Source organism: Flavobacterium niveum, from assembly GCF_055231775.1.
Genome location: NZ_JBUYSX010000001.1, coordinates 1,038,089 through 1,095,759, shown reverse-complemented (window position 1 = coordinate 1,095,759; position 57,671 = coordinate 1,038,089). Strand labels below are relative to the sequence as shown.

Sequence of the window (57,671 nt, the reverse complement as noted above, 5' to 3'; positions counted from 1 at the left end):
TGCATAGAACCCCGAAAGCAATACTACTACATAGCACAGGTAAGCCCATGCACTGGCGTAGAAAGGGGGCAGTACTTCAATATTTAAAGTGTCAGGTATTTTGTTCCAGACCCCATCGCTGTTTGAGGACATTACCTTAAACACATAATTGCCCGCCGGCAGGTTAGAGTATGATGCCACCCTATGCCCCGCATCGGTATATACCCAGTCTTTATCAAAACCTTCCAGTTTGTAGGCATATTTATTGGCCTGCGGGTTAGAATAATGGAGCCCGGCAAATTCTATAGCAATACTTTTATCATTGTGCTTCAGTTGTATTTCATGGGTCAGGTACAGTGGCTTTGTAAGCACTACGCGGCCATTAATTTCTTCATTAATCTTTACCGGACGGTTCAGTATCTGTAATTCGGTAAGTACGGTAACAGGCAAGGTTTTTTCAGGGAATATCCCGTCGGGGTAAAAGGCATTAAAGCCGTTATTGCCACCAAAATACATTTTACCGCTTGCAGGGCTTTTAAAAGCTGCCCCCGCCGAAAACTCCCGGCTTTGCAGCCCGTCCTGTAAAGTATAGGTGCGTACGCTAAGCTTCTTTTTGTGCAACTGCGAAATCCCTTTCTTGTGGCTTATCCATAAATAGCCTTTATTATCTTCTAAAACCGATACTACAGATGATTTTGGGAAGCGGTTGTTTGCAGAGAAATTGGTAAACTTTCGGGTCGAGGGATCATATTTATCAAGCCCGCTTCCGGTGCCTATCCATATCATACCTTCTTTATCCTCATAAATACAGTTGATACGGTTGTCGCTTACAGAGTTCCTGTTTTCACTATGGATAAAATGATGTATTACCTTATATTCATCGGTACCGTTTACCGGTTGCAACACGCTTATGCCCCCTGTATTGCCGCCGACGCCTTCGCAACCCACCCATACACAGCCTTTAGAATCCTGCATGATAACACGGGTATGGGGATGTACCATCATTTTTTCAGGGTCGTAATGAATCAGTGTATCACTGCCGTTCTTGTATTTGTAAACCCCGTTCCAGGTTGCAAAAAGCAGGTTGTGCTCATTATCTTCTGTAACACCAAATACTGTGGTATGGTTTACCTGATACGAAAAATCACTGAACCTTCCCGTTAACGGATTATAGCTGTTAAGCCCCTCTTTAGTGCCTATCCATACCGTACCCCGCGAATCGCAAAATACAGCCCTGATTAAATTACTGGTTATGCTGCCCGGCGCTTTCTGTATATGCCGTGCGTTTTTGCCCATTACCGTAATACCCATATCGCGGGTGCCTACCCATACATTGCCCTGATTGTCTTCGCAAATGGTACTCACATTATTATCAATCAACGATTTTCCATCTGAAGGATTATGATAAAAATGCTCAAAAGGCTTGCCTGCTAAATTGGCCTTATTAATACCGTTACTGTAGGTGCCTATCCATAAAATGTTGTGGTTGTCTTTATAAATATCGGTTACATAGGCATCGTTTAAACGGCCGGGATTTGCAGAACCCTGTTCGTATACTTTCGTTTTCCCGGTCTTTATATTGGTTTCAATAAGCCGGTTCCTGGGCACTTCAATATTCCAAGTGTAATCTTTAAATGCAACTTTAGCATCGTTAATGTGTTTACGCCTGTCCGTCCATAGAAGAAGCGAATCTGAAACATCCTCTTTAGCAAAACGGTCAAAATTGTCGTGCTCATAATTATAGCGGCACAATTCGTCGTTTTCAAAAGTGCGTACCCAAATGTTTAAATCCTTATCAAGCTTAAGTGTATGTATCCTGTTGTTATTGATGCTTTTTTTATCCTTCGGGTCATACATATAGGTCTTAAAGGTATAGCCGTCATAGCGGCACAGGCCATTCCAGGTACCAAACCACATAAAACCATACTTGTCTTTTATAATACCTAATACCGTATTTTGCGGAAGCCCGTCGGCAGAAGTAATATGGTCAAACCTTACAATTGGTGCCTGTGAAAATGCCTTACCAGTATTAAACGCCACTAATAATAGTAGAAAGACTATATAGTGTTGTATTTTATTAATAGTAGTAAAAACAGCCGTATACATTGTTGCTAAATGATAGATAAACGATACTAAACTACGGTGTATTTATCATTAGACTATCATGTACTGTTATGTTTATTAATAACTAAAGTTTACAACTGCCATAGAGTTTCCGGATTACTACTCATAAATCCTCGATAAAAGTGTTCGAAAATTGTCCGGGTTAAGTCAGCTTTCAGCCGCCAAAAATTTTAAAAATGTTGAAAAGTTTTATATAGCAAAATCGCGGCAATTTCTGTTGAACAGAAATTGCCGCGATTTTGCATAAAATTCATTATTATTTTATAAAGTTTTCTTTCAGGCCCTTTAAGCCATCCTCATAAATACCCTTAAAAAGCGCTATTGCTTCAGCATCTGAAATATTAACAGGAGTAAATGTGCCATGCCATTCTATCCTCGATCCTTTACCATCGGGCTTACCTGCTACCTTTAATGTAGAATAGTACTCTTTTACAGGAAAAGGAGCTTGTAATATGTGATAAGTATAACTTTTTTCTTTTTCGTCGAAGTTTATCAGCTGTTCTATGATAGTACCACCATCCGGATTTTCAAGGAGCCTTATCCTTCCCCCTTCTTGTAATTCAGATTTTGGTATGTAGGGCAGCCAATCCGGTAAACTACCAAAGCCGCCTATCAATTTCCAAACCTCATCGGGCCCGGCTGATATTTCTATAAATGCAGATGTTTTTGCCATAATAATATTATTTTAAAAAATTTACTTTTTATCAATCGGAAGCGGTGCCGAAGCATTAACCAGCCCATGTTGCCTTAGTTCTTCCCAAAATCCATCAGGTATTACAGCATTCAGGGCTTCAATATCTTCCTCTATACGGCCGGGCCTGCTGGCACCCGGTATTACTGCAGCTACTGCATCGTTTGCCAGTGAAAACTGCAAACCGGCCGACTTCATGCTTACATTATATACATCGGCTATTTTCTTTATCCTTGCTACCTTATCCAGTATCTCGGCACTGGCAGGGGCATATTCAAAACTTGAGCCGCCAACAAGCACCCCCGAACTGTACGGGCCACCAACCACTATGCTTAAACCCTGCTTTGAAACTTCGGGCATTACACGCTGAAGCGCACGGTCATGGTCTAAAAGTGTATATCGACCGGCAAGTAAAAAAGCATCCGGATGCGCATTTTCTAAAGCAAGGATAATCTCGATGGGCTCTACGCGGTTTACGCCTAATCCCCATGCCTTTATAACGCCTTCATCGCGCAAGCGGTCCAGTACTTTAAAAGCACCTTTACGGGCACTTTCAAATTTCCCTAACCATTCATCGCCATAAAAATCCTGTGCCACATCATGTACCCACACAATATCAAGATAATCGGTCTGAAGCCTTTTCAAACTATCTTCAATAGATTGCAGTGTTGCTTTTTCAGAATAATCGTTAACAATTTTATTTGGCCTGCCATATTTAAACAAATCGCCTTTTTCGCCCAAATCCCTGGCGCTAACGTCTTCAACTTCATCAAGAATAACGCGGCCCACTTTAGTGCTTATAATAAATTCGTCCCTGGAATAACCGGAGAGTATATTACCCAACCTGATTTCGGCCAGGCCGGCACCATAAAACGGGGCGCTGTCAAAATAACGGATGCCGCTATCCCACGCTGCTTTTACCGTGGCAAATGCTTCTTCTTCAGGAATATTCCTGAACATATTTCCTAATGGTGCCGAGCCAAACCCAAGTTTACCCGGCAAAATCTTTTTTATGTCCATGTCTTTATTTTTTTATTTCTGAATTGTGCTTTACAGGTTTTATGACCCTAATTTTTCGGCAGCAGGAAAGTCAACCGGTATTTTGGTTGCCGCATACACATAATTAGTAAATGTCCTGATGACAATGATACCTATAAGGTCTATCAGGGCCTGCTCATCATATCCTGCATTAAAAAAACCTTCCTTTAACTGTTCATCAGCCTCGCCTTTATTTTCGGCAATGCCTTTAGCCAGTTTTAGTGCTGTGTCGAGTTTTGGGTCGGTTGCATTACCGGTCCTGAATTGCAGTGTATCTTCTTTGGTATAGCCTTTCCTTATTGCCAGCATAGTATGCGCCGCAAGGCAGTAATCGCATTTATTTACCTGAGAAACAACAAGGTTAACAGCCTCTTTTTCTTTATCTGTAAAGGCGCTGTGGCTAAATACCGCCTCAAAATCCAGAAAGCCTTTTAACGCTGCCGCAGAATAACCTATGGTAGCATAAAGGTTTGGCACCATACCTATCTTTTTCTGTATACTGTCAAAAATAGCCTGCGCTTCAGTACTTACATCCTCTCTGGAAGGAACAACAATTGTTTTCATAAATTCGTGTATTTTTTGTTTGTGCAATGAATTAGAAGATTTGAAATAAGCCGGCTACAAATCACCGGCAAAGTCTGATGCAGCAATTATTACATCTGCAACAACCTGTGGCTGCGACATGTAAATAAGATGGCTGCCTTCTGCCTCAATGGCCGAAGTATTAGACCTGCTGTACATTACCCGCTGTATTTCGGGTAAAATACTTTTATCATGGGTAGCTATTACCCCATACGTGGGCTTTGTTTTCCACGCAGCCTGTACAATGGGCGTAACAAAACCCTCGGCATAAAGAGGCCCCTGCGATGCACACATAAATGCCGCATCTTCCTCACTCAGGTCGGCACATAAACCGGCATGGTATTTATCGCTGTCATAATAAATAATACCTTTTTCATTTGGCGGTAATACACCATTTTCCTCAGCCGGCGGTGCGGTCTGTATCCACTGTAAGGCAGTTTCCCCCTTATCGGGCTGAAATGCCGCAACATATACCAGCGACGCCACATTTTCATGGTTACCTGCTTCGGTAATTGCCACCCCTCCATACGAGTGGCCTACAAGCACCGCAGGGCTGTTTAGCCTGTCCAGGGCGGCTGTAACTGCAGCAACACCATCGTGCAGCGAAGTAAGCGGGTTATGCACTATGGTAACGTTATACCCTTTACTGCTCAGTATATCATACACCGCACGCCAGCCCGAGCCATTTGCAAATGCTCCGTGTACCAAAACGATATTTTTAATTGTATCCATATTTAAAATGTTTTAGGATAAACAGTTTTGCCCGTTTTTCTTATTTGCCTGTTTTTCTTAATAAAAAATCTTTTATTAATGCCCCCATTTCTTCACCGAAACTTTCAAGTGCAAAATGCCCGGTATTAAAGAGATGAAATTCAAGATTTTTAAGGTCTTTTTTAAAAGGTTCGGCACCCGAACCCGGGAAGATATAATCGTCTTTGCCGTAAACAATAATTGTTTCGGGCTGGTACTTCCTGAAGTATTCCTGCCACTCGGGGTATAGCGCTACATTGGTTTGGTAATCATAAAACATGGCAAGCTGTATGGCACCGTTTTCCGGCCTTTCTAAATGCCTGAGGTCAATTTCCCAGTTGTCAGGGGCTATCACAGAAGCATCCGGCACGCCATGAGTATATTGCCATTTTAACCCGTTAGGATCGTGGAAACCGCGTAATGTGTTTTCCGCCTCTTTATTATTCCTGTCTTTCCAGTAAGCTTTAATCGGGTCCCAGAATGTTTGAAGCCCTTCTTCATAGGCACAGCCGTTTTGTATTATCAGCGTATCTATCTTATCGGGATTTCTGCTGGCAATCCTGAAACCGATAGGAGCCCCGTAATCCATAAGGTAAAGGCTGAACTTTTTTATCTCAAGCTCATCCAGTAGCTTTTTCACAATAGCAGAAATATTTTCGAATGTATAGCTGAACTCTGCCATTGGAGGCTGTTCACTCCTGCCATAACCGGGATAATCAGGTGCTATGAGGTGAAAATCATCTGCCAGGTCGGTTATCAGATTGCGAAACATGTGCGAAGAAGTGGGATAGCCATGAAGCAACACAACCGTAGGCTTGTTCCTGTCTCCAGCCTCCCTGTAAAAAATTTCCACTCCGTTTATTTTCCTTGAATGATAAGTTGTTTTCATAATATTGGTTTTTTAATTTATAAATACTGAATCTGTTTAAAACACCTGTTAGAGGGGTAGCTTTAAACTTCTCCTCTTTTAAAATCAAAAGCTGATAGCGGCTGTGGCAACTTCAAAATCTTCCTCCTGGCTTCCACCCGAAACCCCGATGTAACCGGCTATTTCGCCTTCTATACTAATAGGCAGCCCTCCTTTAAATCCTAAAAGGCCTCCGTTAGTGTTTATAATACCGTACATACCGGAATCGGGCTTCAAAAATTCCCCTACCTCATGGCTTGGCAGCCCATAAAGCATAGAAGTTTTAGCTTTGCCAATGGCAATATCTATTGTAGCCAGGAACGCATTGTCCATACCTGTAAAGCCTTTTAAATAGCCCGCAGAATCAAGGACGGCTATATTTACCCTAACCTGCATTTCGGTTGCTTTTAGTACCGCTTTTTCCAGTACCGTTAAAACCTGTTTTCTTGAAATATTCATGGCTTGTTGTTTTAGGCTTAAATGATGTAAAAAAGGTGCCTCAATTACCCCGAAGGCTTACCGGGTTTCAATACAAACCCATTCTGAGGATTTGAATGTGGTTAGTGTACAGATTATCTAATCCTGATGAACCTTAAAACATGGGATTCAGTTTAATGCTGTTACGAAAATTTATACGTATTGATTACCGGTCCCGAACTTATCCGTACGGGGTAATTGAATAACGGCACCTTTGCACAACTGTTTAAGGGGGGTTAGCTATGCTTAAACCGGCTGTGATATATCAAGAACTACACGTCCTATAACTTTACCGTTTTTCAGGTTGTCAAGAACTTTATTAAGGTCATTCAGTTTGGCTTTGGTTATCCTGGTTTTTACTTTTCCTCTTACGGCTAAGTCAATAGCTTCCTGCAGGTCCTGCCTGTTACCCACTACCGATCCGCGAACGGTATATTCGTTCATAATGGTATCGCTTATAGGCACTTCCACACTTCCGTCAGGAATGCCAATCAAGGTTATTGTCCCTCCTCTCCTAAGGGCTTTATGGGGATTTTCGAAAGCTTCATTTTCAACGGCTGTAATAAGCAGTGCATGTACACCACCTACTTTTTCCTGAAGAAAAGCCCAAGGGTCGGTTTTTGAAGCATTTACAACAACATCTGCCCCCATCTCTTTAGCAAATTCAAGTTTTTCATCTGCAATATCTATAGCCGCAACATTGTACCCCATTACTTTGGCATACTGCACTGCTAAATGCCCCAGTCCTCCCACGCCTGAAATTGCAACCCAGTCATCGGGCTTCAGGTTAGAAGATTTTAGCCCTTTGTAAACAGTAAGCCCGGCACACAGAATAGGCGCCATTTCGTAAAGGTCAATCCCTTCCTTAGGGAAACGGCCCACATAATTAGCATCGGCAATAACATACTCGGCATGCCCGCCATCTACAGAGAAGCCGCTGTTGTCCTGGTCCCCGCATAGCGGCTCGTGGCCTGAGGCACAATACCCGCAATGCCCGCAAGCCCGGTTAAGCCATGGCACGCCTACAACATCGCCTTCTTTTACACTGGTTACATAAGGCCCCAGGGCTACCACATAACCTACGGCCTCATGCCCTATTGTTAAGGGTAGTTTAGGTACCTGCCATTCGCCAAGGGCTGCATGCACATCGCTGTGGCAAACACCGCTTGCTACAACTTTAATTAAAATTTCATTTCCTTTTGGCTCCTTAACAGGGACATCCTCTATTGCAAGGGCGGTTCCTTTTCCGTGTACCACCGCTGCTTTCATAGTTTTTGGAATCATAATATTAATTTTATGGTTTATAATTTTTTCACTCTTTTAAAATTCCGGTGCCGGCTTTTTAATAAAGAGCCATTACTACCGTATGAATCAGGGGCTGATTAATACAACACGAATTTAGACAGAGGTAATTCTTTAAACACTAATATTTTAACTTCAAAAATTATAATAAATAAAGATTGCTTCAGGCTAATGGATTTAGCACAATACAGCAAGCTTACGTAAAGGATATTGTTTTTTAGATTAACGGTTCGGGCAATAACGGAAAGAATTTTCTGCAAGGCAGGTCAGGCTAAAAAAAAGCTATCATTATTGCAATGCAGTTAATATTTTGTTAACTTTATTAGCATCAATCTATAATTCAATGCCTTATGAAGTTAAAAATACTTACTATCTTCTTAGTATTATTTATGACCAGGGCGTTTACGCAAACCATAAATAAGGAACAGTTTGTACAACTACAAAAGCAACTGTCGCGTGAAAAAGATAAAGCAAAAAAGGCCGGCCTTTTAAAGCAGGCAGCCGCTTACTACCTGGCAAGGGCGGAATTTAAAACAGACCTTGACAGTGCTTCATTGCTTAACAAACAGGCTTTTGATATTAGTAAGGAGTTGGGTATTAAAAAGAACATAGCTGCATGTATGCTTACAGATGGCCGCATAGCACTGAAAAGAGGTAACCTAAAGCTTGCAGCAACGTTAAAAAATAAAGCACTGGCTTACGCCCACAAACACGGGCTCAGAAAGGAAGAAGCTGCCACCTATAAAGATATTGCCCTTGATGCCGGTGAAGAAGATATTCCTAAAAAAACGAAATATTTGGAAAAAGCCATTTCTTTATACAGGCAGGCAGGCGCACGTTATGAAGAAGCTGAAATTTATTTTGAACTGGGCGGAATGTATGATAATATAGCAGAGACCGACAGTTGTATTAAATATACTAACCTGTCTTTAAAAATAAAAAAAAGCATTAAGCGGCACGACCTTTATAAAGAATATGCAGTGCTTGGCCAAAGTTTGTGGGTAAAAGGAGACTATGAAAGAGGTATGGGCAATGCCCTTGAAGCCGAAAAAATAGCACAAAATATAAATGCGGACCCTGAATGGCTTATGCTTATATACAACCTTTTAGGCGTTATGTACGGCGAAATCAGTTCTACTGCAAAATCGGTAGAATCGTACCGGAAGGCTATAATGGTAGCTAAAGAAAATAATGAGCCGGAAAGTGTACATGATATTACACTAAACGCTTCGCTTAGCCTTTATAATATGGGGAAACATACTGAGGCATTAGTTTTACTGAAGGAACTTAATTATTATCCTGATAAGGATTGTGATGCGCAGATAGCATCACTCTATCTGTTATTATATTCTGAATTAAAAAAATACAGTAAAGCAAAACCCTATTATTTACAGTTACTAAAATGCGATGACGGGGCCGAAGAGGATGTTACCAATCAACAAACCGTTTACTACGCTATTATACAATACCTGTTAAAAACCGGGCAGGCCGAAAAAACCTATCCGTATCTTGATAAAATAAGGGAACTGTCTAAACAACACAGTAACCCGCTAAGTATGCGCGAACTTGAGTATACTTATTATGAAGCCGATTCTGCCACCGGTAATTTTAAAAGTGCGGTAGAGCGCCTTAAGATTGTAAAAGCTTTAAACGATTCGGTATTTAACCTGCAAAGCCGGGAGCAGTTTGACAGATTACAAATAAAATATGATACCGAGAAAAAGGATAAAGACATAAAGCTGCTTACACAGCAAGCAAAGTTGCAACAGGAAAAAATACGCAACGAAACCATTTTACGGTATGTTATTATCAGTGGCCTTATAGTATTAATAATATTTGTGGCACTTTTATATAACCGTGCAAGGCTGAAACAACGTACCAACAAAAAATTAGAATTAAAACAACAACAAATTAATGACCAAAACGATACTTTAAAAAAGTTGCTTAAAGAAAAGGAGTGGCTACTTAAAGAAATTCACCACAGGGTGAAAAACAATTTGCAGATTATCATCAGCCTGCTTAACACCCAATCAAGATATCTTGATAACGAAGCTGCTTTACAAGCCATACAGAACAGTGAGCACCGCATGCTCTCTATGTCGCTTATCCACCAAAAGCTATATCAGACAGAAAATATGACAACAATAGATATGTCCTGGTATGTACATGAGCTGGTTAATTATCTGGAAGATTCTTATGCAGATAACGGAAATATAAGGTACATAATAGACCTTGACCCTTTAGAACTTGATGTAACACAAGCAGTACCCTTAGGGCTTATAATTAATGAGGCCGTAAGTAATTCAATAAAATATGCCTTTACAACTAAAAACAACGGGCAAATAAACATATCCCTAAAAAACATCAGCCCTGACACTTACCGGCTTATAATTACAGATAATGGCATCGGGCTACCGGAAGGATTCATGTTACAGGAAAGGAAATCTTTAGGGATGGACCTTATGATGGGTCTTGCCGACCAGTTAGACGGCACACTTGACCTAAACAGTAGTGATGGCCTTACTATCTCGTTAACATTTACAAAAACCATGTCATTAATCCATAATGAATAAAGCCAGATAATGAAAAACACTATTTACTTTTTCATCATATTTCTCATTAGTGCAAATGCTTTTGCCCAAGCTATAAGTAAGCAAGAGTACAGAGAAACAAAAAAAAAGCTGCTTTGGGAAAAAGATGAGGCAAAAAAAGCCAAACTTTTATACCAGGCGGCCTATTACTGTTATAAAAAAGAAGAAGAAAATACTGATAAAGCACTGGATAGCGCCACAATGTTTAACCTGGAATATATAGCCCTGAGCCGTAAGCTGGATTTAAAGAAAAATATAGCCGAAGGTATGTTGCTTGACGTTTCTATTGCCTTAAAGAGGGGTAATTATGAGCTTGGCGAAGAATTAAATAAAAAGGCTTTGGCTTATGCCCATAAAAACGGGCTTAAAATTGAAGAAGCAACTACCTTAGTAACGCAGGCAATGTTTTTTACCACTGACGTACAACAAGCTGAAAATCAACTAAAAAAAGCGGTTTCATTATTTAAGCAGGCTGGTAATACTTTTGAAGAGGCTGAAACATATATCCAACTGGGTACAATATACCACAACATATACCGTCCGGATAAATCTATATCGTATGTAAATCAAGCTATTAAAATAAAAAAGAGCATTAAACGGTATGATTTATATAAAGAGTATGCATTACTCTCCCAAAATTATTCGCTTCAGGGTAATTTAAAAGACGCTCTCGCCTATGCCCTTGAAGCGGAAAAAATAATGGAAAATGTAAAACCTATCAGCTACTGGTATATTTTTATTTACAATTTGTTAGGTGGTGTGTACTTAGAACTTAAATCAGTAGAAAAATCTATTGTTTACTACAAAAAAGCTTTATCGGTAGCCCAAAAAGTCAATAATACTGAGGCTGTAACTTCAATCACTCACAATATCGCCAATATACTCTACCGTTCGGGGAAAGCAGCCGAAGCTTTAAATTTACTGGACAAAGAACTGAAGTATTATCCCGGTAAAGATTGTAATATACTTACCTCATCTATATACCTTTTATTGTATTGCAACCTAAAGAAATACGATAAGGCAAACGAGTATTATCTGCACCTGCTTAAATGCAGTGAATCGGATTCGGCAACAGATTATGACCTTGAAACCATGTACCAGGCTATAATAAACTATTTAATAAAAACAGGGCAAGCGGCAAAAGCCTATACGTACATAGATAAATTAAAGGAAGCGGCCAAAGCCGGGGATAATTTGATAAATCTGTCTGAAATAGAAAAAACGTATTACAGGGCCGATTCTGCCACAGGTAATTACAAAAGCGCAATACAGCATTTAATAAGATCCAAATCATTAAGCGATTCGGTTTTTAATATTAACAGCCTGAAAAATATTAATGATTTAGAACTAAAATATGAAACTGAAAAAAAAGATAAAAACATAACCCTGCTTACCCAGCAGGGTAAACTGCAGCAGCAAAAAATACGCAACGAAACCATTTTACGGTATGTTATAATTAGCGGCCTTATTATATTGGCAATATTTGTAACCCTTCTATATAACCGTGCAAGGCTGAAACAACGTACCAATAAGGAATTAGAACTGAAACAACAACAAATTAATATTCAAAACGATACCCTTAAAAAGCTACTTACAGAGAAAGAATGGCTGCTTAAAGAAATTCACCACAGGGTAAAAAACAACTTGCAAATTATCATCAGCCTGCTTAACACACAATCTAAATATCTTGATAATGAGGCTGCCCTGGAGGCCATACAAAACAGCGAGCACCGTATGCTGGCCATGTCGCTTATCCACCAAAAATTATATCAGTCAGAGAACATAGAGGCTATAGATATGTTGTGGTATATACACGAACTTGTAAGCAACCTACAGGAATCTTATTTGGCAACCGGAAATATACGCTGTGTAATGGACATAGAACCTTTAGAACTTGATGTAACGCAGGCCGTGCCCTTAGGTCTTATAATTAATGAGGCCGTGAGTAATTCAATAAAATATGCTTTTCCTGATAAAAACAACGGAGAGATAAACGTAACCTTAAAAAATACCACGACTGATACATACCGGCTTACAATAGCAGATAACGGAATTGGGCTGCCTGATGGTTTTATGTCGCAGGAAAGAAAATCACTGGGTATGGATTTAATGATGGGGCTTGCCGATCAGTTAGACGGCGCATTTAGCCTTGAAAGCAACAACGGCCTTACCGTCATGCTTACATTTACCAAAAAGTTGTTACTCACTGAAAACGAACAAAATGAAATACATCCCGACAATGAAATGTAGTATTTTCTTTTTTTTCTTATTTCTTATTACCGTAACTACTTTTGCCCAGACAATAAGCAGGCAAGAGTACAGGGAAATAAAAGCATCGCTGCACAGTGAAAATGACCGCACAAAAAAGGCCAAACTTTTATATGAAGTAGCAAAATATACAATTAAAAACGGCAATTCAAAACCGGCTATTGACAGTGCTTCCATGCTTAACAGCGAATCTCTGGATATAAGACGAAAACTCAATTTAAAGAATGGAATTGCACAAAGTATGCTGCTTAACAGTGAGATTGCACTGAAAAAAGGTGATACCCTACGTGCGGAAGCCCTAAAGAAAAACACACTGCAATATGTGCGCAAATACAAGCTTACAAAAGAAGAGGCAGATGTTTATTTTTCATCGGCACAAAACCTGAGAGATAAAGATACCTTAAAAGAAAAGGAATATTTTATGAAAGCCATTGGCCTTTACAAAAAGGCAGGTGCATTTTATGAAGCAGCCGAAACGTATGTAAAGTTTTCAGAATCCAGCTACTACGCCTCTAACTGTGAGAAAAGCATCTACTATGTTAAGCAGGCTATAAAAATTAAAAAAAGCATCAGGTCAAAAGAGTTGTACAAGGAGTATGCCCTGTTGTCTCAAAATTTATGGTACCTGTCAAAGATTAAAGAGTCTCTTGCTTATGCCCTGGAAGCAGAAAAAATTGCAGAAAATTTAAAGGTTGAAGGTGACTGGCTCACTTTTATCTACAATCTTTTAGGGGGTATTTATCAGGATTATGATGCGGTTGATAAATCTATATTTTACCAGAAGAAGGCTTTAGCTGAAGCTAAAAAAAGTAACAATGCCGCCTTTCTAGACGGTGTTATACAAAATATGTGCAACATGCTGTACCGCAACGAAAGGGCAGCCGAAGCATTAGCTTTATTAGATAATGAGGTTAATTACAAACCGGGAAACGATTGTAACATATATTACTGTTCTACGTATGTAATACTGCATTGTAAACTGAACAACACTAAAAAAGCCAGGCCATATTATGAACAGCTCCTTAAATGCGAGCATAAAAATAAAGAAGACATAGTAGAGCGGGAAACTATGTACTACGCAATAATCCAATATTTGTTCAGCACAGGGCAGTCTCACAAAACCTATAAATACCTCGATGAGTTAAAAGAAATATCTGAAGCCAATAACGACTTTTTAAGTTTGTCCGGCATAGAAAAATTCTACTTTAAGGCAGATACCCTTGCAGGAAATTATGAACACGCCATTAATCATTTCAAAAGATACAAAGCTCTAGAAGACTCGGCAATCAGCGTAAGTACTGTACAACAATTAAATGATTTACGCCTTAAATATGATACCGAAAAGAAAGAAAAAAATATAAAATCGCTTACCCAGCAAGGAAAAATAAGGCAGGAAAAAATACGCAGCGCCACTATTACCAGGTATATTTTTATTGGCGGTACCGTAGTACTGTTGCTTTTTGGCGCGCTTATATACAATTGGACCAGGCTAAAGCAGCATGCCAATAAAAAATTAGACTTAAAGCAGCAACAAATTAACGACCAGAACCACAAACTGAAAAAACTGCTTACAGAAAAAGAATGGCTGTTAAAGGAAGTACACCACAGGGTAAAAAACAACCTGCAGGTTATCATAAGCCTGCTCAACACACAATCTGCATTACTGGACAATGAAAATGCATTACAGGCCATACAAAACAGCGAAAACCGGATGTATTCAATGTCCCTTATCCATCAGAGGCTTTATCAGTCAGACAATCTTTCTACTATTGATATGTCCTGGTACATAGATGAGCTGCTTAACCATCTTACAGATGCGCTTAGCATGGATAAAACAATAACTTATGTCCTCAATATAGAACCCATAGAACTTGAAGTGTCTCAGGCAATACCTGTAGGGCTGATAATTAACGAAGCTGTAAGCAATGCTATTAAACATGCTTTTATAAATAAAGATAGCGGAGCAATTACCATATCGTTACACACTACCAACAACAACCTTTACGAACTTATAATTACAGATAATGGCGATGGGCTGCCTTCAGGTTTTAAATCAAAGGAAAAAGAATCGCTTGGTATGGAACTCATGGAAACAATGGCGGGCCAGTTAAACGGAAAAATTGATATAAACAGCAGTACTAACGGGCTTGTAATCAGTGTAACTTTTGCTAAAAAAGATTCAATAGCCAAAAACCTGCTATAAATCATCTTTTACTTACAATGGCCATTGCGCATTTACGAAATATCGTATTTTTACACAATAAACAAACCATAACACACTAAAAACAAGAACACTACAAAAAAGGTTTGTTATTTGGGGTTGTATTCATAAATCAAAATCTACCAAATTTAGAATTTATGGATACCAATACTCACCTTACAGCATCTACACTTATTTACCAGTGTATCAGTGATTTTACATCAAAATACATAGGGTTTGCTTACCTCACACTCACAGATAAACATCGTTTGTCATGAGGGCCGAATTAGTAAATATCCGAAAATTTACTGATGTCCTCGCCTACATGGGGCTTCCGGTTTTTGAATACCTTGACCGTGATGATTTCGCCATCGTTAAAATTGAGGAATTGGGTATCGAACTACCGTATGAAACACCTGTTTTCCGGCCGGATCATTTCAACCTGATTATTCTTCAGGAAGGCATTGCCACTTATAGCGTTGATGAACAGATTTATGATGTACAGCCTAACCATATCCTGTTTATACCTCCGGATACATTTTTATCCTGTAAGTGGACGGGGTTAGGCAAAGGATATCATATAAGCTTTACAAAAAAGTTCCTTTTACAATTCTCTGTTGCCGGGCTCAATGAAATTCAGAAACTTGATAACGTATCCGCACACACAACACTTATTAAAACAAAAAGTATCAATGATTTTGAATCGGTATGCCTGAGTATTTATTATGAAGCCACACAACAGGAACCCTATAAATATGAGATTATTACAAATCTTATACTGAACCTCCTTTTGCTAATCCGTCAGGATCAGTATAGCCATAAGGCTGTGGAAAACAAGAGGCAATACGGCTTTTATGTTATGGCTTTCCTTAGCCACCTGGAAGAAAATTTCAGCAACATAATTTCCGGGGAAACCGACGAAATGTTCCGGCTAAAAGACTATGCCGAAATGCAAAACCTTACCGAAAAATACCTGTCTAAAATTGTAAATACCGCAACCGGTAAAACAGTAAACCAATGCATACACGAAAAGCGGATTAACGGAATTAAATACCTGCTGAAGTATACAGATAAATCAATGAAAGATATTGCAGAAATGTATGGCTTTAACGACCTCAATTATTTTTATACCTATTTTAAAAGGCATACCCACAGCGCCCCCGGATATTTTAGAAAAGACCACAACACTTACACCAGTATTAACCAATAATTTACTCCACTATGAACACTACAAATTACATTAACCATAAAAACCGGGCCGCCTTAAAAGAATACCCCTCATTTACCGCTTCAGGACATATAACCGCAGATGAATTCGGAAGTTATACCATCTGCCAAAATCATACGGCCATCCTGGAAGGGGCGCCCGTATGGTTCAGGAACAATTGTTTTTCACTTACCCTGGCCATGGATGCCAGCGGCCGCTATACAACAAAAACAAGTAAGTTTGATATCCGCCCGCGTACACTTATTTTCAGCAGGCCAAACACGTATCGCGAAATGCAATGGCATAACCTGGGAGAAGTTTACCACATTACTTTTTCTGAACAGTTTCTTGCACAATATGCAGGTGTAGAAGTTTTCAGTACATTCCCGTTCCTGATGTCTGAAACGGCAAGCCAAAGGCTTACAGATAAAAACGTTATAAATGAGCTGAGCAAAATCTGCCAAAAGATAGATTACATTTCTAAGGAAGAATTACCCCTTAAAAAGAACATTATTGCTAACCTCCTTACCCGGCTTCTGCTTACAATTAAACGTAATTTTTGGCAGCGGCATGATATACGGGGCTACACAAACAGTGATAATGATATTGTAAAGCAGTTTATAAAGAATTTAGAACATCATTATACGCAATTGCAGCAAGGCAGTACATCTATACAGCTTAGGGTAAAAGATTATGCACAGATGCTTAATATCCACGAAAATTACCTGTACACCGTAATAAAAGACCGCACCGGTAAAATTGTAAGCCAGTGGATTGCCGAAAAAAAAGTACTGCTGGCCGAAAATTTACTGAAAGATTATTCTTTGTCAATTAAGGAAATAGCGTATCGCCTGGGGTTTCCGTACATATCATACTTTACAATATTTTTTAAAAAACATACGGGCTTTACACCTAAAGAGTATCGTAGTAAGAGCATGCTAAGGCCTGTTTATGCCTAAATATTAGTTGTGTAAACATTTGATTTTTATAGCTAAAAGGCTACACCACACAGTTTTAAAAACCACAATGTTAGTACATTAGTTAACGTATTTCAGAATTTTAACCGTATATCTAAACTTCAAAATTATGCTACAGATTGGAACAAAGGCCCCCGATTTTTCGTTGCCGGTTACCCCGGACCAAAATATAAGGCTAAGCGAACTAACCGGTAAAAAAGTGATACTTGCATTTTACCCCTCAGATTGGAGCCCCGTATGCGGCGACCAAATGGTTATGTACAATGAAACCTTAAAATATTTCAGGGAATACAATGCCGAATTATTAGGAATTTCAGTTGACGGCAAATGGTGCCATACGGCTTTTAGTAAAGACCGCAACCTCCATTTCCCGTTATTATCTGATTTTGAGCCTAAAGGAAACGTTGCCAAAGAATACGAAGTTTACGATACCACATCAGGTGAATGTAAAAGGGCTTTGTACGTTCTTGATGAGGAAGGTACCATCCGGTGGAGCTACCTTTCTCCTACAGCCATTAATCCGGGTGCCGACGGAATTTTGAATGCCCTTGAAAAAATGGACAAAATTTAAAATTGATAATTATGTTTTTAAACCTACCCGTAAACAACAACGATCACATCCAGGGAAACCCATCGGCTCTCATAGAGCTTGTGGAGTATGGAGACTACCAGTGTCCCCACTGCCAAAAGGCCTATCACGTTATTAAAATATTACAGCAGGAATATGGTACCCGCCTTAAAATTGTGTTCAGGCAGTTCCCCATATCCAGCATCCACCCGCTGGCCCGTTTTGCAGCAGCAGCAAGCGAGGCAGCGGCCATGCAAAATAAATTCTGGGAAATGCATGATTTTCTGTTCGAGCATCCCGGTGAATTAAGCACCGAAAACGTAAGGAAATATGCTACATCTTTAAAAATGAACATAGGGCGTTTTGAAGACGATTTAATGGAGCTCGATGAAGATTCTTCTTCTAAAATAGACCTTGATAAATATAGCGGCATACGCAGCGGCGTAAATGGTACCCCTACCTTTTTTGTTAACGGCGAAAAATTTACAGGGAACTGGAAAAATGATGAACTCCGCTCGTTATTTGACGAAATTATTAGGATGGGGTAATCGCTGCAAAACTATCTGCTCAATATCCAAACCATCCTAACCCTATTTTAAAACAGTTCTTTTAAAATTTGTAAACAATTACTGTGTAACTTTATGAAAAATAGCCACGATATAAACTTATGCAATGGAAAATAGCGATAACATATTAATTGTTGAGGATGAGTTTATTGTAGCCAACAACCTCAAAATGATTTTGAGTAAGGCAAATTATAATGTTATCGGCATAGCTTCATCTGCGGCAAGGGCAAGGGCAGTACTGGCCGACACCAGGCCCGACTGGGTGCTGCTGGATATTATTTTAAAAGGTGATGAAAGCGGTATAGACCTGGCCTGGGACCTGATTAAAATGAAAATACCATTTCTTTTTATATCAGCTAACACAAACCTGTCTACCCTTGAAGTTGTAAAAAAAACCCAGCCCTACGGCTTTTTGGTAAAGCCCTTCAGAAAAAAAGACCTCCTGGTAATGCTTGATATAGCGCGTTACCGTTATTTTACTGAAAGTCAAAACAACTCTTTCATACGCCACGAAAACCAACCTGTGGCCATTACCGGGTTCATTGGCAATTGCCCAAAAATCAATGACGTAAGCAAAAAAATTGATATTGTTGCCCGCACAGAAACATCGGTTTTAATTACCGGTGAAAGCGGCACCGGCAAAGAAAAAATTGCGCACATTATCCATGAAAAATCGGCACGCAGTAGTATGCCCATGCTTACAATAAACTGCGCTGCAATCCCTTTATCTTTACTGGAATCCGAATTATTCGGATATGAAAAAGGCGCATTTACGGGTGCCGATGAACGAAAGATAGGGAAATTTGAGCAGGCCCACGGAAGCACGATTTTCCTGGATGAGATAGGAGAGCTTCCACTTAATGCACAGGCAAAGCTGCTTAGGGTATTACAGGAAAAAGAAATAGAACGGATAAGCGGCAAACAAACCCTAAAAATAGATGTCCGCATCATTGCAGCAACTAACCGTAACCTGGAATATGAAGTTTCGCAAGGGCGGTTCAGGCTGGATTTGTATTACAGGCTAAATATATTTCCGGTAGAGCTGCCTCCCCTGCGTGACCGGAAGGAAGACATTAAAGAACTTGCCCTTCATTTCCTCAGGAAATTCAGCAAAACCATTAAAGGCTTTTCCCCTGAAGTTATACGACAACTGGAGTCTTACAACTGGCCGGGTAACATACGCGAACTGGAACACCTGGTAGAACGCAGCGCCCTGCTTGCTACCGCAAACGAAATTACAACAGTAGACCTTCCCGTAAATAAAAGCATAGATATAGTCCCGGATTCAACAGGGCTTCAGTCTCTTGAAGATGTAGAAAGGAACCACATACTAAAAATATTAAAAACCTGTAATGGTAAAGTATCCGGGCAAGGTGGCGCAGCCGAGATCCTTAAAGTACTGCCCACTACCCTGTTTGCAAAAATGAAAAAACTCGGCATTAAACTGGAACATTATTAATCCGGGATTACCAATGCCTACGAATGCAAATACATATTCTTTTTCACCCTGCTTAAACTCTCCGGTGTTATACCGAGGTAGGATGCAATATGATAGTTTTTTACAACTTTATTAATCTTGGGGTACATGCTTATAAACATCACATACCGTTCCTGGGCAGACTGTACCATTGTTGACAAAAGCCTTTTCTGAAAATTTATAAGAGAACTTTCCACCTTTTCCCTGTAAAACTTTTCAAGCTGAGGAATCTGCTTGTACATTTTTTCCAGGTCACTTTTTGTTAACCGGTAAATAACAGCATCCTGAAGGCACTCTATATTTAATACTGCAAGCCCGTTTGCCACAAATGCAGTATAGTCTGTAATCCACCAGTTATCCTCTGCAAACTGTAACGTATATTCTTTGGCATCAGTATCTGTAAAATAGGTCCTGAGGCAGCCGCTGTACACAAAATACAAATAAGACGCCGGTTGCCCTTCACTTAAGATAACACCTCCCTTAGGCACAGAAATCTTCATGATATTATTTGCTATAATATCTATTTCCTGGGGGCTAAGGCTTATACCTTTAAAAATTTCCTGTATAGGGTTAGGTTCCATTTTTTAATGAATTACATTATCTTAAATTCACAACCGGCATCTTTGCCTGTATTCAGCATTTATTAGGCAGCTTATAGTGTATAACTATAAAAATCATAGTCGGCATTCCTGATAAACCCCAGCTTATTATATAGCTGTTTCGCCTCCGTATTGGTTTTTTCGGTGCTCAGGTCTACCCTTACAATATTGTTTGCCGCAGCATAAACAAACACGGCCTGTATTAACGCATGGGCCACTCCTTTTTTCCTGTATTCAGATGCTACAAAAAGATCATTTAGAACAAGGATTTTCCCTTGCGACATAGTAGAAAATGACGGATAATTTAAAGCAAAACCCATAGGCTGCCTATGTTCGTTAAGTGCCAGAAAAATAATTGCCTCGCTGTTGTTTAACCGTGCATTTAAAAACGCCTTGTACTTGCTTTCATGCGAAGGTTGCCTGTAAAACATCATATACTCATTAAAAAGAGGTACAATAGCGTCTGCCTGCTGCAGTGCGTTAAGCTGAATTATTTCTATTTTCATTTAAACAGAAAGATTAAGTGTTCTACAATAGGCTATTGCTGTTCAGCCGCTTTTAAAATTACTTTAGTAACTTCTTCCGGCTTAGAAAGCATAGCCACGTGGCTTGATTTTAAATGGGTGGTTTCTGCACCAATTTTTTTGGCCATTTCGGCTTCCATTACCGGCGAAATTATATGGTCGTTATCGGCCACAATATAAAAACTCGGTTTAGTTTTCCACGCCGGTTTAGAAACCGTTGCAGTAAGGCAGCTGCTATGGAAACGCCCCTGTACAGCTGCTATTAACTTAGCTTCAGCTTCGGGCAAATCCTGTGCAAAATGCTGTACTACGGCATCTTCCCTAAGGCGGATGTAGCCATCGCTTACAATACGGTTATCAAGCCCGGGCGCAGGAGTCAGCTTACGGACTTCATACGCGTCTTTTGTAAGCCCCAGTGCACTTTCATTTACATCGGGTGCATAAGCTGCAACGTATACCAGCGATTGTACTTTGGCATCATTACCGGCTTCGGTAATAACAACACCGGCCCACGAGTGTCCTACCAAAACAATTGGCCCTTCTATTTCGGCAATTGCCCTGTTTACAAAGGCCACATCATCAGCTAAGGAAGTCAGTGGGTTTTGCACTGCCACTGTTTTGTACCCCTTCTTTTGCAGTAACGGGATTACTTTATTCCAGGATGAACCATCGGCAAATGCCCCGTGCACCAATACAATTGTTGGTTTTGTTTTGTTTTCAGTTGATTTTTTTATTGTTTCATGCCTAACAGATGTAAGACTGGTCAGGGCAATGCTTCCAATTAGTAAGGCTGCAATAATAAAGTTTCGGGGAAGAGTAAATGTTTTCATAATTTATATTTTTTAAAGATTGAAGAATTAAAATTTTCACTGCTTAACTACAGCTCAAAATTCAGGAATACAATGCTCCTGAAAATTGATCTGTGGTAAAAAAAAACGCTTCAGATAATTGATTCACATATATGGGTATACACATTGTGTCAGAGAAAATAAGCAATTATAACTCCGATAATTATCGCTAATAATTTTACAGCATTAAACCTGTGCCCCTCACTACTCTCAAAGATTATTGTTGATGAAATATGAAAAAGTATACCCACTACTATTCCTGATATTTCGTTATGACAGTGTATTACAAATTCCAGATGGCCTGAAAGTAGCGTACCTAACGGCGTCATTGCCGCAAAAACAACCATAAAAAAAGCAACTGTAGTTTTACATAAACCCGAATTAATAAAAAATGCCGTAAGTATAATCGCTATCGGGAAATGATGTATAGCAATTCCCCAGGCCATTTCATTATGCAGGCTTACCGGTGCCCCCTCCAGGAGTGCATGTATGCACAGACTAATAAAAAGCAGCCACGGCATTGTATGATTATGAGATTCGGTATGCGTATGTACATGCCCATGTTCTGCTCCTTTAGAAAAATACTCCAGTATAATCTGGAAAATAATTCCGGCCATTATGTATATACCTATTGAACTGCTTGTGTGGCTATGTTCATCATGGCTATGCCCTGCACCTTCATAGATTTCAGGAAGCAAATGAAATACTGTGATAGCCAGTAGAAAAGCTCCGCTAAATGAAAGTAAAAATTTAATACTCTTTTTATTCTCCGGCTTTATTAATAACCCGACTGCGAAGCCTAAAATAACTGACAAAAAAGGTAATATGTATAGCATTTTAAAGGATTTGATTAAGAGTTATTTACATACCGTTACAGGGAAATAATCAGCTGATATACACAGTTTTCTTATTTATAAATTCCTGTATGCCTTCAAGTGATAATTCACGCCCGAAGCCCGATGTTTTTGTACCACCAAAAGGAAGCCTTGGGTCACTTACTACAGGGCTGTTTACAAATACCGATCCGTCGTCAAATTCAGGAATCAGCCGCTTTACACGTTCCATATCTTGCGTGAAAATTGACACACCTAATCCATAGACACTCTCATTTGCCAGGGCAACACCTTCCGATTCAGTTTCAAAAACGGTAATACCTATTACAGGCCCAAAAGTTTCCTCTTTAAAAATCGGCATATCAGATGTTACATTATCTACCACAGTAGGTTCAAAAAAAGTCCCGTCCCTTTTTCCTCCCAAAAGTATCTTGGCACCCAGGTTTACAGAATCCTTTAATTGTTTCTCAAGCCCCGCCGCAAGATCTTCCCTTGCCATAACACCTACGTAGGTTAAGGCATCCATAGGGGCTCCGGTTTTAAGTGCTTTCACAGCGCTGATAAATTTTGCCGTAAATTCTTCTGCAATTGCTTTGTGTAACAATAAGCGTTTGCCTGCTATACAACTCTGGCCCGTATTCTGGAAGCGCGATAAAACACTTTTTTCCACCGCTTCATCCAGGTTGGCATCTTCAAAAACTATCAGGGCATTGCTGCCTCCTAATTCCAACACAGATTTTTTTATTTGAGAACCTGCAATAGAGGCTACTGCACTTCCTGCCCTGTTACTGCCCGTAAGCGCCACAGCTTTTACTTTTTTGTTTTTCAGGATATTTTCAACAGCATCTGTAGTTACAGCCAGGTTTGTAAAGCATCCTTTAGGGAACCCTGCACGTTTAAAGATTAGCTCAATATTTTCGGCATTGCCTATAACGTTCGGGGCATGTTTCAGCAGGCCTGTATTACCGGCCATGAGCAGCGGCACAGCAAACCTGAACACCTGCCATAGCGGATAGTTCCAGGGCATTATAGCTAAAACTACCCCTATGGGGTTTGATGTTACATAACTTATGGCTGCCTCTGTTTCTATCAGCCTGTCTGTAAGCTGTGCTTCAGCATTTTCGGCATAATACTCACAGAGCCAAGCACATTTTTCCACTTCGGCTAACGATAATGTAATGGGCTTCCCCATTTCTTTGGTTATAGCTTCGGCATATTCCTGCTTGTTTTTCCTGAGCTCACCGGCAGCAGACAGCATAAGCCTGCTCCTTTCCTTAAAAGAAGATTTCCGCCAGCTTGCAAATGCTTTATCTGCATTATCAATCGCCTGCCCTAATTCGGCAGCGGTTAATTCTTTCACTATATATACATCTTTTTGAGTATATGGATTGACTGACTTTATCATAACTATCCCGGTATTAGTTTTTTATAAAAAAGGGCTTAAGGCTTTACCTCAGCACTATGAGGAAATAAGATTTCCTGAACGGCAGAACAGAACCAGTAAATAACTCATTTTCAGTCTATAAAAAATGATTCTGATAATCTGTCCTGAACTTCTATATCAAAATAATAGCAATAAAATGACACCTGCAAAATCCCCTTTGATAATTATAATTAATTGCTTTGAATCAATATATTTTGATTTTTTGCGGCAGAAAAACACGTTTAAATTTGCAGGGTGTAGTGAAGTAAAGCCCACCACTTCGCCCGGCTAATGCAAAAAAAAGACCGCAATAATTTGCAGCCTTTGGTATTTATTAAAGTGATCTATTTATTTTTTCAGGGGTTTTGTAAAATCAAATTTCTGGCGCGCCTGCAGCCAGAACACCTGTGCATGTACAAAACGATTAGGGGTAAACGTAGACGAGTATTGGTTAGACCAGGTAAGTGCCACTTCAAAATTATTCCCCATATGAAATGTTGGGCTAATGAGGAAACGGTTTTGTGCAAACTGGTTATGTATTATCCTTTTTCCCGCATTCATCATAATCTCATCGCCAATACCCAATGACATACGGTAACCCGGATTTTTTTCGGAAAAACGGAACAACGGCACATCTATCAGCAGCATATAACGAAAACGCCAGTAAAACCAGTTAAAAGGCCTGTTATGCTGCGAACTTAATGGTTCAAAAAAACGTTCTTCAGCCCGTATGCGCTGAAACACACTACACTTACCCACATAATTCTGGATTGACATTTCCTGGTATGGCCTGTGTTCAATCTGGCTGGTTCTCTCATTATCAAAAAAATACCCCAGGTGGGCAAATCCGACATGTAAAGCTATGTTATCACTGCATTTATAGTCTACCCCTGCCCTTATAAAATAAAAAGTGCCGGGTGTGTAGTTATCCAGCCAGCGTAAGCCCGTATCTGCCACTATGGTATACTTGTCAGCTACCTTTATACGGGCTAAATACTCCAGCCATTGCTGGTTTTGATGGAACACTTCCTTTTCCTGCGCTACTGCTTTTCCTGAGAAAATAAGAAAAAAAAGTATGGCCACTGCCCTGCCTGCCGATATGTTTTTACACAAAGCCATACACATTTTAAAGATTGAATTTTATGGTTCGCTGCTTTTTACAACGCCCTGTTTCCTGCTTTTTTGTTCATTACATGAACCGAGTGCTATTTCAAGTGCATTTGTACTGCGGTATATCTCTAAAAGTGACAGCAGAAGCGATATAAAGAATGTAATGACCGATATACCGAATAAAACCTCGGCACACCTTTCCAGGCCTATGTAAATAAAATACATAGAGACTAACGCAAACAGAAAACTCGCTACGCCACACACCTGCATATTTTTAATCAGGTTAAGGCGAATTTTCAGGTATCTGATCTGTTCGTTTAAATGATCATCGTACTGGTTTACCTGGTACTCCTTAATTAAAGTCCTGACTAAAGATGCAACTGCCAGAAAGCGGCTGGTGTAAGCCAGCATAACAAGGCTTATTGCAGAAAACAGCATTGCGGGGGTATCTATAGCTATATTCATTTAATGATATTAAAGGTTTATTTTTATCCTTATGGCAGCTGTTACAGATATTACTGTTGAGGCAATTTCTTTTTCAACCTGCTTAAAGTCTCAGGAGTTACACCCAGATAAGATGCAATATAACAACTATTTACGTTTCCGGCAACATCCGGATACAAACGTATAAATGCCTTATACCTTTCTATTGCCGGCTGCGACATATGAGAAAATATCCTGCTTTGAAACTCCGCAAGATTTTTTTCAAACCGGGCAGTAAAGAAGTATCTTATTTTAGGGATTCTGCCACAAAGCCCCTCAAAGTCATCTACACTTAATTCGTAAAGCACAGCTTCCTGAAGGCACTCAACATTCAGCAGAGGGCTTTCGCGCAATAAAAATGCCGTATAATCTGTAACCCAACAATCACCGGACGCAAACTGTAATGTATACTCTTTACCGAAAACATCGATATAAAATATCCTGAGGCAACCGCTACAAACGTAGTACAGGCAGGGTTCCTGATGCTTTTTACTTAAAAGTGTACTTCCCTTCCCTGCAAAGCGTTTTTTTACAAGGCTTTCAATAACTTTAATTTCCCTTTTAGAAAAATTAATATCCTTAAAAATTGCCGATACAGTAAAAGCTTGCATGGACTGTAAGTATTAATTAAAAAGGTTCTGCGGCACCTCATGTACACAAATTGGCTTCTTTAACCGCATCGGTATAGTTGTCGCAGAACCCAAAATCAATATAGGGAATTGGGTAGCCCCTGATTTAAAAATCCTGGATGGTAGGCCTCATTACTATCTCGTTGATGTCTACATCTGCCGGCTGCTCTATGGCAAAAGCAATGGCCCTTGCTACAGAAGATGCCGGTATGGCCAACTCATAAAACTGGTTAACCCCCACAGAGCTTTCTTTATGGTTAGTACTGTGTTTTAATTCAGACTCTATAGCGCCGGGCTCTATTGTTGTAACACGTATGCTTTTGCCCACCTCGTGCCTTAGCCCTTCGCTTATAGCCCTTACTGCAAACTTAGTTCCGCTGTACACTGTACCCCCTGGGCTAAAAACCTTAATTCCGGCAACAGAACCCAGATTGATAAAATGACCCGAATTCTGCTTTTGGAACTTTGGCAAGGCAGCGGCTATTCCGTATAAAACACCACGGATATTAATATCTATCATATTATCCCATTCATCAGTTCTTACTTCAGCCATGGGGGCAATAGGCATTATACCTGCATTGTTTATAATCACATCAATTTTACCATAGGCAGACAATGCTTTGTCTACCAAAGCCTGAACCTGCTCTTTCTTTGTTACATCGGTTTGCAGGTACACAGCACTGCCGCCTTTAGATGATATTTCATCAACAATTTTTTCAAGGAGGTCTTTACGCCTGGCGCCAAGTACAACTTTTGCACCTTTTTCGGCCAGGTGCTTTGCTGTTGCTTCACCCAGCCCGCTGCTGGCACCGGTAATTACAACAACTTTATCGAGAATATTGTTTTCCATTTTCAATTAAGATTTTTTTGATTTTAGTAGTATTATTTAAAATACACCGTTTTTTTATTTACAAATTCCTGTATGCCTTCAGCAGAAAGCTCACGGCCATAACCCGATGATTTTACCCCGCCAAAAGGAAGCCTTGGGTCGCTTTTTACCCTTTCATTAATGAATACCGAACCCTGTTCTAAATTCGGGATAAGGCGTTTTGCCCTGGCAAAATCTTCTGTAAATAACGAAACGCCAAGACCATAAACACTGTCATTAACCAGTGCTACGGCTTCCTCATCGGTATCAAAAATTGTTATGCCGATTACGGGGCCAAAGGTTTCATCTGTAAACACAGACATTTGCGAAGTTACATTTCCCACAACGGTAGGCTCCAGGTAGGCTTTATCCCTTTTACCACCCACTAATATTTTAGCACCCTGCTTAACCGAATCCTGTACCAGCTCTTCCAGCTCCTGTGCTAAGTCTTCCCTGGACATAGTGCCTATGTAAGTATCTTTATCCATCGGGTCGCCGCTTTTAAGCGCTTTTACAGCTGCCACAAATTTTTGTGTAAACTCTTCTGCTATAGCTTTGTGCAACAGTAAGCGTTTCCCCGCAATGCAGCTTTGGCCTGTATTCTGAAAACGGGATTCTACACATGTTTTTACCGATGCATCAATATTGGCATCGTCAAGGACAACTAATGCATTGCTCCCACCCAGTTCCAGCACCGTTTTTTTAATTTCGCTACCTGCTATAGATGCTACTGAGCTGCCTGCACCATTACTTCCTGTTAGCGCAGCCGCTTTAACCCTCCTGTCCCTAAGGATAGCTTCTACTTCGCCACTCCTTATCGGGAGGTTTGTAAAACAGCCTTTCGGGAAGCCTGCGCGTTCAAAAACTTTCTGGATATTTTCTGCACACTGCATAACATTGCTGGCATGCTTTAAAATACCCACATTTCCTGCCATAAGTGCCGGCACAGCAAACCTGAATACCTGCCATAAAGGATAATTCCACGGCATTACAGCAAGGATAACACCTAACGGCTCATTAGTAACATAGCTTTCCTTAGCTTCTGTAGTAACCGTCCTGTCTGTTAGCTGGCTTTCAGCATTTTCGGCATAGTATTCACACAGCCAAGCACACTTTTCCACCTCATCAAGAGCCAACGTGATGGGCTTACCCATCTCGGCAGTTATTGCTTCGGCATATTCCTGCCTGTTCTTTCTTAATTCGGCGGCAGCGCTTAACATTAACGTACTCCTTTCTTTAAAAGAAAGTTGCCGCCACGAACGAAATGTAGTATCTGCCGTTTCTATGGCTTTATCTATCTCGCTGCTGCTTAATTCCTTTATTTCAAATACCTCTTTTTGGGTATAAGGATTTACAGATTTTATCATTGGTATAGCATTTAATGGTTATACTTTATAGTTATCAAAAAACCGGGCTATCTTACGGTTAGAGGACATACTAACGTTGTTGCAGATAAACCCGGTTAATGTGACTTTTATGCGCCCAAAAGCGCCACCATTTTCTCCCCTACACCTTTAGCCGATGCCGGGTTTTGCCCTGTAACAAGGTTACCATCTGCAATACTTATAGGTCCCCACGGTGCTACGGTGTGGTATATGGCTCCCTGTTTTGTAAGGGCTGTTTGCAAATCAAACGGCACATCAGGCCTTGCATAGTTATCTTCTTCAGCTGTTGTAAACGATGAAATGTTTTTACCATTTACAAGGTAGCTGCCATCGCTTAGTTTTACGTTCAGCAGCGATACAGGGCCGTGGCACACAGCCCCTACAACTGCGCCACGCTCGTAGGTTTCTTTAATAACCTGTTTAAGCAGCGGGTGTTCGGGCATGTCTACCATAGGTGCTAAACCGCCGGGTATAAATATTGCATCGTATTTACTTACATCAACTGTAGAAAGCTCTACCGCTTTCTGCATATCGGCCCAGCCTTTACCCGTAAGGAAAGCAAGGTTATCCGGGTCGGCAGCCGATTGCAGGTCATCAAGATAAGGAGTGTCACCCGTTAGGCTGGCAAAATCTATCTGGTAGTTTGCCCTTGCAAATTCACCGTAAGGATGCGCTACTTCAGGCAAAAAGTTACCTGTCCTTCTGTTGTTTGGGCCAATTGCATTGGCATTAGAAACAATGATTAAAACTTTTTTCATGATTACAGATTTTTTAAAATTGATGTGATATTTAAAGGTTTAAGCTCAAATGAGCTGTTTTACTACATATACTTCACGTACCTCTAAATGAGGGACTATCTTTCCTACCACGATTGATTGATAATGTTCAGAATTTCTGTGCGCCTCCTGGGCATCAGCATCAACATACCGTTCGTGCAGTATTAGCTCATTAGGGTCGTTTTCAGACTGGTAAACAGCGTAATGAATATTACCCGGCTCTTTTTTGGTTTCGCTGGCAAGCGTGGGTAATAGTTTTAGGATTTCAGCAGTTTTGGCTTCCTTGATTTTCCATTTTACAATGACTTCTCTTTCCATATCTTTAAACTTTTAGATTTTTAAATGCTTTGATAATACATCCCAAAATTCCAAAATCAACACCTTAAAAAAATTGATGTATGGTAAGAAACAATGATTTTAATAATATGATTATCAGTTAATTTATAAGCCAAAGTTATGTACCTCTATATTCATAAAAATTATCCTATGGTAAGAAATGAGATACATTCAGAAAAAAATCGAAGTAAATATGAGATAATGTAAAAACACAAAGGGGATGCCTGTATCGGCATCCCCCTTCGTGTTAGTTCTATTTGTGTGTTATTTTTTTGCCAGTTCGTGCCGCACACGGCTAAGGCTTTCTGTAGTTATTCCCAGATAAGAAGCCAAATGGTAATTCTTAATATGCTTTTCTATATCAGGATATGATTTTACAAATCTCAGGTATTTTTCTTCTGCAGTTGATGCCAGGTCAGACAATATCCTTTTCTGGTAGCTGCCAAAAAACCGTTCCATTTTAATCCTGAAAAAACTTTCTATTTGCGGAACCTCTTTATAAAGCTGCTCCATACTTTCTTTAGAAATCTTATATATAAGGGCATCTTTAACACAATCCACATAAAACATAGACTTCTCCCCCGTAAAAAAGGCAGTATAGTCTGTAATCCACCAATCGCTGACTGCAAACTGTAACGTGTACTCTTTACCCGTTTCGGTAATAAAATAAGTGCGGAGGCATCCGCTAAAAACAAAATACTGGTAAGGGACATGATGCCCGGGGGTTAATAAAATATCCCCTTTCTTAACAATGATTTCTTCAAATTTCTTTTCGGCTATTTCAATTTCAGAAGGAGAAAAATCAATATTCTTAAAAATATCCTGAATAGTACAATTTTTCATGATAATGTTTTTAGTGACTTATAGAAATATTACTCAAATATATACTTTTTAAGATTGACAGTCCATACTGAACCAACCAACATTAAATAACAAAAGCAGTAAAAAAGGAATTTCTTACCATAGGATAATTTTTATGAATTATCAAATCCTGAAATTTGAAATATAACTTCAACAATACAACTATGACAATGTTATTCAGCCCTTTGAAAATAAAAGGTATCACCTTAAAGAACAGGATTGGTGTTTCGCCTATGTGTCAATACTCTTCTGTTGACGGTTTTGCTAACGACTGGCATTTTGTACACCTGGGCAGCAGGGCTGTAGGTGGGGCATCTTTAATACTTACAGAGGCTACGGCGGTTTCCCCGGAGGGCCGTATTTCTCCAAACGACCTGGGAATATGGAAAGATGAACATATAGAAAAATTGCTGCAAATAACAAATTTCATTAAGCAACAGGGAACCGTTACCGGCATACAGCTTTCGCATTCCGGCAGGAAAGGCAGCACAATGACACCCTGGCAGGGACATCATGCCGTTAGTATAGAAAATGGTGGCTGGGAGGCACTCGCGCCTTCAGCTGTGCCTTATTCCGAAAACTATGCCCTACCTAAAGAACTGGACGAAAATGGTATCCTTAAAATCATAAATGATTTTAAATCAGCTGCCCAAAGAGCGATTAAAGCAGGGTTTGAAATTATTGAAATCCACGCTTCGCACGGGTACTTATTACATCAGTTTCTATCGCCTTTATGCAACAAAAGAAACGACAAATACGGGGGAAGTTTTGAAAACCGCATGCGTTTACTACTTGAAGTAATGCATGCTGTAAAATCAATACTGCCGGAAAGTACCCCACTGTTTGTAAGGATACCCGGATCTGACTGGGTAGACGGCGGCTGGAACATTGAAGATGCTATAGCCCTTTCAGAAATATTAAAGAATAATGGCGTAGACCTTGTTGATGTAACAAGTGGCGGGCTAAGCCATGACCAGAAAATTGCTGTAGGCCCCGCTTATCAAATGCCGTTTGCTTCAAAAATCAAAAAACAAACGGGAATACTTACATCTACAGTCGGGCTGATTACTAATGCTTTCCAGGCAGAATCTATCCTTGTTAACGGAGATGCCGATCTTATATTAATGGCACGGGAGTTTTTAAGGGATCCTTATTTTCCATTAACTGCTGCGGCCAACCTGCATGAAAACATTACAGGCCCAGTTCAGTATGAAAGGGCAAGATTATAAATTAGTTTTTACATCACTATATGGTTGCAATCCCTCATCGCCCGTCAAAACAACTTTTTGTGTTAACCCTTAATCTCTGTTATCACTCACTTCTTGTTTTCCTTCATCTATAAGTTTATTCACTTCCTGCATTTCTCCCTCTTCAAGATGCTTCACCTCATCTTCCTGCTCATCAGAATGATGGTCTATGTAAAAGGTGCATCCTACAGGGTAATGGTCAGAACCTACTGATGGGCACACAAATAATTTTTCTATAAAAATGTTAGGACTGTGGAATACTAAATCCAACGGAACCCTGAAAAACCAATATTTTGCATGAAATGTAGCTAAAATACCCCTGCCTATACGTGCATCAATAAGGCGGCTTGTTTTTTTAAACAATAACGAAGATTTGGCCCACGCAACATTATTAAAGTCTCCCGCCACAAAAACAGGAAGTGTATAATCCCTTACTTTTTTTGCCACGCAAAGCAGGTCGCCATCACTTTCTTTCGAAGTTTCTTCTTCGGTAGGACTTGGCGGTGGCGGATGCACCCCAAAAAACACAAATTTATGTCCGTCACCGGTTTCCAGTTCTGCTTCCAGGCTTGGCAAGTCATCGGCTACAAAATAATGGGTATTTATACTGTTTACTTTTAGTTTTGTGTAAAAGTGCATGCCGTATGTATTTTCCAGGGTGATTTTTTCATACTGCGGATAATCTTTCTCCAGCACACGCATTGCCTGCTCCCAGTCACTGTTGCTTTCCATTGTAAGGAATATATCCGGTTGCTCTTTTTCAATAAGTTGTATAAATCTATTGAACTCTTTATTTGGCTGATACACATTACATACCACTACCTTAACCTTTTCAGAAGCATTTGGCGTTTTTGAATATTTAGTTGTTCTCCAAAATTTGGTGAAACGCATCAATAGAAAAACATGATATCCCATTAGTACAAGTTGTATCGGCTGCAGGTACCAAAGGAGATGATACTCTTTCAAATAAAAACAGCTAATGGCAAAAACAACAATTTGAAGATATAAAAGCTGAAGCTTTAAAAACTCAGGAACCCTGAATACCCAGTGCTGATTTTGTACAAATGGCAAAAGGCTAAGAACAATCAGTAAGCAGGAAATAAGTAGTAAGGTCATTTAGTTTTGAATAGTTGATTAGTACCTGAAAATTACAAAAAACAGATTTTAAAATCTGCCATTTACCAATTCTCCTGAAAACCGTTTTCTAATGCTTTTGCATATTCTTCGTTGTCAAAAATGTAAAGGTTCGGCGATTTGTGGGCACCACCGGTACGTTTTTCATCAAGCTTTTTAAGTATGTTATAGCGCATCATTTTACGGTAAAAATTGCCACGGTTCAGTTCTTTATCTAAAATAACTTCATAAAGTTTTTGCAGTTCAGACAGCGTAAATTTTTCGGGCAGCAGGTTATAGCCAATAGGCTTGTAATTAAGGTCGCGCCTCAGTTGTTGCAGGGCCTCATGATATATTTCGCCGTGGTCCATACTAAATTCAGGCACCTCCTGTATATCATGCCAGGCACACGCGTCTGAAAACATATCAATTTGTGGGTCAAGCGTAGTAAAATCTATCAGGGCGTAGTAGCCTATTGATATAAAACGGTCTGCGTGCCATAACCCCTGGGCATAATTATCAAAAAAACGTTCAGACCTGCCGGTTTTCCCGAAGGTTTTAAATTGGTTCAGAAATACATCAGTAGCACCCGTACGGCGAAAGAGTATGTTTTTGGCAGCATCTACAATATCCTCATTTTTATCTACATATCCACCCGGAAGTGCCCAGGTATCTTCGCCTTCAAAACGGGTAAGCAGCACTTTAAGGCAATCGTTATGAAAGCCAAATACCACGCAGTCTATAGAAATATGTGCAAGGTAGTTTTCCTTATAAATTGGAGAAGTCTCCTGAAGTTTATCGCTAAAACGTCCTGACATAAATCTTTTTTTCCAAAAATACGGCTATCTGATTTTTTCTGCAACTTTTAATAAATTTTTAATGCTTCATACAGAAGTAATAATATTACTACGAAGACCAGTAAATACTGCTATTTCCTGAAAAATAGGGGCTTTAAATTATGGGATGGGATGCTACTAACTATCTACAACGTTGTAATTTCTTTATGCTTCACTTGGAAACATTAAAAATATGTTATAATATTGCTTCGTAAAGAAGCATAAAATGTGCTTTTATCGAAAACGTTATAAGAAGTGTGTAAAAAACATATAACCATAAACAGCATATTATTTAACCCAAAAAACTACTGAAACGTTACAGCCATTTAGGCAGGCAGCAGTAAAAAACTTAAACCCAAATATTAGAATAGTACAATTTCAATAAGGTTAGGAAGCCCAAAATTCCTGACCCGGACTTTTTATACCCAAACTTAATCACTAACACAGATGAGAAACAACTACGTTACACTCCTTACAGGCGGCTTTTTCTTGATGGCAACAGCCATTACCAGTGCGCAGGAGGAAAACAAACTAACCGTACAGGACTCGGTTAAAGTCAGCGAAAAAATTAAGTCCGGCAACGGCGGCGGAGACCGTAATGTGATGCTTAACGCATCGAGCAACTCGGGTCCGCGCGACGTAAACATTGGCCTGCCGGCTACTGTGGGCGGTATTACTATTTTAGAGAACGACCTGCCTGTGGTTTATTTCTTCTGGCCTGAACTGCCTAACAAAACCTGGAGGCAGAGCATAAGCCTTAAAGACACCGGCTTGCTAAAAATGGAAGACCTGGCCAGTAACATGGGCGACCTGGGCTTTGCGGTAAACTCATACACCCAAAACGGCACTAAAGATTTTCATGTAAAGGGTAACCTTCAGGGCAGCCACTTCGGCTGGCTACAGGGCGATGTAAACATTTCAGGGCCTATGACTAAAAACGGGTGGACCTACTCTGCCGGAGCGTTCCTTAATTTTGACCCATCTACCTATGATGTAGGCTTTAACAGGTATGAAGACCAGACAAAAATTTTCAGGGCCGGGGTAACCAAGTATTTTAAAGACGATAAGGGTGAGTTTAACGTGTTTTATAAATATGCCGACTCTTATGTAAATACCAACTACGCTGTGTTTCAGTACGGGCCTAACGGCAAGGCATCTGAAGTTCCCGGTTTTGAAATTGGCAACAGCTCTTATTATGTACGTGATGGCAAAATGAGGTTTCAGGATGCTGTTACGGGCGATTACTACTGGGGTGAATTTGACGGAAAAGACAACAGAAACCGTAGCCACAACATAGACGTTTTTGGTAACTACAGGCTAAACAACGGCTGGAATTTTAAATATTCTACCCGTTTGCACGTTGCCAAATCATCGCTGCTATACAGCATACCACTTAGTATTTTTGGCGCTAGCACGGCAGATGGATATACCATAGCAGGCACCGGCCAGGCGTATGAAGGTAATGTGGGCACGCAGCTGGCACTAAACAGCCCCAGCATACCTACCACAACAGTTATGGGCCGTTTTTCGTTAAACAAGCAAATTAAAAACCACGATGTTAGCTTTGGTATTTTAGAGCAGTACTACCATGTAGACCAGTACCACTCTAACCGTTCGCTGTTTTTCCAGACGGTAGAAGACCAGCCTCAACGCCTGGTAGGCCCGGGTACAGATGAGTATGGCTTTTACGGCTATAACACCAGTGCCGAATACTTTGACGGTACCGAAAACAAACTATCGGTTTACGGTACAGACAACTGGAAGGTGTCAGACAGGTTTAGCGTTAAAGCAGGCCTTATGCTAAGAAGCCAGTTGCTTAACGGTAACTACAGCCAGACACCACGCTCTGAAGGCTTTACCATGGCAGATGCCACACTTACTAATATTAACGACAGCTACTTTCACGTAGCGGGTAACCTAAACCTTAACTATAACATTACCAAAAACTTTGGTGCTCTTACCAACTTCCTTTATACTGAAGAAAACGGCCGTTTAGAGAGCTTCTCTACCGCCATAGCCCCAAGCGTGATAAAGAGCAGGAGCCCGCTGGCAGGCCTGGGCGTGTTCTGGAATACCAAATACTTCAGCCTTGTATCGCAGGCTACTTACCTGCACAAGAACAACTACCTTACCCGCTTTAACCTGGTAAACCCTGAAGACGATACCGAAACACAACAAGCTACCATCTTCTACGACATACAAACCCTGGGCTGGACTACCGATATGGTTATAACGCCGTTTAAAGGCTTTAACCTGCACTACCTCATCACGCTACAGGACCCTGTGTACAAAAACTTCACGTTCTCTGCCTTTGGCAATAACTACGACTACAACAACAAAACAGTACTCGAAATTTCTAAGGTGCTGATGGAAATAGACCCAAGCTACTCGGTAGAAAAATGGAAGTTCTGGGCCAGTTTCCGTTACTTCAGCGAGCAGTACGCTAACATTACAAACGCGCTGTATTTTGCCCCAAGGTGGGAAAACTTTGGCGGTATAAACTACCAGTACAACAAAAACCTGGGCTTTGGCGCCACGGTGGTAAACTTCCTTAACCAAACCGGAGCCAAGGGAACCATAAACGGTGCTGAGCTTATAAACGATGCCAGCCAGTACTATGGCCAGCTGCTTACGGGCTCTTACATAAGGCCGTTTACGGTACAGCTGTCAGTCAATTTTAATTTTTAAGGGTTATATACATAAGCAGGTTACGCTACGGCGCGGCCTGCTTAAAACATTTAAAACATGAAATACAAGCACATATTTACGGCACTGCTACTGGGTTGCGGTTTACTGGCATCGGCACAAAACAATGCAGATGCAACGGTACAGCCCCGCATGCGCGTAATGCTTGATAACGACTATGCCGGCGACCCTGACGGGCTGTTCCAGCTGGTGCACCACCTGCTGTCGCCATCGGTAGACATAAGGGGTATTATAGGTTCGCACCTGCGCCCCGGCGATGGTTTTGACAGTTCAAACGAAACCGCTACCCATGCTACAAACAATATAAAGGAGGTACTTGGCCTGCTTAAGCTTCAAAACAAGTTTACAGTATACCAGGGGAGTAACAGCCCATTGGCAGATGCCAAAACCGCTATTCCGTCAGACGGGGCTAAGGCCATTGTAAAAGAAGCCATGCGTACTGATGTTACGGCACCACTGTATGTGGTATGCGGCGGCGGCCTTACCGAGGTAGCCAGTGCCTACCTGCTGGAGCCTAAAATAGCCGATAAAATTGTGCTGGTATGGATAGGCGGTACCGAATATACTGATATTGCTATGCCACCACCGGGTTATACCTCTATGGAATATAACACGGGGATAGACGTGACTGCCGTGCAGGTGGTTTTTAACCAAAGTAACATCAACTTATGGCAGGTGCCGCGCAATGCCTACCGCGAAACGCTGATGTCTTATGCCGAACTACTTACCAAAGTAAAGCCGCAGGGAAAAACAGGCAGCTACCTGGCCGGTAAAATAGACCGCGTTATAGCGCTGACCAACAAATATAAAATCTACACCGGCGAAACCTACATTATGGGCGATTCTCCGCTGGTACTACTTACGGCGTTGCAGTCGTCTTTTGAGGCTGACCCGTCGTCAAGCTTTTACAACGTAAAACAAGCCCCTAAGGTAAACGATGCCGGGCTGTATGAGGTAAACAACAACGGCAGGAACATACGCGTATACCACCACCTTGATAACCGCCTGATGTTTGAAGATTTCTATGCAAAACTTCAGCTGCTCAACCGAAAGTAGAACACTATCGCTTCCAAAAGCAGAAGAATAATTTGTTAACCCTATTTTTAATCATATTAAAAAGTAAAACAGAGATGAAAAATAAGTTTCTATCAGTAAAAGTCCTTGCTATTATAGCACTTGGTACCGTGCATTGTGGCTATGCGCAAAAAAAAGCGCCACAGCTGGGCAAAGCATCTATAGATGAAGTTATAAAAGCCATGACGGTTGAAGAAAAAGCCGCGCTTCTTGTGGCGCCGGGCATGCCGGGCTATGCCGGTATTACGCCTATTGAAGGTTTTAACGACATCAGGGTATTAGGTGCCGCAGGTACCATAAAGGCCATACCGCGCCTTGGCATACCTGAGATATTGCTGGCAGACGGCCCCGCCGGTTTGCGTATAGAGCCTAAGCGCCCTAACGATACCAAGACCTATTATGCCACGGCATTTCCGGTAGGTACCGCGCTGGCCTCTACCTGGAACAAAGAGCTAATTTACCAGGTAGGCGAAGCTATGGGCGAAGAAGTAAGGGACTATGGTGTAGATATATTTTTGGCACCGGCCATAAACATTCACCGCAACCCGCTTAACGGCCGTAATTTTGAATATTATTCTGAAGACCCGGTTGTGGCGGGTACCATTGCCGCTAATATAATTAACGGTATACAGTCTAAAGGTGTGGGTACTTCTATAAAGCACTTTGCTGCTAATAATCAGGAAACCAACCGTTTTTCTATCAACGCCCACGTGTCTGAACGTGCCATGCGCGAAATATACCTGAGGGGTTTTGAAATTGCCATCAAAGAGGCCAAACCGTGGACGGTTATGTCTTCTTACAACAAGGTAGACGGCCAGTACACATCGGCCCGAAAAGACCTTTTAACCACTATACTGAGAGATGAGTGGGGTTATAAAGGTATAGTAATGACTGACTGGTGGGGTGGTTACGAAAGCCTTTGGATAGGCGCTGCCGATACCATATCGTCAGACATTGCAGCCCAGGTAAAAGCCGGTAACGACCTGTTTATGCCCGGTAATAAAACCCAACGTGCCGAGCTGATAAAAAAAATCAATTCAGGCGAGATAGCCCAGGCCGATGTAGACCGTAATATTAAAAGGATACTGGAAACCATACTGCTGAGCCCTACGTTTAAAAAACAGAAATTCAGCAACAAGCCCGACCTTGAGGCACATGCCAAAATAACAAGGCAGGCAGCCGCCGAGGGTATGATTCTGCTTAAAAATGAAGGTAATGTTTTGCCATATACAAAAACTACAGGCACTGTAGCCCTCTTTGGCGACTACTCGTATAACTTTATTGCGGGCGGTACCGGTAGCGGCGATGTTAACGAAGCTTATTCTATACCGTTGCTGCAAGGGCTTACCAATGCAGGTTTTAGCATAGACAAGCAACTGGGCGACCTTTATGCGCCTTTTGTAAAAAAGGCAGCCGCCGATGAGGCTGCGCGCAGGGCTGCAAATGGCGGTATGCTGGCCGATAACCAGCGTATACCGGAATACCAGCCGGGTAATGACCTGGTAAATGAAAAAGCAAACCAGGACGACGTAGCTATTATTACCTTAGGAAGGGTTTCGGGAGAGCAGAACGACCGCACCATTGTAAACGACTTTTACCTTGGCCAGGACGAAATTATACTTATCAATAAAGTATCGGAAGCATTTCATGCCAAAGGCAAAAAAGTTATTGTAATACTAAATATAGGCGGTGTTATTGAAACCAACAGCTGGAAAGACAAGGTTGACGCCATTCTTGTGGCATGGCAACCGGGCCAGGAAGGCGGTAACTCTGTAGCTGACGTAATTACAGGTAAGGTAAACCCTTCGGGCAAACTTACCATGACATTCCCTGCAGATTATAACAACCATGCCTCGGCAGATAACTGGCTGGGCCTTCCGGCAAACGACCCTAAAGATGTATATTACAAAGAAGGCGTTTATGTAGGCTACCGTTACTTTAACACCTTTAAGGTTAAACCGTCTTATGAGTTCGGCTTTGGCCAGTCGTACACTACATTTGAATTCAGCAACCTTAACCTGAGCACAGCTACTTTTAAAGATCAGATAAAAGTAACCGTTACGGTTAAAAATACGGGTAAAACAGCCGGTAAAGAAGTTGCGCAGCTGTACCTTACAGCACCGTCTCAGCAGGAAGACAAACCATCAATTGAGCTAAAAGGTTTTGCCAAGACCAAAACCCTGAAACCGGGCGAATCTGAAACGGTAAGCTTTACCCTAAAGGCAAAAGACCTGGCTTCATTTATAGACGCGCAGAGCGCCTGGGTTGCCGAAAAAGGTACGTATACCGTAAAAGTAGGTGCTTCATCTGAAGATATAAAGCTTAAAAAAGAGTTTACCGTAGCAGCAGACATTACTGCTGAAAAGGTTAACGATACTTTTAAAACCGAAGAAAGTTTTAAGGACCTTGAAAATAAATAATAAGGGTTAACTATAAAAACAGGGTCCGGCTTTAAAACCGGACCCTATTCTTTTATAATTAAGGTCAACAAGAATATTTACTCTTTTATAAAGCGTAATGTTTTATATCGTGCCTTGCCGGATAGTTTAATATAGTATACGCCCTTTGGCAGGCCGGTTATATCTAACGTTGTAGAACCTTCAATCTTAACGACATTTACAAGCTGGCCAAGCTGGTTGTAAATAGTCCCCGATGTTACACCGGCATCGCCCGGCACTACTACAGTAACGGTATTAGAAGACGGTACAGGGTATAGCATTATGGTTTGTTGCAAATCAGGTTCATTAGCATCCAGTATCAGGTTTACACTAAATGAAACCGTAGCACTGTCGCCAAAAAGGCCGCCCTGCCCTACAATATTTCCCTGGCCCGATTTAAGGAGGTAATACCCCTCGCCCAGCATGCCTACAATACCATTTCCGCCGCTGTCTTCTATAGTAAAGGTATAGCATTGGTCACTTTCAAGGGCAACTGTAGTTGTGTGTACCGGCAACTCAGCGTTAGGATCCATAAGGTCTTCGTACGGCCCGCCCGACGCTACTACGGTACCTGTAGCATTGGTAAGTTCCCATGTGGTTTCGCTGCCAAAGAAATCCTGCTTTACATCTATAACCAGCTCAGTAATATCTATGTTAGCTGCAATAGTAAAGCTTGCCGACCTTTGATTGTTATAGCTTTCTTCGTCATTACCCCCGTTAACTGAGGTTATAACCGCATTAAACTGGTGTGTACCCGGTGTAGAGGCCAATACAGGAAGCGTTATAATTGTTTCTGCGGCATGGGCAAGGCTACCACTCCAGTTATATGTTTCCTGAACGCCATTGTCTATGCTATAAGTTATAATGGCTGAGGTAAGCGTGGCAGTACCTGCATTAAACAACTTCAGCCCGGGAGTAAAAGTATGATTACAACCTGACAGGATTATATCCTGTATATTCAGCGATCCATCGTTTGTATGCTCTTCATAAGGGCTGCATGCCAAAGATGTTGTAAGCGAGGCGCGCCTTGGCGAATTTTGAAGCACTGCTAAAATACGGTCTTTCTGGTCCTTGGTAAATATGTTCATACAGCCTTCGCTTGAATAGTCCATATAATTCTCTACCATATCCAGGCCGGGGCTGTCCGTACAGGTATCCTGCCCTGATGGGCAATCACCCTCAGTGGCCGAAGCCGCCTCCGGGGTATCTTCGCAAAAGTCGTCTACAGTACAGTCGCCATCACCCCAAATGTGCCTTAGCCCAAAAAAGTGGCCTATTTCGTGGCTGGCTGTCCTGCCGCGTACATCATCGCTATCATACGTTCCGCCTGTATATACCTGCGGGCTTCCAAAAAATTTATGCCCTATTACAACACCCGCAGTATTAGCAATATCCTGTTCGTTATCACCAATACCCTCAAGCCCGGAAGCAGAAGGGAATTGGGCATAGCCTTTAATTCCGGGTATCATCATGCCGAAGAACTCCATATTAATGTCACTAACCACCCACAGGTTAAGGTACAGGTTAGGATCCCACTGGGTTTGTGGCTTTATTGTTTCATCTATATCGGTTACAACCCAATCGGTCTGACTGTAATAATGACGTACAATCCCATTAGTGGCAAGGCCGTTAGGATCGCGCTGCGCCAGGCAAAATTCAATCCCCGTATCGGCACCTACCGGATTTTCATTGAATCCGGGGGTGTCAGGCAGCCTGCGGTAGTCCTGGTTAAGTACTGTTATTTGAGACATTACCTGCTCGTCGCTTATATTTTCGCCTACGCCCACTGCATCACCGTTGTGTATAATATGTACTACAACCGGAATTGTAATTACTTCATTTTCGGAATTTGCAGACCTGTGAAACCTTCTGTCTTTAATGGCCTTTACTTTTGGGGCAAGCCATTCTTCAAATCCTGAGGTAGTGGCCCTGCCTGGATATTTTTTTTGCAATATTGCCTCGTATTCAGACGAACCGCAATAAACCGAGTGCTTGCCAAAATTTTTGATTTCCTGCGCACCTGCTTCCAGGGCAGGCCACAACAATGCAAAAACAGCAACAGATTTTAATAAATTTTTACTCATAGCGTTAGTTATTATTGATTAAGATTATTAGTTTACAGGGTAATAGCATCAATGTTTCCTGATATTTTAAGGCACAAAAAGTCCCTGCCGCCAAAGTTTTGTGCTTTGCGATTTGAAGATTTAAAAATAGCCGGGCCAGCTTTAGGGCTTAATCAACCATGGGCCTTTCTGCCTGCCCGGCATCCACCTGTTTAGTTATGAAAATAAAATTAGTTGAGTATTATTTTTTCTGTAGTAACAGAGCTGCCGCTTTCTATACGGGCCATATACACTCCCTTTTGCAGGGATGAAAGGTTTATAGTGGCGCCATCTTTTATTCCTTCTACGGTATAAACTATTTTGCCGGCCATATCAGTTATAACTACACCGGCGTTTTCAACTCCTTTAAAATATAGCTGGCCGTTTGAAGGGACTGGGTACAAAGCAAAACTTGTTTGCTGCTGTAACAGGTTTTTCAGCTGGCCGTTGGTTTTAAATGCAGAATGCGCTATAAGCTGGCTTTCAAATCGTCCCTCCTGATCAAATATTTTTTCACTTCCACTCCATATTTCCATACTTCCTGCCGTTTGTCCTGATAGCCAGCCGTCTCCCCAACCGTCATACATTTCTACCGTATAACAGTCGGTACTATTTGCCGGTAAAGCTACCTCATGCACTTTTGTAGTATTGGCATCAGGGCCGCCTCCGCCAAACCCGTCATCTGTACCTGCCTGGTAAGGCCCGCCTGAGGCTACAACGGCACCACTGCTGTCTTTTACAGCCCATGAAATATCACCGGGATATGAATCTGTATTTATTTTAATGGTAATGTCGTTATACGATTGTGGGGCAAGCGCCAATGAAAAAAAAGACGTTGTGGCAAGGGTATTTAAAGGTACACTGTTATTTATAGAGGTCACCTTAACAGTATAGTCCTGGCCTGTGGCTATAGCAACAGGGTCAAAAACCACCTCTTGTTCGGCAAAAGTACTTACACTGCCCGAAAAGTTTTTAGTGGCTACTACTTCTTCACCGTCTAAGAGCTTTAATGTAGCCGAGGTAATGGTTTCGGTACCAAAATTAGTAAGGGTTACCTGCGGAGCAATTTGTCCTTCATCACAAACCATCATATCCTCAATATGTGGGTGTGCATTTTTTTGGATGCCTTGTGAAGCGCCGCAACTCTGCGAAATATCATTAACAAGCTCCTGCGCGTTAGACGGGGTCATCTCGGTAATAATGCCACTGGGGCATATCATAAACACAGCAGGGTAATATTGAATTTGGTACAACTCGCCAATTTCATCACTGTTAATTACAGGATAAGGTGTGTTTTCTACCCAGTTACCCTGTGTGAAATTATCGGGGCAAGTACCGAACAAACATTGTTCGTCAGTTTCGTCATCAGTCTCAATTAGAAGTATTACTACCTCACCGGAACCGCCTTGTCCCTGCGAATAATATATCTTTTCAAGCATGCCGCCATTATGAAAACTCCAGCACGGGCCGCACCATGTGGCAGAAATATCCATTATTACGGTTTTATTTTGCGACAGGTATTGTGACAGGCTGTGTGTAACACCAAATACATCGGTTACGGTAAAATCAGGAGCAATACTGCCGTCTTCAATCTGCGCGTTTGTTGTGATGCCTGTAAACGCTAACAGGGCACTAAGTAGCATTTTTTTCATGTTTATTGTTTTTTATGATTATTTTTTTGGAAAAACAAGGCAATAGTTGTCTTAAGGCAGGCCACAAAAAGCGCAGCCTGCCCGGGAAAAAAACCTACTAAAAACAACCTAATTTTTTGTAAACTGCATGTATTGGGCAGATTGTACACCCGTAGCCGGGATGTAAAGATTTATCTGCGTATCTGTAGTATTGGTAAGCAACCATACCTGTTCCAGGCCGGACAGTGCACTATTACTAAATGTGCTTAGCTCTACCATTTCATATGCCCCGGAAATCCCGTAATTCCAGTTGCCGGTTGTATCCCCGCCACTGCTTGTAACGGTAATTGCCCCCCCATTTATAAACGTAAAGTTATAGCCGGCATAATTGCCCGTAAGGTCGGTACCATTATAAAAATACGATACCTGCCAGCTGCCTTCCATGATAACATCCATTAGCATAGCCCCACCGGGTAATATAAGCCCTCCACATTCATCTGTATATTCATCCACAACCGTTTCCAGTGCATTATTATTGGCAACGGGTTGTACAGATCCGTCAGGCGTGTGGAAACCTAACGGGTAGGTAAAAACAGCGGCATCATAGCTGTCAATTGTGCTCAAAAAAGTATAAAGTGCCTTTTTTGTACCCAGCTCAAAAGACTGTGCCAGTACATTTTGGCTATTGTATGTTTTTACCCCTACAGGAAATTCAAAGCCTACACACGATATTTCGGTTTGCGCTGCTGTACATGCTGTCACAGCGTTCATGTATTGCATTATATCTAACTCTTCTTCATGGTAATCGGCATAAATAACAGTTATAGGGAAAGAGGTAAATGACACATAATCAAAATCATAATCACTATCGTGTAAAATATCATATACCTGCTGGTAGTCTTCTTCGTCCGCAATATCTATATCACTGCCGTTTACAGATAATGTATACGGCATTTTTACAGAAAAGCAGCTACAATTGTCAATAAAATCATCTACCGCTGTGGGGTGCTGCACTACACGCATTACCTTCTCCTTCAGTGCCGTATTACTCACAATGTTATCTTCTGTTACAAATTGTGTAGTCATTTCCTCTGTACCACAAGACATGGCCAGGACACTTAAGATTAAAAAGGCAATTATTCTTTTCATAACTTTTCTGCTTTTGGTAATGAGACAAAAATTTTTATGCCAACCCTACCACAAATTATATTTTTTTTTAATTTCACCACCGAAACTTAACACCAAACTTTATGCAACCCCCTGAAAAAAAGGATATTTGCGACGAAATTATTTTTTCTTCCTTTTTTAGGGCGCAAGCCCGCGCGCTGCGCAATTTCTTGTATTTCAGGTTTGGCGACAAGGACCTGGCCGATGATATTACACAGGAAACGTTCCTGAAACTATGGCAAAATTGTGCCGGTGTACACAATCCGAAATCGTTTATTTATACCGTTGCAAAAAACAGCGCACTTAATCATACCGCCCATAAAAAAATGGTATTTAAGTACACTGAGAACAACGAGGCGAAATATACTGATTTTGAAAGCCCGGATTTTAAAATGGAGGAAGAAGAATTTCGACAGAAATTCGAAAAGGCTATTGCAGGCCTTACCGAGGCTCAGCGTACTGCCCTGCTGCTTAATCGTATTGAAGGTAAAAAATATAAAGAAATTGCAGAAATGCTGGGCATAAGTGTTAAGGCTGTAGAAAAACGCATACACGGTGCGCTTATGGCCATGAGTGAAAAAATTGAAAATTTCAGGTAGGGTCTGTGCCCCTATTTTTGTCATATTAAAAAGCATGCATATGGACGATACTTTTCTTGCCCGATGGCTGGCCGGAGAGATTGATAATGAGGAACTAAAAGCGTTTATGGAATCTGACCCTGAACGCTACAGCAGGCTTGTGCAGATAAAACAGCAGTTTGAATCTGTTGAAACACCCGAATTTGATACCGAAAGGATATTGCATACAATCTTGTCTGAAGAAAAGAATAATGTTATTCAGCTAAAACCTAAGCGGAGGTACTGGCTGCAATCGGTTGCTGCGGCAGTGGTTATCATTATTTTAGGGCTGGCTTTTGTATTTATGCAACCAGAAAAAATTTATGCTGATAATGGTGCTACCAAGGCTTTTATATTGCCCGATGAATCTTCGGTTCAGCTCAATTCCGGTTCTGAAGTTACGTACAGCGACCGCAATTGGGACGACAACCGCGAAATAAATCTTAACGGTGAAGCTTATTTTAAGGTGGCTAAAGGCAAAACCTTTACGGTAAAAACATCGCTGGGTAATGTAGTGGTTATGGGTACACAATTTAATGTAAAAGTGCGCGGTACAAGGCTGGATGTGGTGTGCTATGAAGGCCGCGTAAGGGTTGAATATAAAGGACATACAACGGTGCTACACCCACAGGATGCTGTTTACCTGGGCGAAGGCAGTACGGCTGAAGTTGTGAGAGTAACCGATACGGCACCTGCCTGGCTGCGTGGTGAACTGGTGTTTTACCATGAAAGTATTGAAGCTGTTACCGCTGAAATAGAACGGAAATTTAATGTGAAAATACAGAGCCAGTATACATCAGACAAGACTTTTACAGGGTCATTGTCGGGTAAAAATGCCGTTGAAATGCTTAAAACACTGGGACTTATTTATCCCATAAAAACAGAGACACATAATAAAACTATTATCCTTAAGCCTGCCGATGCCAAAAGGTAATACTATCTTACTTTTTCTTTTTTTATACCCATTGTGCTGCATGGCGCAAAATAAAGGAAGGGTACCGCTAAGTGTGGTTTTACAGAAAATGGAAAAGGCAGATAAAGTAGTGTTTAACCGTTTAGACCAGGATATTGACTTTTACACCCTTATACCTCCCCCGGCTCATCTGGAACTTAATGAAAAACTGGCCTATATAGAAGCTAAGACACGGTTACGCTTTAAGCCTGTAGATAAAACGCATTACATAGTACAGAATGAGGTAAGTGCCCTGCACCCTATTTGCGGCTACCTTACTGATGCAGAAACGGGAAAGCCTATAGAAGGTGCACAGGTTTTTACATCGGCGCATGGCCCCCCTGTAATTTCAGATGATAAAGGCTATTTTGCCCTGCCGGTGTCAAATCCTGTGGCGGTACAGGTTTTCCACATCGGGTATAACCACACAACAATAACGCCAGCCGAATTATATGTACCCGGTTGCCCCGTGTTTATTATAGAAAAATCTGTTACGCAATTGCAGGAAATTGTGGCAGAACGCTATATAGCCCGTGGTATTTCTAAAAAACAAACTAATGAGCTGGTAGTAAAGCCACGTAGTTTTGGCATTTTACCGGGTCTTATCGAACCCGACGTACTGCAAACCATGCAACAGCTTCCCGGTATTGCTACTGTAGATGAAACCGTTAGTAATATAAACGTACGCGGTGGCACACACGATCAGAACCTGTTTTTATGGAACGGCATCCGCATGTACCAAACCAGCCACTTTTTCGGGTTGCTTTCGGCATTTAACCCGCTACAGGCCAATACAATATCTATCTATAAAAACGGTACGCCTGCCTTTTATGGCGAAGGGGTTTCTTCGCTGGTAAATATCACCACAAAATTACAGGCACAAGACAGCAGCTTTGCTGTAGTTTCTGCCGATATGATAAACGTTAATGCTCTGGCAGTTATAAAGTTGTCAAAAAAAGAGATTTTGCAGGTCTCTGCCCGCAGGACGCTTCCCTTTAATACCCCCGCTTTTGACAACTACCGAAAAAGGATTTATCAGAACACGATAGTAACCGACGTGTCTGAAAATAGTGAAACACCTATTGCTACACGCGATGATTTCTACTTTTATGATGCATCCTTCAGTTACCAGTACGGATTTGATACAAAACACAGGTTTACCGTAAGCGGCATTGGCATTCAAAACAGCCTCGACGTGTACCAAAAGGCCGGTACGGCACAGAGAAACAGTAAGCTTATGCAAAGCAATTTTGGGGGAAGTGCAGGTGTAACTTCTCAATGGACAGACAATTCTTCGACAACACTTGAGGGTTATGTTTCTTCTTACCTGTTAGACGGCAAGCATGAAGCAACTGATAATGAACAGGTAACCAATCAGTCTAATAAGGTTAACGATGGCAGTATAAAATTCAGGTACAACCATACGTTTCCTAAAAACCTGAATGTTAGCGCAGGCTACCAGCTTAACGGTATTGCAATAACTAATAACGACCGGATAAACCTGCCTGCATACGCTAAGCATGAAAAGGTGATATCTTTTTCACATGCAATTGTAGCGGAAGGCAGTTATGCTTCACCCAATAAAGCTACGTATATAAACCTGGGGATTCGCGGTAATTATTTCGCAAAATATAGCACCTTTATTACCGAACCACGGCTTACCTTTAGCCAACTCCTTACTAACGGCCTTAGGCTTGAAGCAGCTTGTGAACAAAAAAGCCAGGTGGCAAGCCAGCTAACAGACCTTGAGCAGGACTTTTTAGGCATTGAAAAAAGGAGGTGGATGTTAGCCAACGGGGCAGATATCCCTATACAAAAAAGCCTCCAAACGTCGGTTGGGTTAAATTATTCCGATAATGGATGGTATGCCTCACTGGAATGCTTTTATAAAAATGTTTCCGGCATAAGCAGTAAAAGCCAGTCTTTCCGTAACCAGTTTGAGTTTCAATACAGTACCGGCTCTTATAGGGTGTTGGGCTGTGAATTACTTTTTCAGAAAAAAATAAGTAGTTTTCATGGATGGGTATCATATAGTTATAACGATAACCGGTATGATTTTAACAACTTTATCCCACCGGTATTCCTGAATAATTTTTCTATATCTCATGCAGTTTCATGGGCGGGTATCTATGAGCATAACAATTTCCGCCTGGCATTAGGGGCCAAATGGCGTAAAGGTACGCCTGTTACTGATCCATACTCGTTTAACATTGACCCGGACAACCCGTCTGATTCCGATATTACCTATAAATCCCCAAATAGTGCGCGGCTTAACGATAACCTGTCGGTAAACTTCTCCGCATCAAAAAGCTGGAACCTAAATACTAACAGCACTTTTACAGCATCGCTGTCAATTATAAACCTGCTTAACAGGCACAATGTCATCAGCCGTTATTATCGTGTAAATGTAGGTACTAATTCGGCTGAAAGCATTGATACTTATGGTATAGGTAGGACACCTAATATAAATCTTAAAGTAACATTCCTCTAATCCTATGACTTGTATCGGTAAAGACCCGTTTTATAAACACGAAGAATAGTTTTGTCACAGACCATAATGAGAAAATAGGCTAATACAAAAAAGCCTCCCCCGATTTTTGTGGGAGAGGCCCATTTTTTGGGTATCAATTATTAATTTAAAAAACAGCCGTTTTAGAATACAATGCGCTTGCTTACTTTGCCGTTTACGGTGTCAACTTCCACAATAAGCACCTGCTGCTCTGCGCTAAGGTTGCTTATCTTAACCTGTGTATTGTTGATGCCCGCCTGGCTGTAAAGCTTGCGGCCGCGAATGTCGTAGATGGTAACGTTGTTCATCATGGCGTTACCGCTGTTGATGCCTATTACTTTACCTTCGGTATATACCATTACGTTGTTGCCCTCAAGTGCAGGGTTGTCTGTACCAAGTGCCTCTGTAGTATATATCACATCAAAACGGCCTTCAAAAGTACCTGCTTCAGCACTGAAGCTGTAGCTGTTCTCCATGTTGTGGATGATACCTTCCTGGTTGTCCCTCAGGTATATCTTCTGTCCATCGGCAAATACTCCGTCTACGTGGTCAAGGCTCACAGTAAAGGTACCTGCATTTGGCACAGTGAAACCCATTGGCACTACGTCAGCAGCTTCAAAACCCGGCCTTGCCTGGATGGCAAGCGGCGTAGCTTCAGCAAGTGAGTAGAAGGCAACGCTGTTACCATCGGTAAATTTAGCAGCATCATAACCGTAGTCAAGGCCAAGGGTACCTGCGTTAGTATACGCAACCATGGTTTGGCTTACAGTACCGTTTTCGGCTGCAAGGTTTAGCCACAGGCGTGAAGCGCTGTTACCCGACGACTTAAAGAAACTTTGCGATGCACCCTGCGCACCACGGCGCATGCTGTTTGTAAAGGTTACAACCGGATTTGTAAGCCCCGGAAGTGTCTTCACGAAGAAGCCCTGTGCCTGAGATAGTGTCCAGTTGCTACTTTCGCCTGTAAAGAAGCTTGCCTGGTCTGAACCGCCGCCTGTGGCAGGGTTAGACACAAAACCTGCAAGGCTAAGTGTAGCGTAAGATGAGTTAGCGCTGCTGTTTCGTTTCCTCCAAAGGTAGATACCTGTAGTAAGGTCCAGCACGGTGTTGTTGCTTTGTATACCTGCGGTAGCGGCATCTATATCACCGTTAAAGAACGCCTCTATGTTTATTGGAGATGGGTAAGGGTTACCCACTGCGGTAAACAGGCCGCCCTGTGTGCTTAGCGGATAGGTTATGGTACCGTTGTTAGGTGTACCTGTAAAACCACTGCTGAAAGAGATGTTATCAGTACCTGCTATGTATTCGGCAGGGGTGGTAACAAGGTCATTGGTAGTGCCCGGTGCATCAGCGCCAATTACGTTTGGCATACGGATCAGGTAACCTTTTGCCTTGGCAAACTGTGTAGATGAATCTACCGGCCAGTAGCCCTGGAAGTCGTTTTCAAACTTGTACTCGTAAAAACGGGTGCTTGAAGTAGCGGGTGAGAAGTTATAAAGTGACCAGCCTGTTACCGGAGACGACCATAGTGTATAGTCTAACCTGTACAGCGGGTTATTGGTTTTGTATAGGGTAATGATACCACTGTTAGCATCGGTTACTGTAGCGGCACCCTGTACAAGGGCGGCGTTATTCTGCACAGTTAGTGTAGCCAATGGATTTACCGAAAGTATGTTGTCTACACTCAGGGTAGCGCCTGCGTTTACAGCAAGAGTGGCCCCCGCGCCAAGGGTAAGGTTATGGACATATACAGTACCTGTGGTAATTACCGGGTCATTTATAGTATCGGGTATAATCACATCATCAGATGTTGTTGGCAATATAAGGCTGCACCAGTTGCCCGGCGTATTCCAGTCAGTATCAGTTGCACCGGTCCAGGTAAAGCACGGTGCCCACGAAATACATTCTGAAGTATAGGTACACCCGTATGTACCGGTAACACGCACAGCATAAGAACCTGCCGCAGGCGGAGAATAGGACTGCGATGTGGCTCCCTGTATAATCGTAGTAACACCATCTACACAGGTAAACCACTGGTAGGTACCACCCGCATAGGTTGCCGTAAGCTGCACGTTGCCCACAGAAGCACTGGTATCTATAGGAGTGCAACGGTAAAAGAAGTACGCAGATCCGGCAGCAGAAAGGGTATTGGCTCCGGCTGCATCCTCGTCTTCCATACGTGCACCGCATAGTACAAAAGACCCCTGGAGTGCCACGGCATTACCAAAATTATCATTGGCAAGCCTGTCTGAATGTACAATTTTTTGTTGTTGTGACCAGGTACCACTTTCATATTTAAACAAATAAGCACCTCCTGCCCCCGTAAGCCCGTTTAACCCATTGGCATCGGTCTGGGTCTGGAAAGCTCCTATGGCAAGGTTATCCCCATCAAGTGATATACTCCCCCCAAAATAAGCATTAGTAGACAAATCAGACGCAGTAAGCTTTTGGATAAAATCCCAAGTGCCCGATGTATCATTATAAGCATAGGTATGTACGGCACCGGCGTAGTTAACACGTTGCCCGGCACTGTTAAACGGCCTGGCTGCGTTTTCAGCTATAATCATCCTGTCACCATCGATATCAACGGTATTACCAAAATTGCCTATAAGCTGCTGGTCATCAGATATAAACTTTTGCTGTTCTTCCCAAAGCAGGGTCTCATCATTTTGCTTAAAGATATATGCAGCCCCTGCGCCATAGCCATTATCAGCATTGTCAGGATTACTATAGGCACTTGATCCCACAACAATATAACTGCCGTCTATAGCCACACTGTTACCAAACCTTGGTGCCATGTACATGGTATAGGCTATACTGTTTGCCCTGTCTGAGGCTACAATTTTTTGTTGCTGCGACCAGGCATTGTTGTCTAACGTATATATATAAACCGACCCGGCATCCGATAAGGTATTCAGCCCTGAAGCATCTTCATCTTCCTGATAAGCTCCAATCACAGCCCTTGTACCGTCTATAGCCACACTGTAACCAAACCTGTCATTTGCAGCACGGTCTGAAGCTACAATTTTCTGCTGCTGCGACCAGGTATTTCCATCCCTTTTGAATATGTAAGCCGACCCGGCGAACGACAGCGTATTAGCCTGGGTGGCATCTTCATCTTCCTGGTAGGCGCCTACAATAATATAATCGCCACTTATGGCTACGCTAAAGCCAAAAAAGTCACTTGCTGCACGGTCTGATGCTACAAGCTTTTGCTGCTGCTCCCAGTTATTTCCGTTTTTTACGTACACATATACAGCACCCGCAGCAGTAAGCGTACCGGCACCGGCTGCATTAGTAGTTTCGCCATAGGCACCTATTACGGCATAGTTGCCATCTATAGCCACACTACAACCAAACCAGCCGTTTTGGTTCCTGTTTTGCGATGTCCTTTTCAGGAACTGGTTCCAATAGTCTCCCTGGGCGTGCATAGCACCACCCGATAAAAAGAGGCATGCAATAAAAAGTTGAAGGATAATTTTTGTTTTCATATAATTGGTTTTTGATTTGAGTTAGTTGGTTTTGATAAATTTCCCTGTAAAAACACTACCGGTTGCCGTAACAGCCCTGATTAAATAAACCCCTTCCTTAATTTCTGAAAGGTCTATTTCTGCAGTTTTTCCCTGTGCAGGATATGTTTCTGTAATAAGCTGGCCGGTTACGGTATAAACAGACGCTTTAGTAACAGCATTATTAATGTACAATACATTAGTAGCCGGGTTAGGATATAAGGATAAACCACCCTGTAAGGCAGGGTTATTTACAGACAACGCAGTAACCGCAGCACATTCTGACACCGATACACAACCTGAAGCCTCGGTAACGCTAAGCGCGTAAGTACCGTCTTCCGCGGGGCTGAATTGTGCGGTTGTAGCACCTTCTACAGGCTCGTTATTGTTATCACAATCTAACCATTGATAGGAAACTGCACTAAAAGTTGTAGAGATTGTCCCCCCGGTAACCATTACAGGAACCTGGGCAGTAACACAAAAGTCTGTACACGCTGAAATTACCGTACAACCGTAATCATGCGTAACCTGTACAGCATAAGTACCACTTTGCAGCGGGGTAAACGATTGGCCTGTGCCTTCGGCAATGGGTTCATTATTGTTGTCGCAGTCCAGCCACTGGTAGGTACCGCCGGTGTAGGCCACGGTTAACGCGCCATCAAGCTCTGCTACTGTAACATCGGGATTACAGTGGTAGTATAAATAGGCAGAACCGGCATTATTCAAGGTATTCTCCCCTGCTACATCCTCATCTTCCCAACGTACCCCCGCTATGGAATAGTCTCCGCTAATACCCACACTATCGCCATAATAATCGCTGTTTCCCCTATCTGATGCCGCAATTTTCTGCTGTTGCGACCAGGTTTCGCCATTTCGTTTAAAAATGTATGCAGCCCCCGTAGCAAAAACATAATTTTCTCCTTCAGCATCTGTAGAAGAACGGTTAGCAGATATTATAATCTGGTCTCCCTCCATATCTACATCAGTAGCAAAATAATCGTTGGTAGTACGGTCCAGCGATACCAGCTTTTGCTGCTGTACCCATGCATCACCATCTTTTTTAAACACATACGCCGAACCGGCATATCCCATAGTATTGCCCCCCAGTTCGTCTTCGTCCTCCCTGTCGGCGCCCACAACGGCATAACCGGAGCTGTCTATAGACACGCTATGCCCGAAATAATCGCTTGCATCACCGTCTGCCGCTACAAGCTTTTGCACCTGCACCCATGTATCGCCTGATTTTTCAAAAATATAAGCCGCACCGGCATCGTACATAATACCTCCGCCATCAGCATTATGGTCTTCCTGATGGGCACCGGCAATAATGTAGTTACCACTTATAGCCAGCTTATAAGCAAAATAATCATTAGCAGCCCTGTCTGAAGCTACAATTTTTTGCTGATGCGACCAGGCTTCCCCCTCACGCTTAAAAACATAAGCCGAACCCGAATTTGCCATCATGTTACCTTCATTGGCGTCCTGGTTTTCCATATAAGCCCCTACCACAACCTGGTCTCCGCTTATAGAAACCGAAAAGCCAAAGTAGTCGTCTTCCTCACGCTCAGGGGCTATAAGCTTTTGTTTCTGCACCCATATTTCGCCCTCAAGCTTAAAAATATAGGCAGCACCAGCCCACCCTATAAAGTTTTCGCCATCTAAATCCAGGTCATCAGAGTATGCCCCGATAATGGCATAATCGCCATCAATAGCTACACTACATCCAAAAAAATTGCCCGCCTGACGGTTTGTAATCACAATTTTTTGCATCAGTTCCCAGTTGTAACCTACCCTTTTAAAAATATAGGCTGCCCCGGCACCCGACATCGGGTTAGTACCGGCTACGTTGGTATCTTCCGCATAAGCTCCTACTATAGCATAGTCGCCACTTATGGCAACACTTGACCCAAAGTAGCCCGTATCTTCCCTGTGCTGTGAAACCACCTTATTCACCTGGTTCCATGAGGACTGGGAATAAGAAATAAAGCAGCACAAAAAACAGGCTGTAAATAGCATACAGCCAACAAAAAGTCTTTTTAGCATCATAAAATTGGTTTTAAAATATTTTGATTGGTGACAAAATTATTTAATAATTTTTATTTAGACTAAAAATAAATAATAAATTTGCAACTAATAAAATCCCAATCATAAAATTTTAAACCTGTTATACGTCAAACCATTATGAAAAGAAAACTATTTTTAACGGCCGCTGTAATTGCTTTTTGCCTAAACGCAAATGCCCAGCAATTCCAGGCCTATTATCCTAATGCAGTATATTCGGGCATCCACCCGCTTTCTTCAGGCGGGTACATGCTTGTAGGGCAGCCGATGACCTCAACACCAAGTATATTGCTCCAAAGTATAGATGCAAATGGTACTGTTACAGCATCACATAATATAGCTTCTGCAGGAAGTGGGTTAAACACCTTTGCCGAGGGGGCTAACCACCCGGTTTTACAGGACGGCGACAATTTTTTAATCACACTTTACTCCAGCGGGTTTGAAGGCAACTCCAGTATTTATCCCGGGCTTATGAAAACCGATGCAGCCGGGCAGGTAGCCTGGAATAAAGTATACCATAATGAAAACAACACCACAAGCACTAATGCACGCGGAGGTTTTTCGGCTACTATAAAAGACGGCGATAATTACGTGAGCGCAGGATGGTTTAACAGTATTACCACAGGCGGCATGCTTGATTATTTTAATGCCATACAAAAAAGCGACAGCGACGGTAACGTACTGTGGCGCTACAATTTTTCACCGGCTTTCCTGTTCCTTAGCGATATAGCCATATCTAATGAAGGGAACTACATAGCACTTGGTGGCGTTTCGGGCGGCACCTATCTTTTTTCGTTTACGCAAGACGGTATATTTAATCATTACAAACATTACCTGCCGGGCGGGTCTACCACCTCTACGGCCGGAACCCTACTGCCCCTTACCGAAGGCGGTTATGTAATTGCAGGCTCTGTAATGCACAATGACGACTACAATGGCCTGCTTGTAAAGCTCGACAGCCAAGGCGAAGTAGCCTGGGTAAAAAAATACGGCGGTATCCTTACCGATAAATTTAGGAAAGCTATTAAAACTACCGACGGCGGCTTCCTTATCTGTGGCACCACCCAAAACAGCGGTGGTTTTGAACAAGGCTGGCTACTTAAAACCGACAGCAATGGCGAGGTGGAATGGTCACGGAAATTTGGCGAAACTGCGGGGGCATTTTATGCACTACTGGAAACCGCTAACGGATATATAGCTGTAGGCGGCACAGGCATAAACGGCTGGGTGGTAAGCACTGATTTTACTGGCAATGCCGATACCTGCCTGGAAGAAGACCTGGAAATTACAGTAACCGACCTTACTGCAACTACAACTACCACCACAACGAATACGCTTACCACGCACACATCTACCGGGTTTATAAGCCAGCTTACAACTACAGAAGTATACGACGCGGAAACAACGTTAGCCGATGCCCTGCCTTCAATTGCAGCAGCAACCGATTATACTATATGTGCAGGGAACACCACCCAGCTTACCGCAACTACAGATGGTGAAACCGTAAACTGGTATAGCGAAGAAAATGCAACCAATGCCATTGCTACCGGGCTTACTTTTGAAACACCGGCCCTAAATGAAACAACTACTTACTGGGCAGAAGCACAAAACGGCAGTTGCCCTTCAGAAAGGATAGCTGTGACGGTTACAGTAAACCCAATCCCCGCTGCGCCTGCGGGAGAAGCGGAACAAAATTTTACTTCGGGTGAAAACCTTACCGATATTGAAATTACTGCCGAGGGTACTATTACATGGTATGTCGATGAAAATATGACGGAAGCATTACCGGAAACAACCCTGCCGGCCGATAACACCACATATTATGTAACACAGACAGTAAACGGCTGCGAAAGCACTCCCTTTGCTGTTACCGTACACCTGGTATTAGGTGCTGACCTTCATGATAAAGGGCCGGTTACCTACTACCCTAACCCGGTAAACGATGTATTGCACATTGAAACAGTAAACCCAATAAGTGATTTTATATTATACGACAATAATGGCAGGACGCTTATGCAATTACAACCTGCAACTGCCAAAACCAATATTGATGTAAAGAGCTTACCGGCAGGAATCTATTTCTGCGCTGTAAAAACCGGAGATAAAACTTCAGTGTTTAAATTGGTCAAAATCTAATTTTAAAACCCCACAGGCTAATTGCGAAACTGTCCCCACTTAAGTTTAGCAATACACCTGTAATTAAATAAGGAGCTGTCTCAATTGAGGCAGCTCCTTACTATATATAACTATCAACAAATTTTAATATAACCAAATGTCTTTCATCTTAATAAACTAAAATGGCTGCTGAATGTTTTTTCTACCTGAATTATAATCCTGGGGGTTTCTTAGCAGCTATTCAGTACATGATAATAGGGCTTAAAAAAGTAATTCAGAATGTATATATTATACACGCCTTTTGCTAATTAGCAAAAGGCGTGTATATTTAAAGATGAAGTACCAAATCCTATTACGATAATGACTGGTATTGTGTAAATAAATCTTTTAAAAATTTTGATGCATAGGGTGATGCAATAACCTTTTCTACAAAAGCATCCCTGGTAGAGCTTACTTTGAAAAACTCGGATGTTTCATCATTTTCAAAATCTATGATTTCGGCATAAGCCATCATTGCCGGGTCTTTATGTATAAGTTGCAGCAATTCTAACGATACCATTTCTTTAAGGCCATCATAAACTGCCGGTTCTGCTACAGCGTTTTGTGCACTGCGCCCGTTTCTTATCCACCCTCCTATAAAATCGAAAAAACCGGTAAACCCTACTTTTGCCTCGGGTGACATTACCAATCCTGATATGTTATTAAAATTAAAGCCATCAAGCGCATCAAATGCCCTTACTGCCCCCTGCCCGAAATATTTACGGTAGGCAGGATAACTTTTATCTGCTGTACCAAACAAGGCTTTACGTGCCGCCTCTACAACCCTCCAGGTGCCTGCCATACCCGAATCTTCTATTTTTTTTCGGTTATGGGCTACCCAAAGTGCAGCCGCAGCCGCTATTTGCGGGGTAGCAGATGAAGTTCCCCCACCAGATCGTAAGAAGCTATCCCCCTCTTCAAAAGAGGCCCAGGGTAAATTAGGCGTATAGGCAGCCATTGCGGTTTGCATGGCGCTATCTGGCCCCCAGTTGCCCTGCATGTTTTCGCCACCTGCCGAGCGTGTCTTTGCCCAGGAATTGGCTTCAAAATCATACGGTTCGCCATTGTAGCATACCCCCGTGGCAGCAATTACCCTCTCAAAACGCGCAGGGTACAGTATTGCCTTTGGCGATAGCTTTGCTATACCATTCCTAAAGTTATTTCCTGCGGCGGTAA

Annotated in this window: 45 protein-coding genes (2 of these 45 running past the window's edge); 16 read left to right on the top strand and 29 right to left on the bottom strand. The window is 41.7% G+C overall.

Annotated elements, in window-relative coordinates; translation table 11 throughout:
- The 8 genes from ACZIX4_RS04475 to ACZIX4_RS04440 form a co-directional block, all read right to left on the bottom strand.
- A protein-coding gene (locus tag ACZIX4_RS04475; protein WP_463334411.1) for a hybrid sensor histidine kinase/response regulator transcription factor crosses the window boundary here: on the bottom strand, positions 1 to 2,019 show its 5' portion. The gene continues 1,644 nt to the left of window position 1, outside the view; only the first 2,019 of its 3,663 coding nucleotides appear in the window; the start codon lies at positions 2,017 to 2,019; the stop codon falls past the left edge of the window.
- 340 nt (positions 2,020 to 2,359) lie between these two features.
- A complete protein-coding gene (locus ACZIX4_RS04470; protein WP_463334410.1) occupies positions 2,360 to 2,776 on the bottom strand; it encodes an SRPBCC family protein in 417 nt (138 codons plus the stop codon).
- 21 nt (positions 2,777 to 2,797) lie between these two features.
- Positions 2,798 to 3,814: an aldo/keto reductase gene (locus ACZIX4_RS04465; protein ID WP_463334409.1), complete on the bottom strand. Its 1,017-nt coding sequence runs from the start codon at positions 3,812 to 3,814 to the stop codon at positions 2,798 to 2,800.
- A gap of 39 nt (positions 3,815 to 3,853) precedes the next feature.
- Positions 3,854 to 4,396: a carboxymuconolactone decarboxylase family protein gene (locus ACZIX4_RS04460; protein ID WP_463334408.1), complete on the bottom strand. Its 543-nt coding sequence runs from the start codon at positions 4,394 to 4,396 to the stop codon at positions 3,854 to 3,856.
- 54 nt (positions 4,397 to 4,450) lie between these two features.
- Positions 4,451 to 5,146: an alpha/beta hydrolase gene (locus ACZIX4_RS04455; RefSeq protein ID WP_463334407.1), complete on the bottom strand. Its 696-nt coding sequence runs from the start codon at positions 5,144 to 5,146 to the stop codon at positions 4,451 to 4,453.
- A 40-nt stretch (positions 5,147 to 5,186) separates the two neighbouring features.
- A complete protein-coding gene (locus tag ACZIX4_RS04450) occupies positions 5,187 to 6,053 on the bottom strand; it encodes an alpha/beta fold hydrolase (RefSeq protein WP_463334406.1) in 867 nt (288 codons plus the stop codon).
- Positions 6,054 to 6,137: 84 nt separating this feature from the next.
- Positions 6,138 to 6,530, bottom strand: a complete 393-nt coding sequence (locus tag ACZIX4_RS04445) for a GlcG/HbpS family heme-binding protein (RefSeq protein ID WP_463334405.1) — start codon at positions 6,528 to 6,530, stop codon at positions 6,138 to 6,140.
- A gap of 264 nt (positions 6,531 to 6,794) precedes the next feature.
- On the bottom strand, positions 6,795 to 7,832 hold the full coding sequence (locus ACZIX4_RS04440; protein ID WP_463334404.1) for a zinc-dependent alcohol dehydrogenase: 1,038 nt from the start codon (positions 7,830 to 7,832) through the stop codon (positions 6,795 to 6,797).
- Positions 7,833 to 8,200: 368 nt separating this feature from the next.
- Between ACZIX4_RS04440 and ACZIX4_RS04435 the strand changes: the two genes are divergently transcribed.
- The 8 genes from ACZIX4_RS04435 (at position 8,201) to ACZIX4_RS04400 (ending at position 19,686) form a co-directional block, all read left to right on the top strand.
- Positions 8,201 to 10,423 (top strand): histidine kinase dimerization/phosphoacceptor domain -containing protein, encoded by a 2,223-nt coding sequence (locus tag ACZIX4_RS04435; protein WP_463334403.1) that lies wholly within the window; start codon positions 8,201 to 8,203, stop codon positions 10,421 to 10,423.
- 9 nt (positions 10,424 to 10,432) lie between these two features.
- Positions 10,433 to 12,691 (top strand): tetratricopeptide repeat-containing sensor histidine kinase, encoded by a 2,259-nt coding sequence (locus tag ACZIX4_RS04430; protein ID WP_463334402.1) that lies wholly within the window; start codon positions 10,433 to 10,435, stop codon positions 12,689 to 12,691.
- The gene (locus ACZIX4_RS04425; RefSeq protein WP_463334401.1) at positions 12,681 to 14,912 is read left to right on the top strand and encodes a sensor histidine kinase; all 2,232 of its coding nucleotides are present in this window, start codon (positions 12,681 to 12,683) and stop codon (positions 14,910 to 14,912) included. The genes ACZIX4_RS04430 and ACZIX4_RS04425 overlap by 11 nt, the downstream gene beginning before the upstream one ends.
- 271 nt (positions 14,913 to 15,183) lie before the next feature.
- The gene (locus tag ACZIX4_RS04420; protein ID WP_463334400.1) at positions 15,184 to 16,119 is read left to right on the top strand and encodes an AraC family transcriptional regulator; all 936 of its coding nucleotides are present in this window, start codon (positions 15,184 to 15,186) and stop codon (positions 16,117 to 16,119) included.
- 11 nt (positions 16,120 to 16,130) lie between these two features.
- Positions 16,131 to 17,075, top strand: coding sequence for a helix-turn-helix domain-containing protein (locus ACZIX4_RS04415; protein WP_463334399.1), 945 nt, complete (start codon positions 16,131 to 16,133; stop codon positions 17,073 to 17,075).
- Between the two features lie 127 nt (positions 17,076 to 17,202).
- Positions 17,203 to 17,664, top strand: a complete 462-nt coding sequence (locus ACZIX4_RS04410) for a redoxin domain-containing protein (RefSeq protein WP_463334398.1) — start codon at positions 17,203 to 17,205, stop codon at positions 17,662 to 17,664.
- Between the two features lie 11 nt (positions 17,665 to 17,675).
- Positions 17,676 to 18,209 (top strand): DsbA family protein, encoded by a 534-nt coding sequence (locus ACZIX4_RS04405; RefSeq protein WP_463334397.1) that lies wholly within the window; start codon positions 17,676 to 17,678, stop codon positions 18,207 to 18,209.
- A gap of 124 nt (positions 18,210 to 18,333) precedes the next feature.
- Entirely contained in the window at positions 18,334 to 19,686 is a 1,353-nt protein-coding gene (locus ACZIX4_RS04400; RefSeq protein ID WP_463334396.1) for a sigma-54-dependent transcriptional regulator, read from the top strand.
- Between the two features lie 17 nt (positions 19,687 to 19,703).
- On the opposite strand, the gene ACZIX4_RS04395 is transcribed toward ACZIX4_RS04400, so the two are convergent.
- The 13 genes from ACZIX4_RS04395 to ACZIX4_RS04335 all read right to left on the bottom strand — a co-directional run bounded on the left by ACZIX4_RS04395 (position 19,704) and on the right by ACZIX4_RS04335 (position 30,361).
- A complete protein-coding gene (locus ACZIX4_RS04395; protein ID WP_463334395.1) occupies positions 19,704 to 20,285 on the bottom strand; it encodes a Crp/Fnr family transcriptional regulator in 582 nt (193 codons plus the stop codon).
- A 71-nt stretch (positions 20,286 to 20,356) separates the two neighbouring features.
- On the bottom strand, positions 20,357 to 20,809 hold the full coding sequence (locus ACZIX4_RS04390; protein ID WP_463334394.1) for an N-acetyltransferase family protein: 453 nt from the start codon (positions 20,807 to 20,809) through the stop codon (positions 20,357 to 20,359).
- 32 nt (positions 20,810 to 20,841) lie between these two features.
- Positions 20,842 to 21,657 carry an alpha/beta fold hydrolase gene (locus tag ACZIX4_RS04385; RefSeq protein ID WP_463334393.1) on the bottom strand — a complete coding sequence of 272 codons (816 nt, stop codon included), beginning with the start codon at positions 21,655 to 21,657 and terminating at the stop codon, positions 20,842 to 20,844.
- A gap of 149 nt (positions 21,658 to 21,806) precedes the next feature.
- Positions 21,807 to 22,511 carry a ZIP family metal transporter gene (locus ACZIX4_RS04380; RefSeq protein ID WP_463334392.1) on the bottom strand — a complete coding sequence of 235 codons (705 nt, stop codon included), beginning with the start codon at positions 22,509 to 22,511 and terminating at the stop codon, positions 21,807 to 21,809.
- Positions 22,512 to 22,560: 49 nt separating this feature from the next.
- Entirely contained in the window at positions 22,561 to 23,913 is a 1,353-nt protein-coding gene (locus ACZIX4_RS04375; protein ID WP_463334391.1) for an NAD-dependent succinate-semialdehyde dehydrogenase, read from the bottom strand.
- Between the two features lie 366 nt (positions 23,914 to 24,279).
- Positions 24,280 to 25,050 (bottom strand): DUF2490 domain-containing protein, encoded by a 771-nt coding sequence (locus tag ACZIX4_RS04370; RefSeq protein ID WP_463334390.1) that lies wholly within the window; start codon positions 25,048 to 25,050, stop codon positions 24,280 to 24,282.
- Between the two features lie 21 nt (positions 25,051 to 25,071).
- Positions 25,072 to 25,506 carry a DUF2721 domain-containing protein gene (locus tag ACZIX4_RS04365; RefSeq protein WP_463334389.1) on the bottom strand — a complete coding sequence of 145 codons (435 nt, stop codon included), beginning with the start codon at positions 25,504 to 25,506 and terminating at the stop codon, positions 25,072 to 25,074.
- Positions 25,507 to 25,556: 50 nt separating this feature from the next.
- On the bottom strand, positions 25,557 to 26,135 hold the full coding sequence (locus tag ACZIX4_RS04360; RefSeq protein WP_463334388.1) for a Crp/Fnr family transcriptional regulator: 579 nt from the start codon (positions 26,133 to 26,135) through the stop codon (positions 25,557 to 25,559).
- A gap of 124 nt (positions 26,136 to 26,259) precedes the next feature.
- The gene (locus tag ACZIX4_RS04355) at positions 26,260 to 27,003 is read right to left on the bottom strand and encodes an SDR family oxidoreductase (protein WP_463334387.1); all 744 of its coding nucleotides are present in this window, start codon (positions 27,001 to 27,003) and stop codon (positions 26,260 to 26,262) included.
- Positions 27,004 to 27,035: 32 nt separating this feature from the next.
- The gene (locus tag ACZIX4_RS04350; RefSeq protein ID WP_463334386.1) at positions 27,036 to 28,388 is read right to left on the bottom strand and encodes an NAD-dependent succinate-semialdehyde dehydrogenase; all 1,353 of its coding nucleotides are present in this window, start codon (positions 28,386 to 28,388) and stop codon (positions 27,036 to 27,038) included.
- Between the two features lie 107 nt (positions 28,389 to 28,495).
- A complete protein-coding gene (locus ACZIX4_RS04345) occupies positions 28,496 to 29,164 on the bottom strand; it encodes a type 1 glutamine amidotransferase domain-containing protein (protein WP_463334385.1) in 669 nt (222 codons plus the stop codon).
- Between the two features lie 45 nt (positions 29,165 to 29,209).
- A complete protein-coding gene (locus ACZIX4_RS04340; RefSeq protein ID WP_463334384.1) occupies positions 29,210 to 29,500 on the bottom strand; it encodes a putative quinol monooxygenase in 291 nt (96 codons plus the stop codon).
- Between the two features lie 282 nt (positions 29,501 to 29,782).
- Positions 29,783 to 30,361, bottom strand: a complete 579-nt coding sequence (locus tag ACZIX4_RS04335; RefSeq protein ID WP_463334383.1) for a Crp/Fnr family transcriptional regulator — start codon at positions 30,359 to 30,361, stop codon at positions 29,783 to 29,785.
- A 182-nt stretch (positions 30,362 to 30,543) separates the two neighbouring features.
- On the opposite strand from ACZIX4_RS04335, the gene ACZIX4_RS04330 reads away from it, so the two are divergent.
- Positions 30,544 to 31,608, top strand: a complete 1,065-nt coding sequence (locus ACZIX4_RS04330) for an NADH:flavin oxidoreductase/NADH oxidase (protein ID WP_463334382.1) — start codon at positions 30,544 to 30,546, stop codon at positions 31,606 to 31,608.
- 69 nt (positions 31,609 to 31,677) lie between these two features.
- Here the strand turns inward: ACZIX4_RS04330 and ACZIX4_RS04325 are convergent, their stop codons facing one another.
- Together ACZIX4_RS04325 and ACZIX4_RS04320 are read right to left on the bottom strand one after the other, a co-directional pair.
- Positions 31,678 to 32,517 (bottom strand): endonuclease/exonuclease/phosphatase family protein, encoded by an 840-nt coding sequence (locus ACZIX4_RS04325; protein WP_463334582.1) that lies wholly within the window; start codon positions 32,515 to 32,517, stop codon positions 31,678 to 31,680.
- 287 nt (positions 32,518 to 32,804) lie between these two features.
- The gene (locus ACZIX4_RS04320; RefSeq protein ID WP_463334381.1) at positions 32,805 to 33,557 is read right to left on the bottom strand and encodes an NUDIX hydrolase; all 753 of its coding nucleotides are present in this window, start codon (positions 33,555 to 33,557) and stop codon (positions 32,805 to 32,807) included.
- A 465-nt stretch (positions 33,558 to 34,022) separates the two neighbouring features.
- Between ACZIX4_RS04320 and ACZIX4_RS04315 the strand changes: the two genes are divergently transcribed.
- The 3 genes from ACZIX4_RS04315 (at position 34,023) to ACZIX4_RS04305 (ending at position 39,775) form a co-directional block, all read left to right on the top strand.
- Positions 34,023 to 36,263, top strand: coding sequence for a TonB-dependent receptor (locus tag ACZIX4_RS04315; protein ID WP_463334380.1), 2,241 nt, complete (start codon positions 34,023 to 34,025; stop codon positions 36,261 to 36,263).
- A gap of 57 nt (positions 36,264 to 36,320) precedes the next feature.
- Positions 36,321 to 37,337, top strand: coding sequence for a nucleoside hydrolase (locus ACZIX4_RS04310; RefSeq protein WP_463334379.1), 1,017 nt, complete (start codon positions 36,321 to 36,323; stop codon positions 37,335 to 37,337).
- A gap of 74 nt (positions 37,338 to 37,411) precedes the next feature.
- Positions 37,412 to 39,775: a beta-glucosidase gene (locus ACZIX4_RS04305; protein WP_463334378.1), complete on the top strand. Its 2,364-nt coding sequence runs from the start codon at positions 37,412 to 37,414 to the stop codon at positions 39,773 to 39,775.
- 77 nt (positions 39,776 to 39,852) lie between these two features.
- Here ACZIX4_RS04305 and ACZIX4_RS04300 read toward each other — a convergent pair whose 3' ends face one another.
- The 3 genes from ACZIX4_RS04300 to ACZIX4_RS04290 form a co-directional block, all read right to left on the bottom strand.
- The gene (locus ACZIX4_RS04300) at positions 39,853 to 41,877 is read right to left on the bottom strand and encodes a M43 family zinc metalloprotease (RefSeq protein WP_463334377.1); all 2,025 of its coding nucleotides are present in this window, start codon (positions 41,875 to 41,877) and stop codon (positions 39,853 to 39,855) included.
- A 209-nt stretch (positions 41,878 to 42,086) separates the two neighbouring features.
- Positions 42,087 to 43,547 carry a T9SS type A sorting domain-containing protein gene (locus tag ACZIX4_RS04295; protein WP_463334376.1) on the bottom strand — a complete coding sequence of 487 codons (1,461 nt, stop codon included), beginning with the start codon at positions 43,545 to 43,547 and terminating at the stop codon, positions 42,087 to 42,089.
- A gap of 108 nt (positions 43,548 to 43,655) precedes the next feature.
- A complete protein-coding gene (locus ACZIX4_RS04290) occupies positions 43,656 to 44,675 on the bottom strand; it encodes a hypothetical protein (protein WP_463334375.1) in 1,020 nt (339 codons plus the stop codon).
- 101 nt (positions 44,676 to 44,776) lie between these two features.
- Between ACZIX4_RS04290 and ACZIX4_RS04285 the strand changes: the two genes are divergently transcribed.
- The 3 genes from ACZIX4_RS04285 to ACZIX4_RS04275 are packed head-to-tail and all read left to right on the top strand — an operon-like array spanning position 44,777 to position 48,753.
- Complete coding sequence (locus tag ACZIX4_RS04285) at positions 44,777 to 45,292, top strand: RNA polymerase sigma factor (protein WP_463334374.1); 516 nt, start codon at positions 44,777 to 44,779, stop codon at positions 45,290 to 45,292.
- Between the two features lie 40 nt (positions 45,293 to 45,332).
- Positions 45,333 to 46,244, top strand: a complete 912-nt coding sequence (locus ACZIX4_RS04280) for a FecR family protein (protein WP_463334373.1) — start codon at positions 45,333 to 45,335, stop codon at positions 46,242 to 46,244.
- A 40-nt stretch (positions 46,245 to 46,284) separates the two neighbouring features.
- Positions 46,285 to 48,753, top strand: coding sequence for a TonB-dependent receptor (locus ACZIX4_RS04275; RefSeq protein ID WP_463334372.1), 2,469 nt, complete (start codon positions 46,285 to 46,287; stop codon positions 48,751 to 48,753).
- 161 nt (positions 48,754 to 48,914) lie between these two features.
- Here the strand turns inward: ACZIX4_RS04275 and ACZIX4_RS04270 are convergent, their stop codons facing one another.
- Together ACZIX4_RS04270 and ACZIX4_RS04265 are read right to left on the bottom strand one after the other, a co-directional pair.
- Positions 48,915 to 52,262, bottom strand: a complete 3,348-nt coding sequence (locus ACZIX4_RS04270) for a T9SS sorting signal type C domain-containing protein (protein WP_463334371.1) — start codon at positions 52,260 to 52,262, stop codon at positions 48,915 to 48,917.
- A 21-nt stretch (positions 52,263 to 52,283) separates the two neighbouring features.
- Positions 52,284 to 54,326 (bottom strand): T9SS type A sorting domain-containing protein, encoded by a 2,043-nt coding sequence (locus tag ACZIX4_RS04265; protein ID WP_463334370.1) that lies wholly within the window; start codon positions 54,324 to 54,326, stop codon positions 52,284 to 52,286.
- 135 nt (positions 54,327 to 54,461) lie between these two features.
- On the opposite strand from ACZIX4_RS04265, the gene ACZIX4_RS04260 reads away from it, so the two are divergent.
- Positions 54,462 to 56,477 carry an Ig-like domain-containing protein gene (locus tag ACZIX4_RS04260; protein WP_463334369.1) on the top strand — a complete coding sequence of 672 codons (2,016 nt, stop codon included), beginning with the start codon at positions 54,462 to 54,464 and terminating at the stop codon, positions 56,475 to 56,477.
- A gap of 331 nt (positions 56,478 to 56,808) precedes the next feature.
- Here ACZIX4_RS04260 and ACZIX4_RS04255 read toward each other — a convergent pair whose 3' ends face one another.
- A protein-coding gene (locus ACZIX4_RS04255) for a S8 family serine peptidase (RefSeq protein WP_463334368.1) crosses the window boundary here: on the bottom strand, positions 56,809 to 57,671 show its 3' end. It continues 1,666 nt past the right edge of the window; 863 of the gene's 2,529 nt are visible here — the last part of the coding sequence; its start codon lies off the right edge, out of view — the gene reads right to left on this strand; it ends in the stop codon at positions 56,809 to 56,811.

Coding starts and splice junctions, on each gene's coding strand:
- ACZIX4_RS04465 (WP_463334409.1), bottom strand. CDS start 3,814: ATGGACATAAAAAAGATTTTGCCGGGTAAACTTGGGTTTGGCTCGGCA.
- ACZIX4_RS04265 (WP_463334370.1), bottom strand. CDS start 54,326: ATGATGCTAAAAAGACTTTTTGTTGGCTGTATGCTATTTACAGCCTGT.
- ACZIX4_RS04420 (WP_463334400.1), top strand. CDS start 15,184: ATGAGGGCCGAATTAGTAAATATCCGAAAATTTACTGATGTCCTCGCC.
- ACZIX4_RS04340 (WP_463334384.1), bottom strand. CDS start 29,500: ATGGAAAGAGAAGTCATTGTAAAATGGAAAATCAAGGAAGCCAAAACT.
- ACZIX4_RS04410 (WP_463334398.1), top strand. CDS start 17,203: ATGCTACAGATTGGAACAAAGGCCCCCGATTTTTCGTTGCCGGTTACC.
- ACZIX4_RS04435 (WP_463334403.1), top strand. CDS start 8,201: ATGAAGTTAAAAATACTTACTATCTTCTTAGTATTATTTATGACCAGG.
- ACZIX4_RS04470 (WP_463334410.1), bottom strand. CDS start 2,776: ATGGCAAAAACATCTGCATTTATAGAAATATCAGCCGGGCCCGATGAG.
- ACZIX4_RS04345 (WP_463334385.1), bottom strand. CDS start 29,164: ATGAAAAAAGTTTTAATCATTGTTTCTAATGCCAATGCAATTGGCCCA.
- ACZIX4_RS04320 (WP_463334381.1), bottom strand. CDS start 33,557: ATGTCAGGACGTTTTAGCGATAAACTTCAGGAGACTTCTCCAATTTAT.
- ACZIX4_RS04360 (WP_463334388.1), bottom strand. CDS start 26,135: ATGCAAGCTTTTACTGTATCGGCAATTTTTAAGGATATTAATTTTTCT.
- ACZIX4_RS04270 (WP_463334371.1), bottom strand. CDS start 52,262: ATGAAAACAAAAATTATCCTTCAACTTTTTATTGCATGCCTCTTTTTA.
- ACZIX4_RS04395 (WP_463334395.1), bottom strand. CDS start 20,285: ATGGAACCTAACCCTATACAGGAAATTTTTAAAGGTATAAGCCTTAGC.
- ACZIX4_RS04300 (WP_463334377.1), bottom strand. CDS start 41,877: ATGAGTAAAAATTTATTAAAATCTGTTGCTGTTTTTGCATTGTTGTGG.
- ACZIX4_RS04335 (WP_463334383.1), bottom strand. CDS start 30,361: ATGAAAAATTGTACTATTCAGGATATTTTTAAGAATATTGATTTTTCT.
- ACZIX4_RS04280 (WP_463334373.1), top strand. CDS start 45,333: ATGGACGATACTTTTCTTGCCCGATGGCTGGCCGGAGAGATTGATAAT.
- ACZIX4_RS04440 (WP_463334404.1), bottom strand. CDS start 7,832: ATGATTCCAAAAACTATGAAAGCAGCGGTGGTACACGGAAAAGGAACC.
- ACZIX4_RS04355 (WP_463334387.1), bottom strand. CDS start 27,003: ATGGAAAACAATATTCTCGATAAAGTTGTTGTAATTACCGGTGCCAGC.
- ACZIX4_RS04365 (WP_463334389.1), bottom strand. CDS start 25,506: ATGAATATAGCTATAGATACCCCCGCAATGCTGTTTTCTGCAATAAGC.
- ACZIX4_RS04455 (WP_463334407.1), bottom strand. CDS start 5,146: ATGGATACAATTAAAAATATCGTTTTGGTACACGGAGCATTTGCAAAT.
- ACZIX4_RS04430 (WP_463334402.1), top strand. CDS start 10,433: ATGAAAAACACTATTTACTTTTTCATCATATTTCTCATTAGTGCAAAT.
- ACZIX4_RS04460 (WP_463334408.1), bottom strand. CDS start 4,396: ATGAAAACAATTGTTGTTCCTTCCAGAGAGGATGTAAGTACTGAAGCG.
- ACZIX4_RS04350 (WP_463334386.1), bottom strand. CDS start 28,388: ATGATAAAATCTGTAAATCCTTATACCCAAAAAGAGGTATTTGAAATA.
- ACZIX4_RS04310 (WP_463334379.1), top strand. CDS start 36,321: ATGAAATACAAGCACATATTTACGGCACTGCTACTGGGTTGCGGTTTA.
- ACZIX4_RS04330 (WP_463334382.1), top strand. CDS start 30,544: ATGACAATGTTATTCAGCCCTTTGAAAATAAAAGGTATCACCTTAAAG.
- ACZIX4_RS04400 (WP_463334396.1), top strand. CDS start 18,334: ATGGAAAATAGCGATAACATATTAATTGTTGAGGATGAGTTTATTGTA.
- ACZIX4_RS04375 (WP_463334391.1), bottom strand. CDS start 23,913: ATGATAAAGTCAGTCAATCCATATACTCAAAAAGATGTATATATAGTG.
- ACZIX4_RS04260 (WP_463334369.1), top strand. CDS start 54,462: ATGAAAAGAAAACTATTTTTAACGGCCGCTGTAATTGCTTTTTGCCTA.
- ACZIX4_RS04385 (WP_463334393.1), bottom strand. CDS start 21,657: ATGAAAACATTTACTCTTCCCCGAAACTTTATTATTGCAGCCTTACTA.
- ACZIX4_RS04275 (WP_463334372.1), top strand. CDS start 46,285: ATGGCGCAAAATAAAGGAAGGGTACCGCTAAGTGTGGTTTTACAGAAA.
- ACZIX4_RS04425 (WP_463334401.1), top strand. CDS start 12,681: ATGAAATGTAGTATTTTCTTTTTTTTCTTATTTCTTATTACCGTAACT.
- ACZIX4_RS04305 (WP_463334378.1), top strand. CDS start 37,412: ATGAAAAATAAGTTTCTATCAGTAAAAGTCCTTGCTATTATAGCACTT.
- ACZIX4_RS04315 (WP_463334380.1), top strand. CDS start 34,023: ATGAGAAACAACTACGTTACACTCCTTACAGGCGGCTTTTTCTTGATG.
- ACZIX4_RS04415 (WP_463334399.1), top strand. CDS start 16,131: ATGAACACTACAAATTACATTAACCATAAAAACCGGGCCGCCTTAAAA.
- ACZIX4_RS04445 (WP_463334405.1), bottom strand. CDS start 6,530: ATGAATATTTCAAGAAAACAGGTTTTAACGGTACTGGAAAAAGCGGTA.
- ACZIX4_RS04405 (WP_463334397.1), top strand. CDS start 17,676: ATGTTTTTAAACCTACCCGTAAACAACAACGATCACATCCAGGGAAAC.
- ACZIX4_RS04370 (WP_463334390.1), bottom strand. CDS start 25,050: ATGGCTTTGTGTAAAAACATATCGGCAGGCAGGGCAGTGGCCATACTT.
- ACZIX4_RS04295 (WP_463334376.1), bottom strand. CDS start 43,547: ATGAAAAAAATGCTACTTAGTGCCCTGTTAGCGTTTACAGGCATCACA.
- ACZIX4_RS04290 (WP_463334375.1), bottom strand. CDS start 44,675: ATGAAAAGAATAATTGCCTTTTTAATCTTAAGTGTCCTGGCCATGTCT.
- ACZIX4_RS04325 (WP_463334582.1), bottom strand. CDS start 32,517: ATGCGTTTCACCAAATTTTGGAGAACAACTAAATATTCAAAAACGCCA.
- ACZIX4_RS04380 (WP_463334392.1), bottom strand. CDS start 22,511: ATGCTATACATATTACCTTTTTTGTCAGTTATTTTAGGCTTCGCAGTC.
- ACZIX4_RS04390 (WP_463334394.1), bottom strand. CDS start 20,809: ATGAAAATAGAAATAATTCAGCTTAACGCACTGCAGCAGGCAGACGCT.
- ACZIX4_RS04450 (WP_463334406.1), bottom strand. CDS start 6,053: ATGAAAACAACTTATCATTCAAGGAAAATAAACGGAGTGGAAATTTTT.
- ACZIX4_RS04285 (WP_463334374.1), top strand. CDS start 44,777: ATGCAACCCCCTGAAAAAAAGGATATTTGCGACGAAATTATTTTTTCT.